59 protein-coding genes and 5 tRNA genes (2 of these 64 running past the window's edge) are annotated in these 57671 nt (G+C 46.3%); 12 read left to right on the forward strand and 52 right to left on the reverse strand.

Translation table 11 applies throughout. From position 1 onward, the window contains the following. The 35 genes from rpsE to rlmB form a co-directional block, all read right to left on the reverse strand. Window positions 1-63, reverse strand: the 5' end (the start) of a protein-coding gene (rpsE, locus tag H6626_08500; GenBank protein USN46262.1) for a 30S ribosomal protein S5. The gene continues 399 nt to the left of window position 1, outside the view; only the first 63 of its 462 coding nucleotides appear in the window; the start codon lies at window positions 61-63; its stop codon lies off the left edge, out of view. A 21-nt stretch (window positions 64-84) separates the two neighbouring features. Beyond that, complete coding sequence (rplR, locus tag H6626_08505) at window positions 85-450, reverse strand: 50S ribosomal protein L18 (protein USN48986.1); 366 nt, start codon at window positions 448-450, stop codon at window positions 85-87. A gap of 21 nt (window positions 451-471) precedes the next feature. Then, on the reverse strand, window positions 472-1014 hold the full coding sequence (rplF, locus tag H6626_08510) for a 50S ribosomal protein L6 (GenBank protein USN46263.1): 543 nt from the start codon (window positions 1012-1014) through the stop codon (window positions 472-474). Between the two features lie 6 nt (window positions 1015-1020). Then, the gene (rpsH, locus tag H6626_08515) at window positions 1021-1410 is read right to left on the reverse strand and encodes a 30S ribosomal protein S8 (protein ID USN46264.1); all 390 of its coding nucleotides are present in this window, start codon (window positions 1408-1410) and stop codon (window positions 1021-1023) included. Window positions 1411-1430: 20 nt separating this feature from the next. Next, window positions 1431-1970 (reverse strand): 50S ribosomal protein L5, encoded by a 540-nt coding sequence (gene rplE, locus H6626_08520; protein USN46265.1) that lies wholly within the window; start codon window positions 1968-1970, stop codon window positions 1431-1433. Between the two features lie 33 nt (window positions 1971-2003). After that, window positions 2004-2372: a 50S ribosomal protein L14 gene (rplN, locus tag H6626_08525; protein ID USN46266.1), complete on the reverse strand. Its 369-nt coding sequence runs from the start codon at window positions 2370-2372 to the stop codon at window positions 2004-2006. Next, window positions 2369-2656 carry a 30S ribosomal protein S17 gene (gene rpsQ / locus H6626_08530; protein USN48987.1) on the reverse strand — a complete coding sequence of 96 codons (288 nt, stop codon included), beginning with the start codon at window positions 2654-2656 and terminating at the stop codon, window positions 2369-2371. The genes rplN and rpsQ overlap by 4 nt, the downstream gene beginning before the upstream one ends. A 25-nt stretch (window positions 2657-2681) precedes the next feature. Next, a complete protein-coding gene (gene rpmC, locus H6626_08535; GenBank protein USN46267.1) occupies window positions 2682-2873 on the reverse strand; it encodes a 50S ribosomal protein L29 in 192 nt (63 codons plus the stop codon). 2 nt (window positions 2874-2875) lie between these two features. Then, a complete protein-coding gene (gene rplP, locus H6626_08540) occupies window positions 2876-3283 on the reverse strand; it encodes a 50S ribosomal protein L16 (protein ID USN46268.1) in 408 nt (135 codons plus the stop codon). Next, entirely contained in the window at window positions 3270-3935 is a 666-nt protein-coding gene (gene rpsC / locus H6626_08545) for a 30S ribosomal protein S3 (GenBank protein USN46269.1), read from the reverse strand. The genes rplP and rpsC overlap by 14 nt, the downstream gene beginning before the upstream one ends. 4 nt (window positions 3936-3939) lie before the next feature. Continuing rightward, window positions 3940-4272, reverse strand: a complete 333-nt coding sequence (gene rplV, locus H6626_08550; protein ID USN46270.1) for a 50S ribosomal protein L22 — start codon at window positions 4270-4272, stop codon at window positions 3940-3942. A gap of 11 nt (window positions 4273-4283) precedes the next feature. Continuing rightward, complete coding sequence (gene rpsS, locus H6626_08555; protein ID USN46271.1) at window positions 4284-4562, reverse strand: 30S ribosomal protein S19; 279 nt, start codon at window positions 4560-4562, stop codon at window positions 4284-4286. Window positions 4563-4573: 11 nt separating this feature from the next. Next, window positions 4574-5392: a 50S ribosomal protein L2 gene (rplB, locus tag H6626_08560; protein USN46272.1), complete on the reverse strand. Its 819-nt coding sequence runs from the start codon at window positions 5390-5392 to the stop codon at window positions 4574-4576. A gap of 2 nt (window positions 5393-5394) precedes the next feature. Beyond that, window positions 5395-5667: a 50S ribosomal protein L23 gene (gene rplW, locus H6626_08565; GenBank protein ID USN46273.1), complete on the reverse strand. Its 273-nt coding sequence runs from the start codon at window positions 5665-5667 to the stop codon at window positions 5395-5397. A gap of 5 nt (window positions 5668-5672) precedes the next feature. Continuing rightward, the gene (gene rplD / locus H6626_08570) at window positions 5673-6302 is read right to left on the reverse strand and encodes a 50S ribosomal protein L4 (protein USN46274.1); all 630 of its coding nucleotides are present in this window, start codon (window positions 6300-6302) and stop codon (window positions 5673-5675) included. 4 nt (window positions 6303-6306) lie between these two features. Then, window positions 6307-7017, reverse strand: a complete 711-nt coding sequence (gene rplC, locus H6626_08575) for a 50S ribosomal protein L3 (GenBank protein ID USN46275.1) — start codon at window positions 7015-7017, stop codon at window positions 6307-6309. Between the two features lie 19 nt (window positions 7018-7036). Continuing rightward, window positions 7037-7354, reverse strand: coding sequence for a 30S ribosomal protein S10 (gene rpsJ, locus H6626_08580; GenBank protein USN46276.1), 318 nt, complete (start codon window positions 7352-7354; stop codon window positions 7037-7039). 688 nt (window positions 7355-8042) lie between these two features. Then, the gene (fusA, locus tag H6626_08585) at window positions 8043-10145 is read right to left on the reverse strand and encodes an elongation factor G (GenBank protein USN46277.1); all 2103 of its coding nucleotides are present in this window, start codon (window positions 10143-10145) and stop codon (window positions 8043-8045) included. A 186-nt stretch (window positions 10146-10331) separates the two neighbouring features. Then, window positions 10332-10805 carry a 30S ribosomal protein S7 gene (gene rpsG / locus H6626_08590; protein USN46278.1) on the reverse strand — a complete coding sequence of 158 codons (474 nt, stop codon included), beginning with the start codon at window positions 10803-10805 and terminating at the stop codon, window positions 10332-10334. Between the two features lie 20 nt (window positions 10806-10825). Further along, window positions 10826-11200, reverse strand: coding sequence for a 30S ribosomal protein S12 (locus tag H6626_08595; protein USN46279.1), 375 nt, complete (start codon window positions 11198-11200; stop codon window positions 10826-10828). Window positions 11201-11273: 73 nt separating this feature from the next. Next, window positions 11274-15407, reverse strand: a complete 4134-nt coding sequence (gene rpoC, locus H6626_08600) for a DNA-directed RNA polymerase subunit beta' (protein USN46280.1) — start codon at window positions 15405-15407, stop codon at window positions 11274-11276. 17 nt (window positions 15408-15424) lie between these two features. Next, window positions 15425-19594, reverse strand: coding sequence for a DNA-directed RNA polymerase subunit beta (gene rpoB, locus H6626_08605; GenBank protein ID USN46281.1), 4170 nt, complete (start codon window positions 19592-19594; stop codon window positions 15425-15427). Window positions 19595-19678: 84 nt separating this feature from the next. After that, complete coding sequence (gene rplL, locus H6626_08610; GenBank protein ID USN46282.1) at window positions 19679-20056, reverse strand: 50S ribosomal protein L7/L12; 378 nt, start codon at window positions 20054-20056, stop codon at window positions 19679-19681. 45 nt (window positions 20057-20101) lie between these two features. Further along, window positions 20102-20623: a 50S ribosomal protein L10 gene (gene rplJ / locus H6626_08615; GenBank protein ID USN46283.1), complete on the reverse strand. Its 522-nt coding sequence runs from the start codon at window positions 20621-20623 to the stop codon at window positions 20102-20104. A 160-nt stretch (window positions 20624-20783) separates the two neighbouring features. Next, a complete protein-coding gene (locus H6626_08620; protein ID USN46284.1) occupies window positions 20784-21488 on the reverse strand; it encodes a 50S ribosomal protein L1 in 705 nt (234 codons plus the stop codon). Window positions 21489-21504: 16 nt separating this feature from the next. Beyond that, on the reverse strand, window positions 21505-21927 hold the full coding sequence (gene rplK / locus H6626_08625) for a 50S ribosomal protein L11 (protein ID USN46285.1): 423 nt from the start codon (window positions 21925-21927) through the stop codon (window positions 21505-21507). Between the two features lie 37 nt (window positions 21928-21964). Continuing rightward, on the reverse strand, window positions 21965-22498 hold the full coding sequence (nusG, locus tag H6626_08630) for a transcription termination/antitermination protein NusG (GenBank protein USN46286.1): 534 nt from the start codon (window positions 22496-22498) through the stop codon (window positions 21965-21967). 17 nt (window positions 22499-22515) lie between these two features. Then, a complete protein-coding gene (secE, locus tag H6626_08635; GenBank protein ID USN46287.1) occupies window positions 22516-22893 on the reverse strand; it encodes a preprotein translocase subunit SecE in 378 nt (125 codons plus the stop codon). Between the two features lie 26 nt (window positions 22894-22919). Further along, a tRNA-Trp gene (locus H6626_08640) sits at window positions 22920-22996 on the reverse strand. 48 nt (window positions 22997-23044) lie between these two features. Next, complete coding sequence (gene tuf, locus H6626_08645) at window positions 23045-24235, reverse strand: elongation factor Tu (GenBank protein USN46288.1); 1191 nt, start codon at window positions 24233-24235, stop codon at window positions 23045-23047. Window positions 24236-24322: 87 nt separating this feature from the next. Further along, window positions 24323-24397: transfer RNA gene (locus H6626_08650), tRNA-Thr, on the reverse strand. Between the two features lie 48 nt (window positions 24398-24445). Then, a tRNA-Gly gene (locus H6626_08655) sits at window positions 24446-24521 on the reverse strand. A 7-nt stretch (window positions 24522-24528) separates the two neighbouring features. Further along, window positions 24529-24614 (reverse strand) — tRNA-Tyr (locus H6626_08660). Between the two features lie 131 nt (window positions 24615-24745). Next, window positions 24746-24821 (reverse strand) — tRNA-Thr (locus tag H6626_08665). 88 nt (window positions 24822-24909) lie between these two features. Continuing rightward, window positions 24910-25701, reverse strand: coding sequence for a 23S rRNA (guanosine(2251)-2'-O)-methyltransferase RlmB (gene rlmB, locus H6626_08670; GenBank protein ID USN46289.1), 792 nt, complete (start codon window positions 25699-25701; stop codon window positions 24910-24912). 245 nt (window positions 25702-25946) lie between these two features. On the opposite strand from rlmB, the gene H6626_08675 reads away from it, so the two are divergent. Beyond that, complete coding sequence (locus tag H6626_08675) at window positions 25947-27389, forward strand: response regulator (protein USN46290.1); 1443 nt, start codon at window positions 25947-25949, stop codon at window positions 27387-27389. Here the strand turns inward: H6626_08675 and pyrF are convergent. The 9 genes from pyrF to clpB all read right to left on the reverse strand — a co-directional run bounded on the left by pyrF (window position 27362) and on the right by clpB (window position 38875). After that, window positions 27362-28006: an orotidine-5'-phosphate decarboxylase gene (pyrF, locus tag H6626_08680; GenBank protein ID USN48988.1), complete on the reverse strand. Its 645-nt coding sequence runs from the start codon at window positions 28004-28006 to the stop codon at window positions 27362-27364. The genes H6626_08675 and pyrF overlap by 28 nt on opposite strands. 59 nt (window positions 28007-28065) lie before the next feature. Next, entirely contained in the window at window positions 28066-29805 is a 1740-nt protein-coding gene (locus H6626_08685; GenBank protein USN46291.1) for a proline--tRNA ligase, read from the reverse strand. A gap of 21 nt (window positions 29806-29826) precedes the next feature. Then, window positions 29827-31188 carry a sigma-54-dependent Fis family transcriptional regulator gene (locus tag H6626_08690; GenBank protein USN46292.1) on the reverse strand — a complete coding sequence of 454 codons (1362 nt, stop codon included), beginning with the start codon at window positions 31186-31188 and terminating at the stop codon, window positions 29827-29829. After that, a complete protein-coding gene (locus H6626_08695; GenBank protein USN46293.1) occupies window positions 31185-33476 on the reverse strand; it encodes a HAMP domain-containing protein in 2292 nt (763 codons plus the stop codon). Before H6626_08695 ends, H6626_08690 begins: the two co-directional genes overlap by 4 nt. Window positions 33477-33506: 30 nt before the next feature. Continuing rightward, the gene (locus H6626_08700) at window positions 33507-33764 is read right to left on the reverse strand and encodes a hypothetical protein (GenBank protein ID USN46294.1); all 258 of its coding nucleotides are present in this window, start codon (window positions 33762-33764) and stop codon (window positions 33507-33509) included. Between the two features lie 18 nt (window positions 33765-33782). Further along, window positions 33783-34262: a 6,7-dimethyl-8-ribityllumazine synthase gene (locus H6626_08705; protein USN46295.1), complete on the reverse strand. Its 480-nt coding sequence runs from the start codon at window positions 34260-34262 to the stop codon at window positions 33783-33785. After that, window positions 34259-35455: a 3,4-dihydroxy-2-butanone-4-phosphate synthase gene (ribB, locus tag H6626_08710; protein USN46296.1), complete on the reverse strand. Its 1197-nt coding sequence runs from the start codon at window positions 35453-35455 to the stop codon at window positions 34259-34261. The genes H6626_08705 and ribB overlap by 4 nt, the downstream gene beginning before the upstream one ends. A 2-nt stretch (window positions 35456-35457) precedes the next feature. Then, a complete protein-coding gene (locus H6626_08715; protein ID USN46297.1) occupies window positions 35458-36063 on the reverse strand; it encodes a riboflavin synthase in 606 nt (201 codons plus the stop codon). A 208-nt stretch (window positions 36064-36271) separates the two neighbouring features. Further along, window positions 36272-38875: an ATP-dependent chaperone ClpB gene (clpB, locus tag H6626_08720; protein ID USN46298.1), complete on the reverse strand. Its 2604-nt coding sequence runs from the start codon at window positions 38873-38875 to the stop codon at window positions 36272-36274. 70 nt (window positions 38876-38945) lie between these two features. On the opposite strand from clpB, the gene H6626_08725 reads away from it, so the two are divergent. From H6626_08725 to H6626_08745, 5 genes are all read left to right on the forward strand, one after another. Then, window positions 38946-39197 (forward strand): hypothetical protein, encoded by a 252-nt coding sequence (locus H6626_08725; GenBank protein ID USN46299.1) that lies wholly within the window; start codon window positions 38946-38948, stop codon window positions 39195-39197. 1 nt (window position 39198) lies between these two features. Continuing rightward, window positions 39199-40221, forward strand: a complete 1023-nt coding sequence (locus tag H6626_08730) for an FAD:protein FMN transferase (protein USN46300.1) — start codon at window positions 39199-39201, stop codon at window positions 40219-40221. Further along, entirely contained in the window at window positions 40218-41165 is a 948-nt protein-coding gene (locus H6626_08735; GenBank protein ID USN46301.1) for an alpha/beta hydrolase, read from the forward strand. The genes H6626_08730 and H6626_08735 overlap by 4 nt, the downstream gene beginning before the upstream one ends. A 296-nt stretch (window positions 41166-41461) precedes the next feature. After that, window positions 41462-42295, forward strand: a complete 834-nt coding sequence (locus tag H6626_08740) for a flagellin FliC (protein ID USN46302.1) — start codon at window positions 41462-41464, stop codon at window positions 42293-42295. 259 nt (window positions 42296-42554) lie between these two features. Further along, the gene (locus tag H6626_08745) at window positions 42555-43220 is read left to right on the forward strand and encodes a hypothetical protein (protein USN46303.1); all 666 of its coding nucleotides are present in this window, start codon (window positions 42555-42557) and stop codon (window positions 43218-43220) included. Between the two features lie 226 nt (window positions 43221-43446). Here the strand turns inward: H6626_08745 and H6626_08750 are convergent, their stop codons facing one another. Continuing rightward, complete coding sequence (locus H6626_08750) at window positions 43447-44316, reverse strand: hypothetical protein (GenBank protein ID USN46304.1); 870 nt, start codon at window positions 44314-44316, stop codon at window positions 43447-43449. Between the two features lie 173 nt (window positions 44317-44489). Then, the gene (locus tag H6626_08755) at window positions 44490-45542 is read right to left on the reverse strand and encodes a sigma-54-dependent Fis family transcriptional regulator (GenBank protein ID USN46305.1); all 1053 of its coding nucleotides are present in this window, start codon (window positions 45540-45542) and stop codon (window positions 44490-44492) included. Between the two features lie 523 nt (window positions 45543-46065). Here H6626_08755 and H6626_08760 point away from each other — a divergent pair. From H6626_08760 to H6626_08780, 5 genes are all read left to right on the forward strand, one after another. After that, window positions 46066-46710 carry a tyrosine-type recombinase/integrase gene (locus H6626_08760; GenBank protein USN46306.1) on the forward strand — a complete coding sequence of 215 codons (645 nt, stop codon included), beginning with the start codon at window positions 46066-46068 and terminating at the stop codon, window positions 46708-46710. A gap of 25 nt (window positions 46711-46735) precedes the next feature. Beyond that, the gene (locus H6626_08765) at window positions 46736-47275 is read left to right on the forward strand and encodes an HAD family hydrolase (protein ID USN46307.1); all 540 of its coding nucleotides are present in this window, start codon (window positions 46736-46738) and stop codon (window positions 47273-47275) included. Between the two features lie 41 nt (window positions 47276-47316). Continuing rightward, window positions 47317-48312: a FecR domain-containing protein gene (locus tag H6626_08770; GenBank protein ID USN46308.1), complete on the forward strand. Its 996-nt coding sequence runs from the start codon at window positions 47317-47319 to the stop codon at window positions 48310-48312. Window positions 48313-48340: 28 nt separating this feature from the next. Then, entirely contained in the window at window positions 48341-50464 is a 2124-nt protein-coding gene (locus H6626_08775; protein ID USN46309.1) for a tetratricopeptide repeat protein, read from the forward strand. 184 nt (window positions 50465-50648) lie between these two features. Beyond that, complete coding sequence (locus tag H6626_08780) at window positions 50649-51389, forward strand: hypothetical protein (protein ID USN46310.1); 741 nt, start codon at window positions 50649-50651, stop codon at window positions 51387-51389. Window positions 51390-51567: 178 nt separating this feature from the next. Here the strand turns inward: H6626_08780 and H6626_08785 are convergent, their stop codons facing one another. Continuing rightward, window positions 51568-52353 carry a sulfite exporter TauE/SafE family protein gene (locus H6626_08785; protein ID USN46311.1) on the reverse strand — a complete coding sequence of 262 codons (786 nt, stop codon included), beginning with the start codon at window positions 52351-52353 and terminating at the stop codon, window positions 51568-51570. Between the two features lie 414 nt (window positions 52354-52767). Between H6626_08785 and H6626_08790 the strand changes: the two genes are divergently transcribed. Further along, complete coding sequence (locus H6626_08790; protein USN46312.1) at window positions 52768-53403, forward strand: Crp/Fnr family transcriptional regulator; 636 nt, start codon at window positions 52768-52770, stop codon at window positions 53401-53403. Between the two features lie 41 nt (window positions 53404-53444). Here the strand turns inward: H6626_08790 and recO are convergent, their stop codons facing one another. The 5 genes in view from recO to H6626_08815 are tightly spaced (at most 26 nt apart) and all read right to left on the reverse strand, a layout consistent with a single transcriptional unit that may run on beyond the window. After that, the gene (gene recO / locus H6626_08795; GenBank protein ID USN46313.1) at window positions 53445-54038 is read right to left on the reverse strand and encodes a DNA repair protein RecO; all 594 of its coding nucleotides are present in this window, start codon (window positions 54036-54038) and stop codon (window positions 53445-53447) included. Continuing rightward, window positions 54028-55386, reverse strand: coding sequence for a magnesium transporter (mgtE, locus tag H6626_08800; GenBank protein USN46314.1), 1359 nt, complete (start codon window positions 55384-55386; stop codon window positions 54028-54030). Before mgtE ends, recO begins: the two co-directional genes overlap by 11 nt. Then, window positions 55383-56381 carry a flippase-like domain-containing protein gene (locus tag H6626_08805; protein USN46315.1) on the reverse strand — a complete coding sequence of 333 codons (999 nt, stop codon included), beginning with the start codon at window positions 56379-56381 and terminating at the stop codon, window positions 55383-55385. Before H6626_08805 ends, mgtE begins: the two co-directional genes overlap by 4 nt. Further along, window positions 56378-57373 carry a hypothetical protein gene (locus H6626_08810; GenBank protein USN46316.1) on the reverse strand — a complete coding sequence of 332 codons (996 nt, stop codon included), beginning with the start codon at window positions 57371-57373 and terminating at the stop codon, window positions 56378-56380. The genes H6626_08805 and H6626_08810 overlap by 4 nt, the downstream gene beginning before the upstream one ends. A 26-nt stretch (window positions 57374-57399) precedes the next feature. Beyond that, window positions 57400-57671, reverse strand: the 3' portion of a protein-coding gene (locus H6626_08815) for an NADH-quinone oxidoreductase subunit I (GenBank protein USN46317.1). It continues 253 nt past the right edge of the window; 272 of the gene's 525 nt are visible here — the last part of the coding sequence; the start codon falls outside the window, past its right edge; it ends in the stop codon at window positions 57400-57402.

Below are 57671 nucleotides of genomic sequence, written 5' to 3' on the forward strand. Positions count from 1 at the left end.
ACCTTTTACCACTTTGGCCACTCGGTTAATCGCGACCACTCTTTCTTGAACTTCTGTTTCCATTGGCTCCACTAAATTGTCTCCTTAAAATTCAAGTCCAGCTTCACGCGCACCTTCTGCTAAGGCCTTCACGCGACCGTGGTAAACGTATCCGCTACGGTCAAACACCACGTTTTTAATATTTTTCTCCATAGCCTTTTTCGCTACAGCTTCACCTACGGCCTTAGCCGCAGCACAAGAACTTTTACCACCTTCAACACTCACAGTGAGAGTCGATGCCGATGCCAAAGTGTTTCCTGTAACATCATCTAAAAGCTGCGCATACATGTGGCGTCCACTACGATAGACAGACAAACGTGGCCGCTCAGAGGTACCCTGCACTTTTTTTCGAATTCGCACTCGATTTTTTAGTCGTGCCACCACTTTTTGCGATGTCTTTTTATTAAATATCAGTCTCACAACACAACCTCACTATTTACCAGCTGACTTACCAGCTTTTCGACGAATATGTTCATCAGAGTACTTAATACCCTTACCTAGATATGGCTCTGGTGGACGAAAAGCTCGAATGTTAGCTGCCACTTGTCCAACCAACTCACGACTCGCTCCCGCCACTTTCACCGCATTCTGTTTTTCTACCGTAATTTCAATACCATCGGGAATGGGGAACTGAATAGGATGACTGTATCCCAAATTGAGTTCTAAAGTCTTACCCTTCACAGCGGCCTTGTAACCGACGCCGTTAAGCTCTAAAGACTTTTCCCAGCCCTTTGACACACCGGTAACGGCATTCTGAATCAGCGCACGATACAATCCGTGATAAGCACGGGTCTGCGCCTCGTCATTGGTACGGGTTAAGATCACCTGACCGTCTTTTACCTCGGCCTTGATCACTGGCTTTAGCTGCACTTTTTGCGTGCTTTTGCCACCTTTAATAACTACTTGGTTATCAGGAGAAACTGTCACCTGAACCGAACCTTCAAAAAATATTGGTGCTTTACCTACCCTAGACATTTTACCCTACCAAACCTGTAGAAGAATTTCGCCACCAACATTTTCTTTGACGGCTTTATCACCACTCATAACACCTCGGTTCGTACTCAATACGGAAATACCGTATCCAGACCTAACCTGAGGGATCTCATTTGCCTTCACGTATCGTCGACGGCCGGGACGACTCACTCTATGGATCTTGTTAATCATGTGGGTTCCATCTGGTGTATACTTCAGATAAACCCGCATAACCCCTTGCTTGCCATCGCGCGCCACCTTGAACGTTCTAATATAACCTGCATCTTTAAGTGCAGCAGCTATACCCACGCGCAAATTTGAGCTGGGGATGTCCACCTTTTCATGTTTCGCATGTCCGGCGTTTCTTATTCTCGTAATGAAGTCAGCAACTGTATCCATTAACACTCACTCCTAAAGTCCTACTTCCTAAACGGCATTCCCAAGGCTTCAAGCAAAGCCTTACCCTCTGCATCTGTTTTACCAGATGTACAAATAGTTATGCTCATACCGCGTATTTTATCTACTTTGTCATAATCGATTTCCGGAAAAACAATCTGTTCCTTCAGGCCCATATTGTAATTTCCCCGGCCATCAAAAGCTTTTGGCGAAAGTCCCCGAAAATCTCTAACTCGAGGAATTGAAAAGTGAATCAACTTTTCAAGGAACACCCACATTCGGTCTCGACGAAGAGTCACACTCGCGCCAAGGGGCATGCCTTCACGTAGCTTAAAGTTAGCAATTGCTTTCTTTGCTTTCGTGATAACTGCCTTTTGACCTGTGATCGCTGTCAACTCATCCGCGGCTGTATTTAACAGTTTGGGATTCTTCACAGCTTCACCCATGGTCACATTTAACACAATCTTTTCAATATTTGGCACCTTCATGATGTTATCCACACCCAATTGCTTCTTGAGTGCTGGCACCACCTCTTTTTTATAATTTTCTTCCAAGTAACTCACGACATGTTCTCCATGATTCCTCGCCAATATCCCTTAAATAACCTCGGGTGCGAGAGACACAATTTTCACAAAACTTTTCGCCCGAAGCTCTCTAGCCACTGGCCCGAATATACGAGTCCCTATGGGCTCTTTTGCATTATTGATAAGTACTGCAGAATTATCATCAAACCGAAGGTAACTGCCATCTGGTCGACGAATCTTCTGAATAGTGCGCACTATCACCGCTTTTGCTACGTCGCCTTTTTTAACTTTTGAGTTTGGCAACGCATCCTTCACTGAAACCACAATGATATCGCCCACTGAAGCCACTCGGCGCTTACTCCCACCGAGTACTTTAATGCATTGCACTTCTTTCGCTCCAGAATTATCGGCCACATTCAACCGCGTTTGCATCTGAATCATACGTCAGCTCCTTCAAGCTGCTGTTTTACTTCTAAAATTTCAGCCAACATCCAGCGCTTCGTTTTACTCAATGGTCGTGTTTCATAAATCTTTACACGATCGCCCACCTTGGCTTGGTTGGTCTCGTCGTGGGCCTTAAATACAGAGGAACGACGAATAAATTTACCGTACTTTTTGTGTTTCACTTTACGGAAAACCTGAACAGCGATGGTTTTATCCATCTTGTCGCTGACAACCTCTCCTACCACCTCGTTTCGGCGGCCTCGTGAACTTTCTTTTACCATTTGCTCTGCCATTTCTTTCTACCTCTTACTGCGAAAGCTTCGCATGCAATGCCGTTTTAATGCGAGCCACATCCCTACGCTTCCCACGAATTTCTAAGGGATTAGCTAGCTGGCCCAATGAGTGTTTCATTTTTAGTTCGAAAAGCTCTTCTCGCGTATTTTTTTGACGCTTGGTTAGCTCTTCTACCGTTAGATCTTTAATATCCGAGTAATCCATTTCTATACCCGCTCCAAAAATTTAGTTTTCATAGGCAACTTATGAGCCGCTAGACGAAAAGCCTCTTCAGCCTGCTCTCGAGTTACACCATTCATCTCAAATACTATTCTTCCGGGCTTCACAAGGGCGACCCACAACTCTGGGCTTCCTTTTCCTTTACCCATTCGAACTTCAGCTGGCTTCTTTGTGATCGGCGCATCTGGGAACACTCGAATCCAAAGTTTTCCGCCCCGCTTTACCGACCGACTGATTGCAATACGACCCGCTTCAATTTGGCGAGCAGTAATTCTTCCCGGCTCAGTCACTGCCAATGCAAAATCACCAAAGGCTAAGGATGATCCACGAGTAGCCAATCCTTTAAAGCCTGCACGATGCTGTCTACGCCATTTGACCCTCTTAGGACTTAACACGACTCGCCTCCTCAACTTCTTTAGCTGAAAGCACATCACCACGATAGATCCACACTTTAACGCCGATGATACCGTAGGTTGTTAATGCCTCTGCTGTTCCATAATCGATGTCAGCGCGCAATGTGTGAAGCGGAACGCTTTTCTCGTTGTACCACTCTGTTCGGGCAATTTCAGCCCCGTCCAGGCGACCACTCACCATGATCTTAATTCCTCGTACACCACTTCGGACAGCAGCAGCCATTGATTTTTTCAAAATTCGACGCCATGAAATTCGTTTCTCTAATTGTAGCGCAATATTTTCTGCTACCAATTGCGCATCCAAATCAGGCTTGCGTACTTCTTGAATATCAACAAACACTTCGCTGTTTGTTAGCTTTTGAATATCTTCCTTTAGCTGATCAATGCCTGTACCTTTTTTACCAATCACCACACCTGGTCGGGCCGTTGAGATGATGACTTTGAGCTTTTTAGCCGCTCGCTCCATCTCAATTTTTGCCACGCCAGCATGTTTCAAACGCTTTTTAATATATTTTCGCAAGCGAAAATCTTCATGCAAATTGTCCGCATAGTCGGGGCCTTTTGCATACCAACGGGAGTCCCAAGTTCTAATTACACCCACTCTTAAACCAATAGGATTAACCTTCTGACCCACGCTCTTACCTCTCGTCCAATACAAGGTTGATATGACTCATTTTCTTTTTCACTCCTGAGGCCCGCCCCTGTGCACGAGGTCTGAATCTCTTTAAACTTGGCCCCTGATCAACTGTCACCATCTTGACATAGAGATTGTCCACATCAATGACTTGCCTGTGCTCAGCATTAGCTACTGCAGACTCTAGGAGCTTCTTCATCAAAACCGCAGTCTTTTTCGGCATAAATGTCAAAACACGAATAGCTTCGTTAACATCCTTGCCACGGATTGCGTCAGCCACAACTCGAGCTTTCTGAGTTCCAATTCTTGCAAATCTTAAGTTCGCTTTCACTTCCATGAATAAACCTCTTACTTCTTGGCCCCGGCTTTTTTGTCCACGTGACTATGGAAAGTCCGCGTGGGAGCAAATTCGCCGAATTTATGACCAATCATATTTTCAGTGACGTAAACGGGCACAAATTTCTTCCCGTTGTGGACTGCAATCGTCAACCCTACGGCCTCAGGCACAATGGTTGATCGCCGTGACCATGTTTTGATCACTTTTTTGTCGCCACCACTTTGGGCAGTTTCAATCTTCGCTATTAAATGGTGGTCTACAAATGGACCTTTTCGTACCGACCGTGCCACTTGACTCTCCTCTACTTCCTACGCTTCACAATCATACTGTTTGTTCGCTTATTCTTTCGCGTCTTGCGTCCCTTACAAGGCTTACCCCAAGGCGTTACTGGGTGATGACCTTTACCCACACCTTCACCACCACCTAGTGGGTGATCAATGGGGTTCATTGCCATTCCGCGAACTGTTGGACGACGACCTTTCCAGCGGCTACGTCCAGCTTTCCCAATACTCACGTTTTCATTATCTGTGTTTCCAACTTGACCGATAGTCGCTCTACAAAGTGAAAGAATTTGCCTTACTTCACCTGAGGGCATTTTCACTTGGCAATAGGCGCCCAACTTGGCAACCAAGGTTGCCGATGATCCAGCTCCACGGGCTACTTGACCACCTTTACCGGGGCGAAGCTCGATATTGTGAATCACTGTACCAGTGGGAATATTCTTAAGCTGCTTACTGTTGCCTGGCTTAATATCGGCAGTTTCACTACTCACCACCTGATCACCCACATTCAAGCCCACAGGCGCTATAATATATGATTTTGCGCCATCCACATAGTGAAGAAGGGCAATTCGGCATGATCGATTGGGATCATACTCAATACTTGCCACGTTCGCTGGAACTTCTAATTTTGTACGCTTGAAATCAATAAGTCTATAACGACGTTTATGACCACCACCGTGGTGCCGCATACTGATTTGACCATGGTTGCTTCGACCTGAACCACGCTTTTTGGCTTCGGTAAGAGACTTTTCTGGTTTTGCCTTTGTCACTTCAGAAAAGTCAAAACCCGTCATGTTACGGCGACCAGGAGAACTTGGTTTGTAAATCTTTACGCCCATGCTTAAGCTCCCTCAAAAATCGAGATTTTTTCACCTGGCGCTAATTTCACCATGGCCTTCTTCCAATACTTCACTTTTGTACGCGTGCGAGAGGTTCGACTTCGACAAATAGACGTGCGGACAGAAACCACTTTCACACGAAAAAACTTCTCTACAGCTTTTTTAACATCTGTTTTTGTGGCCACACGATCCACCTCAAAGACGTAGACGTTTTGGTCTTCAGCCATAATGCTGTTCTTTTCAGTGACGATTGGCTTTTTAATTAGATAAAACATTGTACTCAACCCTCCACACCACATCGCTGCTGAATCTTCTCAAGAGATCCCTTTGTGATGATGGCTGTGTCAAATTTTAACAAATCGTATACATTCATACCTTCCGGTGAATAGTAACGATACTTTGCAAGGTTTCGGCAAGCTCTCTGAAATTTGCCGTCTATCTCTACGTCAATCAAAACAGCTTTTGAAGCGCCAAACTGTGCCAAACGCTGAGCTAATTCTTTAGTCTTCCCCTCATCTGACTGCATGTCATCAACAACAAACAAACGTCCATTGCTATTTAAAAATGACAAGGCCGAACGCAAACCCGCTTGTTTGTAGCGACGATTCAATTTGTGTTCGTAATTTCTGGGAGATGGCGGAAAAATAACGCCTCCACCTTCTAATAATGGTGACCGAGATGACCCTTGACGAGCATTCCCTGTACCTTTTTGTTTGAATGGCTTTTTACCGCCACCGCTCACTTCACCTTTTGTCTTGGCTTTGTGAGACCCTTGACGTCGCTTCGCCAATTGCCACCGAACAACGCTGTGAAGGACATCCTTGCGAACTTCCCCTTCAAACACCTCGGCGCTAACATCGACTTCGCCTACTTTTTTCTTGTTCCAATCAAGTACTTCTAGCTTTGCCATAATTCTATGCCTTTACCAATTTCACAAGAGAGTTTTTAGAGCCAGGCACAGGGCCTTTTACTAAAATCACATTCTCTTCAGGTAATACATCAACAACTTCTACGTTTCTTATTGATACCGTTTCATTTCCATACTGCCCGGGCATCTTACGGCCTGGCATAACACGACCAGGATCTGAATTGTTACCAATAGAACCCGGAGCACGATGAAAACCAGATCCGTGCGCAGCAGGTCCGCCTCCGAAACCCCATCGCTTGATGGAGCCAGAAAAACCTCGGCCTTTATTTTGGCCGGTGATTTTCACTTTATCACCTTTTACTAGGCTTCCGACCGCCACTTTTTGACCTACAGAAATATCTGAAACAGACTGACGAATTTCTCGCACAAAAGCCGCTCCATTTTCAAAGCCCGCTTTTGCTAAATGATTTTTTTCTGCTTTACAGGTTCGACCGGCACGCTTTGGCCGACAAGCCACTTGCACAGCTTCATAACCATCTTTCTCAAGTGTCTTCACTTGAGAGACGTACATGGGTTCATACTCAAGAACAGTTACAGGAATAACGACGCCGTCTTCACTGTACACGGTAGTCATACCTTTTTTGAAAGCATACAACCCCGATAAAGTTAAGTCGGTAGCTGCCGTGGACGTCTCCTCAGGAGCCTGTGCCTCAGCGGTTGTTTCTTCTGTTGTTGGGTTTTCTACGTTTTCGCTCATTTAAATACTCCAAAAAAAATCAAACAACCGAAAGTTTAATTTCAACATCCACACCAGCAGAAAGATCGAGCTTCATAAGTTGGTCAATGGTTTGCTGAGTGGGCTCTAAAATATCAAGAAGTCTTTTATGCGTTCGAATCTCAAACTGTTCACGAGATTTTTTATCGACGTGAGGTGAACGCAATACAGTGTATTTATTAATTCTCGTTGGCAACGGAATAGGGCCAGCAATGTGGGCTCCCGTGCGACGGGCGGTATCGACAATCTCACGAGTCGACTGGTCGAGCAATTTATGATCAAAGGCTCTTAGACGAATGCGTATCTTTTGACTTTGCATTTCACAAACTCACTTTTTTCGTTACGGGATAAAATCCCAATTCAATTTCTAGCGCTAGCTACCTAGGTTGGGCGCCTTTACCAGGCTCACCCGCACCTCCAGTTTCGCCTGTGAATTCAAGGATTTGGCGACTTAGAGATACCACGGACAGCAATAATGCTTAACAAGGTGGCGAGTATGCATGGCCAAAAGCCTCTTTGTCAAAGGGATTTCAGAGGTTTTTATAGGAAAAAAACAGCGACCCAATTCCCACAACAGATAGAGCTCCCCCACCCAATACGAGTGAAAAAGAAGATCCACAAACAAGCGGATCCCAAATCAAATCCGGCCAATTTTCCCTACGCCAGAGCCACACTCATGGATTAGGGGCAACATTACCCAGTGCAGCATCAGTCGAATGCAAGTACAGCAAACCAACAAACAGGAATTCACCCCAACAAATTACAATAGTCTGTCCGAAAGCCACTCACCAATGAAGAGATCTGGCCAAACGAGACAAGGGAGCAGACAGGGTGAAAATCGAGGTCCTGGCGGGAGTGAGTCCGCCCACAGGTAAATCCAAGTTCGGATTGGTGCGGCGCTCGCAAAGCGAGCACCGCTGCCGAACGCATGTCCGAAGGCATTTACCTGTGGGCGGACTCACTCCCGCCAGGACCTCGATTTTCACCCCCGGCTCTAGAAAAAAAACCTAAAACCGACCCAGTTTAGTCAAAATTTCCTGACTCACCTTAGGAGGAACATTGGCATAGGCCAAAAACTCCATACTGAAGCTAGCTCTCCCCTGACTCACTGATCGCAAATCAGTGGCATAACCAAATAGCTCCATCAAAGGCGCCTCCGCCTTGATCACCTGGAGCCCCACAGGCTTAGGCTCCATACTCACAACTTTACCCCGACGGCCATTTAAATCGCCGATCACATTACCCATGAATTCCTCTGGTGTAATGATTTCAAGACGAAACACAGGTTCAAGAAGCTCCGCTTTTGTGCCCTTAAGGGCCTCACGGGCCGCCATAGCTCCAGCCACCTTAAAGGCCATTTCACTGGATTCGTCCTGCCGCAGATCGGCCGATACGAGGCGAATTTCAAAATCCACAGCAGAGAACCCCGCAAGTGGGCCCACTTCACTGGCTTCGGTGGCCCCTTGCCCAGCGGCTCTGACAAATTCAGCAGGCAGAGCGTCCTTAGAAAGTGCATCTACAAATTTAACCCCCGCACCTCGCTCTTTTGGAACAATCTCCACTTCACAATGAGCGTACTGTTTCTTTCCGGCCATTTCTTTTTCAAAAGTGACTGTCCCTTTTGCTGCCACAATGGGAGTCTCTCGATAGGAGACCTGGGGTTTACCCACATTGGCTTTTACTTTATGTTCTCGAAGTAAACGGTCTACTAAGATTTCCAAATGCAACTCGCCCATTCCTGAGAGCAACATCTGTCCCGTTTCTACATCAGTACGAACACTGCACGACGGATCTTCTTTCTGCAGCTGCTCTAACGACTGAATCATCTTATCCTGGTCCGCTGATGACTTGGCTTCAATTGCTACTGATATCACTGGTTGTGGAAATTGAATCGGCTCCAACACCACGGGACTGCGGGTTTCGCAAAGAGTGTCACCGGTGGAAGTAAACTTCAAACCTATGACTGCGCCAATGTCACCCGCCTTGATTTCTTTAATCTCTTCTCTTGAGTTAGCATGCATTTTTACCAGACGCTGAATGCGCTCTTTTTTGTTTTGCCGCGGATTTAGAAGTTGGCTCCCCACCTTCACAACTCCTGAATACACTCGTATATATGTGAGTGAGCCAGCAAATGAATCAGCAGCAATTTTGTAAGCCAATGCCGCCACTGGTTCAGAAAAATCAGTTTTACATGTGATGGATTTCTCTTCGTTGTCTGGATCGAATCCCACTATGGCTGGTACATCTAAAGGACTTGGCAAATAGGCAATGATCGCATCTAACAACGGCTGAACACCTTTGTTTTTAAATGCTGAGCCACAAAGTGCAGGCATAATTGATCGCGCTAAAGTACCAGCTCGCAAACCACCAACTAACAATTCTTCGTTGATTTCTTGTCCATCAAGGTAGGCTTCCATAAGTTTATCATCATTTTCAGCAACCCTCTCGACCAAGACCTCTCGCGCCAATTGGGCTGACTCTAAAAGATCAGCAGGTATATCTTCAGTGTTGTAAGCCTCGCCCAAACCATCACCAGACCAAACCAAAGCTTTCATCTTGATCAAATCAACGACGCCTCGAAAATTTTCTTCAGATCCAATGGGCAACTGTATCGCCACAGGATTGGCTCCCAATTTTTCTTTAATAGAATTGATGCTCATATCAAAGTCGGCGCCCACCCGATCCATCTTGTTTACAAAACAAACTCGGGGCACCCGATATTTGTCGGCTTGCCTCCATACCGTTTCAGACTGAGGCTCGACGCCATTGACCCCGTCAAAAACGGCCACGGCGCCATCAAGAACTCGGAGAGAGCGCTCCACTTCGATGGTAAAATCAACATGTCCAGGCGTATCAATGATATTGATTCGATGCTCTTTCCAGGCACAAGTTGTCGCCGCCGAGGTGATAGTGATGCCTCGCTCTTGCTCTTGCTCCATCCAGTCCATGATAGCGTCACCCTCATGAACCTCGCCAATCTTGTGACTACGGCCAGTGTAATAAAGAATTCTTTCTGTGGTCGTCGTTTTTCCCGCATCAATGTGGGCCATGATTCCGATGTTTCGCGTAAACTGCAGATCGTCTATATTTTGCGGGTCTTTGTAGCTCATATAGTTTCGAGCTACGCCAGCATAGGAGTGTTGTCAAATTGAGATGGTCCCTAGACCGAAAAAGTCTCTTGGTGTTGAGTAAAACAGCAGACAAATTCCCAAAAAAACAAAAACGCCGACATTATAGTCGGCGTTTTTTATTCACAGCTGGCTTCTCAGGCTGATTCAGCCAAGAGACCAAACAGACTACCAATTGTAGTGAGAGAAGGCCTTGTTGGCTTCTGCCATACGATGCACATCCTCTTTCTTTTTCACTGCATTTCCACGATTATTGTAAGCATCCAAAAGTTCATTGGCCAAACGCTGTGCCATTGTTTTCTCGCCGCGCTCTCGAGCATAGGCGGTCAACCAACGCATAGAAAGGGTAAGACGACGAGAGGGGCGAACGTCCACAGGCACCTGATAAGTGGCTCCACCAACTCGACGAGATCTCACTTCAAGAGAGGGCTTACAGTTCTCTATGGCTTTTTTCACCACAGTTAGAGGCTCTTCACCAGAAACCTTCGTCTTTAGTTCATCCATGGCAGAATATACTATTTTTTGGGCTACACTCTTTTTGCCTTCCCACATCACCTTGTTAATGAACTTGGCCAACGTTAAATCGTTGTAAATGGGGTCTGGGGATACTTCACGCTTATAATTACTACGTCTACGAGACATGCTTTAATTACCTCTTTTAATCACGACTTTGGTTTTTTCGTACCGTATTTTGACCGGCCACGCTTTCGATCATTCACGCCTTGAGTATCAAGTACGCCACGAACCACGTGATAACGAACACCTGGCAGATCCTTAACCCTTCCCCCACGAACCAATACCACACTGTGTTCCTGCAGGTTGTGGCCAATGCCAGGGATATAAGAGTTCACTTCAAATCCGTTAGAAAGACGAACCCGAGCCACTTTTCGAAGGGCCGAGTTAGGCTTTTTCGGGGTTGTCGTAAACACGCGAGTGCAAACACCGCGGCGCTGAGGGCAACTCGTCAAAGCCGGAGATTTTGACTTATCTTTTTGTAGTTTTCGCTCACGGCGAATCAGTTGATTAATAGTTGGCATTCCATCCTCACTCTAAATTTTGCGCCCAATAGGGCCTGGAACCTACTCTGTCCAGGCCCCTGACGTCAACCCTTTATGGGTTGACCGTTGGGTTTTGTGTCGCCACTCCACCCATTCCAGGCAGGCTAACGCCCTTATCCCTGGTGGTTTCTTCCACTTGCACCTTCCAGCGCTTATAAGCAGGAGCTCCCGTACCAGCCGGAATTAAGCGACCCATGATAATGTTTTCCTTCAAGCCCAGTAAGTTGTCCGACTTGGATCGAATGGCTGCATCCGTGAGAACTTTAGTAGTCTCTTGGAAAGACGCCGCAGAAATCCAGCTATCGGTACTTAAGGACACTTTTGTGATACCCAGCAGGAGAGGCTCAGCCGTAGCCGGTTGCCCGCCTTCTTTCATTGCCTTTTCATTTTCTTCTTCAAACACATATTTCTCTATGTGTTCGCCAGAAATGAACAGCGTATCGCCTGGGTCCACGATTTCAACTTTACGCAACATCTGCCGAACGATCAGCTCAATGTGCTTATCGTTGATGCCCACACCTTGCAAACGATAGACTTCTTGAATTTCGTTTACAAGATAAGCCGAAAGCGCCTTGTCGCCCAACACCTTTAAGATGTCATGCGGGCTAATGGCTCCATCCATCAAAGGTTCACCAGCTTTAATGTATTCACCCTCACGAACGGCCACATGCTTCCCTTTAGGGATCAAGTATTCCTTTTGTTCGCCAATTTCGGGAGTCACAATCACACGCTGTTTGCCTTTGACGTCTTGTCCGAAAGTCACATAACCATCGATCTCAGAGACAATGGCTGCTTCTTTGGGTTTTCGAGCTTCAAACAACTCAGCCACACGAGGAAGACCCCCGGTAATGTCGCGAGTTTTGGTTGTGGCTCGGTGAATTTTGGCAATCACGTCACCGGCATTCACTCTGTTTCCAGCTGCAGTCAACAACTGCGCACCTACTGGAATCACATATCGTGCTTCAATGTCACGATTAGGTAGCATGATACGCTCACCACTATCTGTGAGAATATACACAGTCGGTTTTGCATCAGCGCCCTTTGTGTCGGTAATCACTTTTGTCGAGAACCCTGTAACCACATCCACCTGCTCGGCCATGGTTACACCCTCTTCGATATTTTCGAAGTGAATCACACCACTTACGTCAGCAATGATGGGGTTGGCGTAAGGATCCCACTCGGCAATCGTGTCACCTTTGTTCACAGCTTCACCATCTTTGAAGTTCAGCACAGAACCATAAACCAACTTATAACGCTCTCTCTCACGACCACTTTCATCTTCAATACCCACTTCGCCGTTACGGCTAATGGCTACGAACTTGTCGTCACGATTCAAAACTGCGTTCACATTATAGAACCTTATCACTCCACCATGACGAGCTGTATGCACAGACTGTTCAACCGCACGAGACGCCGTTCCACCCAAGTGGAATGTTCTCATAGTCAGCTGAGTTCCAGGTTCTCCGATGGACTGGGCAGCAATAATGCCCACAGCCTCACCCAAATTCACAGTGGATCCACGAGCCAAGTCACGACCGTAGCACTTTACGCAAACACCACGACGAGTGCGACATGTTAAAGTTGAACGAATCATCACTTTCTCGATGCCAGCCTCATCTATGGCAACAACACGGTCTTCAGTGATTTCTTCATTGGCGGACACAATCACTTCGCTGGTGTAAGGATCAACAACATCCTCAAGAGCGACTCGACCAAGTATTCTCTCACCTAGGGGCTGAATAATTTCTCCGCCCTCAAGGAGTGGAGTTACTTCCATGCCATCGGTAGTGCCACAATCCACCTCACTAATGATCACATCTTGAGCCACGTCCACTAGACGTCGAGTGAGATATCCCGAGTTGGCTGTTTTTAATGCCGTATCAGCAAGACCTTTACGAGCTCCGTGTGTAGAAATGAAATATTGCAGAACTGTCAATCCCTCGCGGAAATTCGCGGTAATTGGCGTTTCAATAATTTCGCCTGACGGCTTGGCCATTAGGCCCCGCATACCGGCGAGCTGACGAATCTGGGCCGCAGAACCCCGCGCGCCAGAGTCGGCCATGATAAAGATCGAGTTGAAAGACGCGCTTTCCACTTCTTTACCGTCCACCTCGAAGGTTTGCTTTTCAATATTAGCCATCATTTCTTTAGCTACTTTATCTCCAGCTTGAGCCCAGATATCCACAACCTTGTTGTAGCGCTCACCGTCTGTGATCAACCCCTCATCATACTGACGATGGATTTCAAGCACTTGCTGCTCAGCCTCTTCGAGCATTTGCGACTTTCTCTCTGGGATCAGCAAGTCATCTAAACAAATAGAAATACCCGCTTTTGTGGAGTACTTAAATCCCAAGCGCATCAATTTATCAGCCAAAATCACCGTAGATTTGGCGCCAGCCAATCGGAATGACTTATCAATAAGGTTTGCCAGAGTCTTTTTAGTCATCACCTGGTTCACTACATCAAATGGCACTTCCGCAGGAACAATGTCACTTAAGATAGAACGGCCAACAGTAGTGTCTTGAAGTTTTCCGTTGATACGAACCTTACATGCCGCCTGAAGATCAATATGGCCGGCTTCATTGGCGTAAATCACTTCCTGAACACTGCCAAAAACTTTACCTGTGCCCTTCGCCCCCAAACGCGCCCGAGTCATCCAGTACACTCCAAGAACGATATCTTGAGTGGGGTTAATCACCGGTCGGCCGTTGGCTGGACTTAAGATGTTATTTGTCGACATCATAAGCACTCGGGCCTCAACTTGTGCCTCAACCGATAACGGCACGTGAACGGCCATTTGGTCACCATCGAAATCGGCGTTGAATGCCGTACACACTAATGGATGAAGCTGGATCGCCTTTCCTTCATGAAGCACAGGTTCAAAAGCTTGAATACCCAATCGATGGAGCGTCGGAGCTCGGTTTAACATAACCGGGTGCTCTTTCACCACATCAGAAAGAATATCCCAAACCTCAACCGTCGCCTGCTCTACCAATTTCTTGGCTTGTTTAATTGCAAAACCACGATCACCTAATTTATTAAATACGAACGGCTTAAATAGCTCTAGAGCCATCTTCTTAGGCAAACCACATTGGTGAAGTTTCAACTCCGGGCCTACGACAATTACAGATCGGCCAGAGTAGTCCACCCGTTTACCTAAAAGGTTTTGTCGGAAGCGCCCTTGCTTTCCTTTAAGCATATCGCTCAAAGATCTCAATGGACGCTTGTTGGGGCCGGTAAATGTCTTGCCTCGTCGACCGTTATCAAGAAGGGCATCCACCGCTTCTTGCAGCATCCGCTTTTCGTTTCGAATAATGATATCTGGTGCATTTAACTCGGCTAAACGACGAAGACGGTTATTTCGGTTAATCACCCGACGATACAAGTCGTTAAGGTCAGATGTGGCAAATCGCCCACCATCAAGCGGCACCAACGGCCGTAGATCTGGCGGAATGACCGGAAGTATCGGCAACATCATCCACTCAGGTTTATTCACAGACCCCTTAAAAGCCTCAACGACCTTTAAACGCTTGGATAATTTTTTGATTTGAGCATCAGATTTGGCCTCTTTTAAGTCCATTCGCAGCTTGCGAGATAAATACTCACAATCCACTTTGCGAAGAATCTCAAGAACAGCTTCTCCGCCCATGCCGGCTTTAAAATTCGGACCGTATTCATTCAACGCGTTTTGGTAGGCTTCTTCAGAGAGTACTTGATACTCATCGAGAGGCGTTTCCATTGGGTCAAGGACCACATAGCTCTCACAATATAGAACCTTCTCTACGTCCTTTAAGGTCATATCAAGAAGGTTACCAATACGACTTGGGAGAGACCGTAAAAACCAAATGTGGGCCACTGGAGTAGCTAGCTCAATATGCCCCATTCGCTCCCGGCGCACCTTAGATTGTGTGACTTCAACGCCACATTTTTCACAGATAACACCGCGATATTTCATCCGCTTGTACTTACCGCAGAGACACTCATAGTCTTTAATTGGCCCAAAGATTTTGGCGCAAAAAAGACCATCTCGCTCTGGCTTAAAGGTCCGATAGTTAATGGTCTCGGGTTTCTTCACCTCACCCATTGACCAATCTCGGATCATGTCTGGTGAGGCCAAAGAAATTCGAACAGCATTAAATGATAATGGGTCTTTTGGCTTATCAAAAAAGTTTAATAGATCTTTCAAGGCTTATACCCCTTTTTTTACTGTTCCATGGGAGCTGATTCACCAACATTGCTCTCGGGCTTCGCCGGCTCTGTTAATATATCAGACTCCATAAGTTCAACATTGAGTGCCAAACTCTGAAGCTCTTTAATCAATACATTAAAGGATTCAGGTAGGCCTGGCTCTAGCACATTCTCACCCTTCACGATGCTCTCATACATCCGAGTCCGACCAGCAACGTCATCCGACTTCACTGTTAAAAACTCTTGTAGTGCATAAGCGGCACCATAGGCTTCAATGGCCCAGACTTCCATTTCTCCAAGTCGCTGACCACCAAACTGTGCTTTACCACCCAGTGGTTGTTGAGAAACCAACGAGTAAGGCCCAATGGATCGAGCGTGGATTTTTTCCTCCACCAAATGGTGAAGCTTCAACATATACATGATTCCAACAGTAACAGGGTTTTCAAAAGGCTCCCCGGTACGACCATCAAACAGAATAGTTTGGCCTGTCGTTGGCAATTCAGCTTTTGCCAATAGGTCCTTAACGTCTGATTCGAGGGCTCCGTCAAAAACAGGTGTCGCCACATGCACACCGTTTTTCACGTACTCTAGCATCTTTTTGATAGAGTCACTGTCTGCCGACTTGATCCGATCTTGTGTTTCGCTTTCAGGATAGATGTCTAGCAGCTGCTTTCTCGCCTCTTCCAAGTTAAATTTATCAAGGAAACGCTCAAGCTGTTTACCCAATCCATGCGCGGCCCACCCGAGGTGAATCTCTAGAACCTGACCAATATTCATCCGCGAAGGAACGCCCAGCGGATTGAGAACCATGTCTACAGGTGTCCCATCTGCTGTGTAAGGCATGTCTTCCACAGGTAATACTCGCGAAATAACACCCTTGTTACCATGGCGGCCGGCAAACTTATCGCCCACCTGCAGCTTTCGCTTAATGGCGACATAAACTTTCACCATCTTAATCACGCCAGGAGGGAGATCGTCACCTTTAGTGAGTCGATCCAACTTCTCGTCGAAAACCATTTTCACGGCATCAAGTTGGTTCCTCGCTGAATCAATGATTCTCGCGTTTTGGTACTCAAGATCTGGATCCAACGGGATATAACTCAAAAGCTCAAACGGTATTGTCTCTAAATCCTCAGAAGTGATTTCTTGATTTTTTTCAAGAAGCTTTTCTGATCCATCTTCGTTTAACAAAACACCAGAAGTCACTTTGCCGACCAACAGCTCTTTGAGTTTGTCTAAGGCATTGTTTCGAATAACGTTTTGCTCAACCGACATGTCTTTTTGAATTTTTGCCCGCTTCTCTTTGATGATACTTTGTAATCGTTCATCACGGCCTGCGCCCTCACGACTGTATACCTGGGCATCAATCACTGTTCCGAAGACCCCTGAGGGAACTCGCAATGAAGTATCACGAACATCACCGGCCTTTTCACCAAAGATCGCTCGCAAAAGCTTTTCTTCAGGCGAGAGGGCGGTTTCACCTTTAGGTGTTACTTTACCTACTAAAATGTCACCAGGTGCCACTTCTGCGCCGATTCGAATAATACCACTACTGTCGAGATCCTTCAGAGCTTCTTCACCCAAGTTAGCAATATCCCGAGTGATCTCTTCTTTACCCAACTTGGTATCGCGTGCCACACACTCAAACTCTTCAACATGGACAGAAGTGTACACGTCCTCGCGAATCAGACGTTCAGAAATGAGAATCGAATCCTCAAAGTTGTAACCCATCCACGGCGTAAACGCGACCATCACGTTTTGGCCCAATGCCAACTCACCCAACTCAGTGGATGGTCCGTCGGCAATAATATCTCCGCGCTGAACCGAATCACCTTGTCGAACGGCTGGCCGCTGGTTAAAGCAGGTGTTCTGATTGGTTCGCTGATACTTAGTTAAATTGTAAATATCAACGTTGGCACCCAATGATCCCGACTTACCATACCGTCGGACCACAATCCGCTCGGCATCTACCTCTTCCACGATTCCTTCGTTTTTGCATACGATGCTGGTTCCGGAGTCTCGAGCTACCAATCGCTCCACACCCGTACCTACAAGGGGGGCGCGTGATTTTAACAAGGGCACCGCTTGCCGTTGCATGTTTGATCCCATAAGAGCCCGGTTCGCATCGTCATGCTCTAAAAAGGGGATCAAAGATGCCGCAATGGACACAAGTTGCGACGGAGATACGTCCATGAGGCTTACTTTGCCGCTATCCACCGCTTCGTATTCACCATTCACCCGAACAGTTACGTTTTCTTCAGTTAATTTATTGTTTTCAACACCTTTACCCGCTTGAGCGATAAAGTGACCCTGTTCCTCAAGAGCCGAAAGATATTTAATATCCTGAGCGACCTTGCCCTCATCAACTGATCGATAAGGAGTTTCGATGAATCCATATTGGTTAATGCGAGCATACGTCGCTAGCGACGCGATCAAACCAATGTTTGGACCTTCTGGAGTCTCAATGGGACAAATTCGACCATAATGTGTCGGATGCACGTCTCGCACCTCAAACCCTGCGCGATCACGAGTCAAACCACCTGGACCCAAGGCCGAAAGTCTCCGCTTATGAGTGATCTCAGACAACGGATTAGTTTGATCCATAAATTGTGAAAGCTGGCTTGAGCCAAAAAACTCTTTAACCACCGCATTGACTGGCTTTGCATTGACCAAATCGTGGGGCATCATGGTTTCAACGTCTTGTAGACTCATGCGCTCGCGGATAGCCCGCTCCATGCGCACTAAACCAATTCGATATTGGTTTTCAAGTAGCTCGCCCACGGAACGAACACGCCTGTTCCCCAAATGATCGATATCGTCTGTTTGACCCTGTCCATTTTTAAGATCGATGAGGGTTTTTACAACATTTAGAATGTCCCCCTTAGTCAATGTTCGATGAGAAACAGGGACTTCTTCAAATGATGTATTAAAGCGATGATTTATCTTTAATCGGCCCACTTCACTTAAATCATAAGTTTCGGGGTCAAAAAACAATCTGTCAAAAAAGCTCTTAGCAGCCTCTTCTGTGGGCGGTTCACCCGGACGCAAACGCTTATAAATTTCAATTAATGACTCTTCCTCAGTAATCACTTTATCTACGAGTAGAGTGTTTCTCAAATACGGCCCCACCGCTAACCCATCAAAGAAAATTAAATCAAATTCAGTGATGCCTGTAGCAATGGCTTGATCGAAAATCTCAGGGCTCATCTCTGAGTTGGTATCAGCGATGATCTCACCCGTGTTCTCGTCAATAAGAGGATTGGCCAAAACCTTACCGTTAAGGTCTTCTTTTGCCATCTCCACTTCTTTAATCTCAGCGGCCTTTACCTTGTTCACAGCCGCTCGAGTGATACGTCGACCCGCTTTTACCAAGACGTCGCCTGTTGCTGGATCAATTATATCCACTAACGCCCGCTGGCCTGACATTTTATCAATATCTAGAGCTCGCAAAATCTTGCCGTCTTCAAATCTAACTCGATCTAAGTGGTAGAAATGATTCAGCAAAAATTCTGTAGAATAGCCTAAAGCTTTCAACAGTATGGTCACCGGGAACTTACGCCGACGATCAATACGAGCATAAATCAAATCTTTTTGATCAAATTCAAAATCTAACCAAGACCCGCGATAGGGTATCACGCGGGCTGTATAGATGAACTTACCGCTAGTGGTGTTTTTGCCTCTATCGTGATCGAAGAATACACCAGGTGACCGGTGCAACTGGCTCACCACCACTCGCTCTGTTCCGTTAACGATAAAGGAGCCATTATTGGTCATCAAAGGAATCTCACCCAAATAGACCTCTTGCTCTTTCACATCACGAATACTTCGCGCTTCTGTCTCTTCGTCTACATCGAAGACAATCAGTCGCAAAGTGACTTTAATTGGAGCGGCAAAAGTCATTCCTCTCTGCCGGCACTCATCCACGTCATATTTGGGTGGCTCCAACTGATAGCTGACAAACTCAAGACTGGAGGTGTTGTTAAAGTCACTTATTGGAAAAACGGACTTAAAAACACCATTTAGTCCCTCTTCTCCCCGACGATCCGGATCTACATCCTTCTGCAAAAAAGCTTCATAAGATTTTTTCTGCAATTCAATCAGGTTAGGTATATCAGTGTAAGCCTTCGTACGTGCGTAATTACGTCTTAACCGTAAATTTGAGGCGGTGACAGGAGTATTGCCCATGCCTTCTCCTTATATATCTAAAAACATTGAAAGCGAAGGCCCCACATAGGCCTTCGCCATACTAAGAAGTCGATTAATTCGAAATTATTTAATTTCGATAGTAGCCCCAGCCTTAGTAAGAGCTTCTTTAAGCTTTTCAGCTTCATCCTTAGGCACGCCCTCTTTAATGGGCTTTGGAGCACCTTCAACAAGATCCTTTGCTTCTTTCAAGCCCAATCCAGTGATAGCGCGCACTTCTTTAATCACGTTGATTTTGCTAGCTCCAGCGCTTGCCAAGATCACGTCGAACTCGGTCTTCTCTTCAGCAGGAGCACCACCGGCACCAGGCATAGCGGCAATCGCAGCTACCGGAGCTGCTGCAGATACGCCCCACTTCTCTTCAAGTTCGCTGATCATTTCAGCCAACTCAATAACGGGCATGTTTGACAAGAAATCGATTACTTCTTCTTTATTTAAAGCCATTTTTTCCTCCAAAAAACTTTCAAAAAATTTAGTTAGTTAAAATAATTATTTTGTTTCTTTGTACGCATTCAACACTCGAACGAATCCACCAGGCACAGCGCTGAAAGTACCCAATAGTTTGCTCATAGGCGCTTGCAACGTACCCAATAGTTTTGCTCGCAACTCTTCTTTCGACGGCAAAGTAGCCAAGTACTTGATTCTATTTTCATCAAGCGCTTTTCCTTCCATCACGCCGGTTTTTAAAACTAGCTCTTCTACATCCTTTGCGAAATCCGTAAGGGCCTTTGCCGGCGCACTGGCATCACCATATGCAAAAATAACGGCATTTGTACCCACGAACTGTGAAGACAAGGCTTCATCAATGGATGGATGTTCTTTAACAGCTAATCTAGCCAACGTGTTTCGGACGACTTTCATTTCTGCCTCAAGTCCTCCAAGAGTTTTACGAAGTGTGGTCACTTCCTCCACATTCATTCCCTTGAAGTCTACCAAAAAGGCAGCCTTTGCCCGACCAAAACGGTCTGCGAGCGCGGCGACTGTTTCTGCTTTTTGCGCTCTAGTAATCATACTGGTTTACACCTCCTTCATTTTCTTTCGCTACCAGACTTATACAGGAGGTCACTTTCGCTCTCTCACCTGTCTCGGCGGGCCCAGAACTCTGATTTAAGCCTTAAAAAAGGCGCCTGCTATCTCTGACTGCGAATCATTCAATTTTTAAAAACTCAACCTAGCTCGTAAGCCCTTGGGCGTTAGCCACATCTACTTTAATTCCTGGACCCATAGTCGAGGACACCGAAATTGTTTGTAAATAAATCCCTTTACTTGACGCTGGCTTCGCCTTCATTAAAGCACCAATAAAAGCAGCCACATTGTCACGAAGCTTTTCTTTACCCATGCTCTTTCGGCCCACTGTAGCGTGAACAATACCAGCTTTCTCTACACGAAATGCTAGTTTTCCCTTTTTCTCGGTAGACACTGCTTGTCCCACGTTCATGGTGACAGTGCCCACTTTTGGGTTTGGCATAAGTCCACGTGGTCCTAAGACTTTTGCGACCTTAGAAACGGTAGCCATCATATCTGGAGTGGCAATGGCTTTGTCGAAATCTAACCAACCACCCTGAATTTTTTCTACCAAATCATCGGCGCCCACATAGTCAGCTCCGGCGTCCTTAGCCTCTTGCTCTTTAGGGCCCTTTGCAAACACGATAACGCGCACGGCTTTACCCAAACCATGAGGCAATTCAACAGCTCCACGGACCTGCTGATCTGACTGCTTGGGATCGACACCTAAACGAACCGCCACATCAATTGATTCATCGAACTTGGCTGTGGCTGTATCCAATGCCAGCTCAACCGCTTGGTCCAACACGTACCTGGTTTGCCGATCAAACTTCTCGCGAGACGCACGCATTTTCTTTCCTAATTTAGCCATATCTTACCTTCCCGCGCTATTGGACTTCTAAGCCCATGCTTTTCGCCGTACCTACAACCTGAGACATTGCAGATTCGACGCTTGTGCAGTTCAAATCAGGCAACTTGGTTTCGGCAATTTCCCGTACCTGATCCATTGAAACCTTAGCCACTTTATCTTTTTGCGGCATTTTTGAGCCACTTGTAATCTTGGCTGCCTTCTTTAGCAGTACCGAGGTCGGCGGGGTTTTGGTAATAAACGTAAAAGATCTATCCTGATAAACAGTTATGATCACAGGAATAACGGTATCACCCGCTGCCTGCGTCTTAGCATTAAACTGCTTACAGAAATCCATTATGTTTACACCGTGTTGCCCGAGCGCCGGTCCAACGGGAGGTTGCGGATTCGCCTTCCCTGCCGGTATCTGCAGCTTGATTTGGCCTGTAATTTTCTTAGCCATTTCCCACTCCTAAGCTACATGGTTATTGTTATTCAAATCAGGATTTTTCAACCTGAACAAAATCTAATTCAACTGGAGTGGGTCGCCCAAAAATACTCACTAGTACTTTGACCTTTCCCTTCTCCTCATTCACTTCTTCTACCGTTCCTGCAAAACTATTAAACGGCCCATCTATTACTGTTACAGACTCTCCCACTGAAAACTTAAATTTAGCTTTCGGTTTTTCTGCACCAGTTTCCATTTGCTTGGTGATTCGTTCCACCTCAGAGGCTGGCACTTCAGGGGGACGCCCTGAACCACCTACAAACCCTGTTATTTTATTGGCACTTTTTACTATGTGCCAGGCTTCGTCAGACATTTTCATCTGAACAAAAATATAGCCCGGAAAGAACTTTCGAGATCGTGTGGCTTTTTTACCTTTAACAAGCTCAACCACACTTTCTGCAGGAATCAAAATATCACCAAAGTGAGTCTCCATATGAGCTCGCTTAATTTTATCTTCAAGAGAGGTCTTTGCCGTGTTTTCGCCACCAGAAAGAGTGTTTACTATGTACCATTTCATGTCAGTCATACTACTTAGGCTCCCCATTACTTGATCAGTATTCCAACGATGGTTGTCGAGGCCCAGTCAAACAGACCCAACACCACACCGGCAAGCAATAGCATGGCACAGGCGGTGATGGCTCCGGCAATGGTATCGCGCTGAGATGGCCACACCACTTTACTTACTTCTAATACAACTTCATCGGCCCAAGCGACCACTTTGCTGTTAAATTGCAGAAGAATGAAGGTCAATAGACCCACACCCACGGGAATTCCGTGCTGAACCAAGTCCAGGGCATAGTATTTAGCCATAAAACCCACCGCTCCCGCGGCTGTTTCAAGGAGTACCCTTACAATGAGCGCAGCCAGACCTGCGGCGACCAAGAAACTCACTGTAATAATCTTTTTACTGGTTTCTTCCATTTACTATGCCTTTTCTTCTACAAATTTGGCAGGGCAGGAGGGATTCGAACCCCCAACCTACGGATTTGGAGTCCGCCGCTCTACCAATTAGAGCTACTACCCTCCAAAAAGTGGCGAGAACACTATCATGAGCTCTCACCACAAATACCAATTACTCAACAATCTTAGTTACAACGCCCGCACCAACAGTACGTCCCCCTTCACGAATCGCAAAACGCAATCCATCTTCCATGGCGATACTGCTGATCAACTCAACGTCCATTTCTACACGGTCGCCAGGCATTACCATTTCTGTGCCTTCTTTAAGTGTAGTCACGCCAGTTACGTCAGTTGTACGGAAATAAAACTGTGGGCGATATCCATTAAAGAATGGAGTGTGTCGACCACCCTCTTCTTTTGTTAAGATATACGCTTCACATTTAAATTTCTTGTGGGGCTTAATTGTTCCTGGCGCAGCCAAAACCTGTCCACGCTGAACGTCTTCTTTTTTAACACCACGAAGCAAGCAGCCTGCGTTGTCACCGGCTTGTCCTTCATCGAGGAGTTTGCGGAACATTTCAATTCCAGTAACGGTTGTCTTTGTGGTGTCTTTAATTCCCACAATTTCAACTTCCTCGCCCACTTTAACAATTCCACGCTCAATACGGCCAGTAACAACAGTTCCTCGACCAGAGATTGAGAACACATCCTCAATTGGCATCAAGAAAGTTTTGTCCACATCACGCTGAGGCTCAGGAATGTAGCTGTCACAGGCTTCCATTAGTTTCAATACGGCTTGTGAGCCAATTTCACTTGTGTCGCCTTCTAGGGCCTTTAGTGCGGAGCCTTTAACAATTGGAATCTCGTCGCCGGGGAATTCGTACTTACTTAAAAGATCGCGAATTTCCATTTCAACAAGCTCAAGAAGTTCTTCATCGTCTACTTGATCCACTTTGTTCATGAAAACAACAATTGAGGGAACTCCCACCTGACGAGCTAGGAGGATGTGCTCGCGAGTTTGTGGCATGGGGCCATCAGCCGCAGATACCACTAAAATGGCTCCATCCATTTGAGCTGCACCAGTGATCATGTTTTTTACGTAGTCAGCGTGACCTGGGCAATCCACGTGAGCATAGTGACGGTTTTGTGTCTCGTACTCGATGTGCGCAGTTGCGATTGTAATTCCACGCTCTTTTTCTTCTGGCGCTTTATCAATCTCGTCGAAGTTAAACTTTGTACCACCGTAGGTATCAGATAACACTCGTGAGATCGCCGCTGTCAAAGTTGTTTTCCCGTGGTCAACGTGGCCGATTGTACCGATGTTGACGTGAGGCTTACTGCGGTCGAATTTTTCTTTAGACATTTATGCTCTCCTCCTAATTCAGTCTTTCTGCTCTCAGAAAAACTCTCATTATTAATTTTTAATCTCGTGCCTAAACCAAATCAAAACTGGAGCCCATGGTGAGACTCGAACTCACGACCTCACCCTTACCAAGGGTGTGCTCTACCCCTGAGCCACATGGGCCACTCCAAAATTTTTTCCCTCACCTCTCGATCACTTGAGAGGCGAAGTTGGAGCGGGAGACGGGTCTCGAACCCGCAACCCTTAGCTTGGAAGGCTAATACTCTACCAATTGAGCTACTCCCGCTCATAACTGGTGGAGAGAGTAGGATTCGAACCTACGTAGGCATAAGCCAACGGGTTTACAGCCCGTCCCCTTTAGCCACTCGGGCATCTCTCCGCCCTAAAACTATTCGTTCACTCAATGCAACCAATCTTTGCCTGATTTAGCTGTGCGAACGCACAGTTTAGAAATCAAAAATTACCTGACTTGAACGAACGAATTTTTCTCAGCCACTTTCTAAAACGAATTGGAGCTGGGTATGGGACTCGAACCCGCAACCTGCTGATTACAAATCAGCTGCTCTACCAATTGAGCTAACCCAGCCCATGCTAAAACGCCTCAGCACGTGACACGCAGAGGCCATATCTACTTGAAAGCGCGGAACCGAGTCAAAGCATTTTTTCCTGTTATTTTAGCGGTTTTTCCGCTGACGAGTGACTTCTGCCATGACCAATGCGGCTGCCACGGAGGCATTATAACTGGCGTTCACATCGACCTGTGGTATCGACACCAGTTGATCACAGATTTTTTCTACACCCGGTCTTAACCCTCGATCCTCAGCGCCCACGACTATCACCGAATCCGCGGCAAACTCTTGCTGCCAAAGGCCAACGGCCCCCTCGGCAGACAGTCCATAAACCCAAAACCCTTTATTCTTAAGTGTTTCAAGGGCCTTAGGAAGTGAGTCGACCACTTCAACAGGTACATGCTCGGCACCGCCGCTGGCCACTTTTATAGCTGCCGGAGTCAAGTGAGCTGCCCGCCGCTCAGGCAAAAATACCCCCTGAACCCCCATCAACCAAGCCGTGCGCATGATGGCTCCTAAATTTTGGGGATCGGTGATGCCATCAAGAGCCAAATAGGTGCGCCCATAGGCCGCAGAATCCTCTTGAGTCAGCTCCTCCGGCCAATCAAACTTCGGCGAAGAGGCCACTCGCGCAACAACACCTTGGTGAGTACTGCATATACGGTCTAGTACACTCGCCGATACCACTTTCGTTGGCATCCGGTGGCCTCTGGCCAAACTCTCACACTCGCTTAACTCGGGGTGATTTTCCCAGCCCTGCACCAAAAGGAGTTCCAAAACCTCCTGTGGCCGTACCTTCAGTGCCTCTTTCGCTGAATGAATTCCTGGCACTTCCCGCCCGACTTTTGGCGAACGGATACGATGATTTTTTCCCGAAGGCCGATTTCGTTTTGCCAAATGCTGGCCCTTTCTATGGAAAGTTGAGTCAATTCATGCCCTGTCGCGTCTAAAGGCAGTGTCTGCGGCACTTAGCAACGCAGGAAGTTATGAGGGCGCTTTTCCGACGCAAGGCAACGCAGAAAGTAAAGGGATACCTTTTCTATGTCACGCATTTTTGCCTCAATAATTTCTTTTTTTAGACCGATAGATTTTCAGTGGGGCAAAAGCCCTTCTTTGACTTGGCTTTGTTAGAGGGAGGGGCCATGCGCGACAGTAAAGGAAACGACGTGAAGGCTCCAGCCCGAAATGAACGGGTGCTCACCTTTGCTGTGTTCTTTTCGCTAGCGAGCTCGGCGCTGCTTGCGGGTTTACTCTACTCAAACCACCCTCATCTCGGCTCCATTGCCCCTTACGCTTACGCCTTGATCACTGTTTCGGCTATGGGACTATTTATTACTCTGCTGGCACAAGGCCATGAGGAAGCTGAATCGACCGAGGCCCCACTTGAAAGAAATTTACTTTTACCCGGACCGAGCCATACCGCTACCTCATCCACAGATCAGCATTTGATTTTGCAGCTCATTCCGCGATTGAGACGTCCACTTAACGGCATTATGGCCTCATTGCAGTTGAGAAATCCTGGCGAACCTCTTGATCCTGAAATGGCTGAAATCATTGATTACTGTAGCCAAACTATTGTGCGCCAACTTGAAGACGCTCAATTGGTGGCCGAGATAGAATCAGGCGGCATCGACTACCACAAAACCGTGTTCAACCTCAAAGATTGCGTTCAGGAATCCATCGACTTGGTTTCCGGCGAGAGTGACAAGGAAATTGGTTTTGAAATTGAATTTGCAGAGGAAACTCCAAAATATATTGAAACCTATTTAGAGCCCCTACAACTTCTGCTAGACAACATAATAGATAACGCCGAACAGTTCACTGAATCTGGACTGATTAAAATTGCAGCTACAGGTGCGACGTTAGAAACTCCTCAGTTGACAGTCACTGTGCGAGACACAGGTATTGGAATGACTCCTGCTCAAATCAACGAAGCCTTGCGTGGAGTATTGCACAATGGTTCTGAAAGAGGGGACCACTTCGGAAAAACGGGTGTGGGGTTTTCCATTGTTCACTCCATTTTGAAAAAAGTTAACGGCAAAATCTGGATTGAGAGCGAACCTCAGTTTGGTACACTCGTTGGATTTACCATACCTGCACGGCCAGGCAAACAACAAGACTCTCACCAAGAAGTTGTGATTGATCTGCCAAAAACACCCGAGCTGCAAAACGCTGTTCCGAAAATACTGGTGGTTGATGACGAACCCTTTGCGCGAACAGTAACAGCGAAAGGTCTTTCACATTTGGGATATGAATGTCGGCAGGCCTCCAGTGGAAAAGAGGCCCTTGAAATTCTATTGCAAGATTCGTTTGACCTCGTATTGATGGATATCAATATGCCAGGCATGGACGGATGGGAAACCACCCAGGCCATAAAAGATGTCCTGCCGGTGGAAAAACATCCCTACATCATGGCGCTGACATCACACACCCGAGCCCAAGACCGCAAACGCAGTTTTGACCTGGGTATGGATGATTTTTTGTGTAAACCTGTGGACTTCAAACGACTCGAACAGAAGCTTCAAACCTTGGGTCTCGTGGCTCCCCAGGAGCCCCATCAAGATGGCTTTAAAGCCGCAAAGTAAGATTTTGCTGCTGCAACAGGATCTGAGGCCTGACATAGTGGTCGGCCAACCACAAGAGCAGAAGCCCCCGCGGCCAAAGCTTTTTGCGGACTCATCACTCGCTTCTGATCGCCCTGACCTTCATTCAAAAATCGTATTCCAGGGGTGACTAGATACAACTGCGGAAACATTTCTTTTAATTGAGTCACCTCGTGGGCCGAACACACCAAACCTGTGAGCCCAGATTCAACGACGGTTTCTGCAAGCATCTTCACATGATCAAATAGTGACACATTCATCCAATTTACTGGCAGTTCATTTTCAGAAAAGCTGGTTAAAACGGTCACAGCCAAAATCTTGAAGTAGCGCTGTTGATTCAGCTCTTCTTCTACCTCATAAAGCCGCTTCATCGCGGGCATTCCGATCGCGGCATGCACCGTACAAAAACTAGCGCCGGCAGCAAAAGTGGCTCGCACCGAATGCTCCACTACCGAGGGAATATCATGATATTTGTTATCCACAAAAATAGGCCCAAGTGCCGCAAGGTCATGAATAAATTGATCCCCATATCGCATAACCAACCGCGGACCAACTTTAAAACCGCCCACATAGGGGGCCAACTTCTGAGCCAGCGACATGGCCACGTGAGATTCATCGACATCGAGTGCAGCAAATAGTGGGACTTTCAGTGGGTTTTTCACGATATGGATTCCTTACGTTGTTGTTCTATCAAGCTGACCACATAGGCAGTGGCTTCGGTAATCTTAACTTTTGTTTGGTCTTTTGTTTTTCGCAAAACCACTTCCACTTCCCCAGCGGCCACTCCACGACCACCAACGGTCACGCGAATGGGCATACCCAACAGGTCGGCATCCTTAAACTTAACGCCGGGTCTCTCGTTGCGATCATCCATCAAGCAATCAACGCCCATTTGGTTCAGTTGATCATATAAATTATCCGCCACGCCTTTTACGCTTTCATCATCAGGGTCCAGTAAGCAAATATGAACCGAATAAGGCGCAATTGAAAGCGGCCACACAATGCCGTCTTTGTCGTGACACTGTTCAATGACCGCTTGCACCGTTCGTGAAATTCCAATGCCATAGCAACCCATTTCTATGGGATGTAACTGCCCTTCTGAATCAAGAAATTGAGCCTGCATAGCCCGCGAATATTTTTGACCCAAGTAAAAAATATGACCCACTTCAATGCCGCGATAGGATTTTAAGGGCACACCCGTTGGACCAATATCCCCATCTCGCGCCATCCGTAAATCCGCCACCTTAGTAAATTCAAAGTCTCGAGAATGGTTCACGTTCTTCATATGTTTGCCATCTTCGTTGGCTCCCACAACGTAATTTTTAAGCGGAGCCACTCCACTATCACCATAAATGGGTATGCTTAAGCCCACAGGACCACAACTCCCGGGCCAAGCTCCGGTGACCTTGTGAACCTCTTCATCCGTAAGTAGTAATGGCGGATTTGACAGACCCAACAAATTTTTTAGTTTCACGGGATTGACCTCGTCGGACCCGCAAAGAAGTACCGCCGCCGGCTTTAAACTGCCGTCACCATCACTCACATCGAAAAACATTGTTTTCACCAGTTGTCCCTCGGGCAATCCCGTAAACTGAGACAACTCTCCAATGGTTTTCACACCGGGAGTTGCAAATAATTCGATCGCGAGCATATTGTCGCGGCTCAGCTCGCCTTGTGGGGCCGTTACCGGACAAACTTCAACGTTTGCGGCAAAGCTACCATCTTCTGCAACCAACAGCTGATCTTCTCCACTGTCGGCTAAAATGTGAAACTCTTGGGATTTGTTGCCACCAATGTTCCCTGAGTCAGCGGCAACCACATTAAACTTCACGCCAAGCCTTGAGAAAATAGCCGAATAAGCCTGGTACATCTTTTCATAGGAAAGTTCAGCTTCTTCGCGAGTTCGATCAAAGCTATAAGCATCTTTCATGATGAATTCACGGCCGCGCATGAGACCAAAGCGAGGACGAATTTCATCACGAAACTTGGTTTGAATCTGGTAAAGGTTCACTGGCAAGTCTCGATAACTCTTAATATCACCACGCACATAGTCAGTAATGACTTCTTCGTGGGTGGCGCCCAAACACCAATCTTGCCCCGTGCGATTTTTAAACTTTAATAAACCGGCGCCCATTTCTTTCCAGCGGCCCGTTTCTTCCCAAATTTCACGCGGCTGCACCATAGGCATTAGAAGCTCCAAACAGCCCCGCTTATCGAGCTCTTCACGCACAATGCCTTCAAATTTTCGAATGGATCTTAGCGCCAATGGGCCGTAGGTAAAAATCCCTTGAGCCAACTTTCGTATATAACCGCCTCGAACCATCAACTGGTGACTTGGTACCTCCGCATCTGCTGGCGTTTCTTTTAATGTAAATAAATATCCCTGCGACCACTTCATTCTTGAATCCTATGTATTCTGCTAAATATCTATTCCGTATGATTTAATCTTGCGATGAAGATAACTGCGTTCAATTCCAATGATCTCTGCTGTTTTACTGATATTGCCGTTATTTTCATTAATTTTTTGCAAAATAAAGTCTTTTTCAAAGTCGGCTCGTGCTTCTCGCAATGTGACTTCTTCGTCAAAGGGCACACGGGATACCTCTTGAACCAACCCGGCTACTTTTAGTTCGGGTACGTCCACAAAATCTCCAGGTATCAATATATAAATTCTTTCAATAAAATTGCGCAACTCCCTCACATTGCCTGTCCATGAATATTGCATGAGCTTTTCCATGGCTTTATCGGAGAGAATCTTTTTTCTGTAACCCCCGTCATGACTAAACTGCAATCCAAAGTGCTCCACCAAAATAGGCACATCATCTCGACGCTCCCTCAACGCGGGAACACGAAATGGGATGACATTTAGCCGATGATACAAGTCCTCTCTAAATCGACCCGCTTTCATCTCCTCAACGAGATCTTTATTTGTGGCCGCCACCACACGGACGTCCACCCGAATGGATTCGCGTCCCCCGACACGAGTAAAACTCTGTTCTTGCAGAACTCGCAAAACTTTGGCCTGGGCCTCAAGACTCATGTCACCGATTTCGTCTAAAAATAAGGTGCCGCCATCAGCATAATCAAACTTTCCACGTTTGGCCGTATCAGCGCCCGTAAAGGCCCCCTTCTCATACCCAAACAGCTCGCTTTCGATAAGCTCCGTGGGGATTGCGGCACAATTCACTTCTACAAACGAACGGCTAGCACGAGGACTCAAATAGTGGATATTCTGAGCGACCAACTCTTTGCCTGTTCCGTTTTCGCCAGTAATAAGTACCCATGAATTTGTTGGAGCGACCCTAGCAATCATATGCTTTAGATTTTTCATGGGATCACTCTCACCCACTAAGGCAATGTTCTTTCGTAGCTTGTTTAACAATGCATTCTTCTCGCGCCGCTCACTTTGATAGCTGAGAATATTTGAAATCAATATTGAAATTCGATCCATCGAAAGGGGTTTTTCTACAAAATCCCATGCGCCTAATTTTGTGGCTTTTACTGCCGTCTCAATCGTGCCGTGCCCTGACATCATCACAAACTCAATATCGGGATAAGCCGGCTGTGCCTTCTGTAGAACGGCCAATCCATCAAGATTGCCAGGCATCCAAATATCTAACAGCACCACCGCCGGATTAAACTTTTCAATGGCCGCCAAGCCCGCTTCACCATTAGAGGCCGTCTCCACCACAAATCCCTCATCTCTAAGAGATGCTGATAAAACCTCGCAAATGGCACGCTCATCATCAATTATCAAAACGCGATTGTTTTTCACATTCATGTATCTAACCCCTGATCCGTTAGCTTTTTCGAATCAAACAACACCTGAGCTAAATTTTGTTTTTCAGTATCAGCTACAACCACCGGCAGCTCAATAACAATTCTTGTACCGTTTGGCTGATTGCGAAATGCTCGAATATATCCATTGTGATCCTCGACGGTGCGCTTCACAATAGCCAAACCCAAGCCTGTGCCGTGGTCTTTTGTGGTGACATAAGGCTCAAATATGCGGTCCATCATGTGCCTTGGAATACCCGTTCCATTGTCTTCGGTGACCAACTTCACCACTTTCGTCTTTGAATCGTAGTTAATTTTTATTGAGACTTCTGGTTTTGCTAAATCCTTGGTTGCCTCTACGGCATTGTCCACAAGGTTTGTAACAACTCTTTTTATTTGATCAGGATCAAACATAAATTCAGGCAAATCAGGGTCTACAACAACTGAAAACGCCACACTCTTGTGCGCCTCTCTAAATAAGACAAGCGCGTCATCAACAACTTGTTTTAGATTGGCTATGGTCGGCCGCGATTTTGGCATTCTCGCAAACTGACTGAACTCATTGACCAAATTCTTCATATCATCCACCTGCTGCACGATCATTGAGATGGATTCATGAAATGCCGGATCCTTTTGCTCTTCGCCAAATTTTCGCTCCAGACGCTGGGCGGCCAACTTTATCGGTGTTAGCGGATTTTTGATTTCATGAGCTATTCGCCGAGCCACCTCACTCCAGGCTGCGGCCCTTTGCGCATTCAACAACACAGTTAGGTCATCAAAAACCAACACTCTTCCCAGCTCGCGCCCAGCCTGATCGTGCAGTAATGTCAGGTTCATTTGCAAGGGTACAGGGCGGCCTTTTACATTTAGCTGTACTTCACGCTGAATGTTTTCGCCTTTGTGACTTTTCATGCTCCCCAGCATTTCTTTGTAAATCCTAAAATGATCTTCTGATAAAACTTCGCTGGCTGGGCGACCAATGAAACCTTCAGCCTGGATTTCAAGCAACTTAGCCGCATGGTTATTGATCATTGTCACACAATCCCTATTATTAACCGAAATCACTCCGGTTGTGACATTTGACAGAACCACTTCAATATACTTTGAGTGTTCATCTAGTTGAGCCAGAGTTTTTCTCAAATTTGCATTGGCTTCAGTCACCTCTTTTTCAGAACTTTCAAGGTATCTTGTCATTCTGTTAAAATTTTCGATGAGCTGATCTATTTCAGGGGATCCAGAAACCTTTTCAACTGTGGAATAATCGCCCTTGGCAATTCGCTTCGTGGCTCGCCCTAGTTCTTCAAGTGGTACACTCAACTGTTTGGCCAAATAAAATCCGAACCATGTTCCGCCCAGTAAAATCACCAAAGTCATAAGAAACAATATAATCAGGTAAATTGATTTTAGCGGGTAGGCCAGCGGATCGATGTCGCGAAAATCCTCATAGGCAGCCGCAATATCATCCATCTTGGCAATCAGAGACATGGGAATAAAAGACGACACGACCACCGCGCCTTCTTCGCTGAACCGCTTTGCAGGAACAACCACGCGCACCAAGTTTCCGGCACCAAAGTGGTGGATCGTACTGGCGTCTATACGTTGCCGCACGCCTTTTTTCAAAAACTCAAGAGAAATGGCCGGCAATCGTGGCATACCCGCTTCTGTGGCTTGTGAGATAACTCGATCACCAAAAAGCCCTGGATAATATTCGACGGCATCCAGGCTGTAAAGCTGCCGTAGCTTTTTCAATCGACCCGCAAGGTCTTTGTCGCTGGACTTTTCTAAATCCTTGGCAACGATTTCTGCAAAATGATAGTTTTTCTTTTTTGCGGAAACGTAATAGGCGTTTGTGACCTCAATGGAGCTCTTCAAAACTCCAGACATCTTATCACTAAACCACTTGTCAAAACTGTTATTGATATAAAAAACCGAAACTAAAAACATCAGTGCTGTTGGGACAAAACTAAACCCCACAAAAGCGGCAATCAGCTTATTCTTAAGGGTGCTGCCGATGATTCCACCCTGTCGCTCAGCAAAGTTCTTTACGATGTTTCTGAAGATCAAAAACATTAGAAACAAAAATAATATGATATTAAAATTGACGAGACCAAAAAAGAATATGGAATGAACAAATGGCAAAGACCGACTCATTCCAAAAAGTTTGAACTCAACCCAAGTGAGAAATAAAAAAAGCAGACCTATAGGAATCAGCGCGAAAAATTCGCGCTTTCGTTTTTTCTTTTCTAGCGGCTCGACTATAAAACCGCCACTTCCGCTTAGCTTATCGCCCACAAGCCCCCCTCAAATTTGGGCAATCTAACATTACTGAAGTGTTTGATAGACAGTTTTACCCACCTGAAAAGCGGGGCCACCGTTATTAATAAGCTCAAGACAAATGGCCTTTGCTTGCTCTTTTGAAAGAGGCTCCGGATTGTCAGCATTTAAACCCGTACGAACCGCAGCTGACTGTAATAGCAACTTCGCATTATACATACTCACTCGTTCTCTGAGTTGGTCGAAAATCAGGCTCATGGTGATATTTGAAACTTCGCTGGCTGCGCTGTTCATTTCTTCTGACATATTAGGTCTCCTTTTCGGTTAAGCCATATTGTTGGAAATTAAATTCAATAAATTAAGCATTTCAATGGCCACTTCTGCAGCCTCAGCCCCCTTATGCCCCTTGGCTCCCCCTACTCGCGCAAGGGCCTGATCACGATTCTCCGTGGTGAGAACCCCAAATGCCACCGGGCGATTGAAGTCTAACTGCAACTGAGAGCATCCCCGCTCTACCGAGTTACATACATAATCATAGTGCGAAGTCTCACCACGAATGACTGCCCCCAACGCCACCACCGCGTCACAGCCCTGCTGCAAAAGGGCCTTAGCTGCAAGGGGTATTTCTACTGCCCCTGGAACGCGAACAATTCTTAATTGTTCTTTCGTGCAGCCCAACTCTAAAAGCTTATCAAGGGCGCCTTGCTCTAGCGGCTCTGTCACCAGTGGGTTAAATCGTGAGGTGACAACTCCAATAGTCCATGTGGCATCAACCGAAAGGTCTCCCTGTTTAATTTCTGTCATGACCAAGCTCGCTCTCCATCTGTTGGCTCACTCTCATTGACAAGTAATCGAAGCGGATCTGTGTCAATGGGGACCTCTATTGTTTCTACAATCTCTAAACCATAACCCTTTAGGCCCACTCTTTTTTTGGGGCTATTGCTCATCAGCCTAATCTTTCGAACTCCCATGGCCCTTAGAATCTGAGCACCAATACCATAGTCTTTTTTGTCTGATCGAAACCCCTGCTTTTGTCGTTCGGAGACCACTTCACCTTGATCAGCTCTGGCATAAGCCTCTATGCGCTTAACGAGGCGACCCTCCATGCTTTCAAGCCGCAAATATACAAGAAGGCCTGCGCCCTCTTGATTGATAAGATCAATGGAGCGACGAAGATACTCGCCACTTCTGGTTCGCAAACTCCCAAATAAATCTCCCACAAGGCATTCTGTGTGAACCCGAACTAAAACGGGGGCATTGGGGTCAATCGGCCCCTTAGAAATCACGAGGTGCTCATAGCCGTCTAATTTGTTTTCAAAGACATGTACCTTGAACCCTTGCCCCAATGACGACGGCAATTCAGCACAGGCTTTTTCTTCTACAAAGGACTCATTTTCAATTCTGTATTGAATCAGATCCTCAATCGTACCCATTTTCAAATTATGCTCTTGAGCAAAGGCCTTTAAATCAGGAACCCGCGCCATTGACCCATCTGCTTTCATGATTTCACAAATCACCGCCGCAGAGTTAAGGCCCGCCAATCGTGCCAAATCGACGCTGGCCTCGGTATGACCCGCCCGCTTTAATACTCCACCCTCTTGAGCACGAATGGGAAAAACATGCCCAGGGACAATAATATCCCGTGGCGATGCCGAAGGATGAGAGGCCACCCGAATTGTGTGCGACCGATCAGCTGCCGATATACCAGTGGATACCCCAGACGCCGCTTCAATACTCACTGTAAAGGCCGTTTTGTTGGGAGAAAAATTAATGTCGTCGCTGACCATTTGGGGAATACCCAAACGCTTTATTTGTTCCGCCGTCATAGCAAGACAAATTAGACCTCGGGCTTGAGTGGCCATAAAATTAATGGCCTCTGGAGTGATAAAATCTGAAGCAATGACTAAATCACCTTCATTTTCGCGGTCTTCATCATCCACCAGGATGACCATTTTTCCCGAACGAATGTCTTCTATGAGCTCTGCGGTCGTATGCATTTTTATTGACTCACTCTCGCGGCGGCTTGCTGCTTCAACAGTCCACGTGCCAAATTGTCCACTTCTATGGTGACTTTATCGCCCACCTGCAAAAGTGAAAGGTTCGTTCGTCGTAAAGTCTCGGGTATCAAGCACACCTGAAAACAACCGGCCTCCACCTGATTCACCGTCAAACTCACGCCATTAAGGGCGACACTGCCCTTCGGCCAAATGAGCTGGTCGAGAGCCTCGGGATACTTCACTGTTAAAATCAAACTTTCACCATTGTATGTGTGACCTAAAACCTCGCCCATAGCATCCACATGGCCGGTCACCAGGTGGCCATGAATGCGATCACCTAAACGGAGGGAACGCTCTAAATTCACTTTCAATTTTCCCCAGTTTTCTGGGTTCCACCCTGTAACCTGCAAAGTCTCGGCCGCCAATGTGAATTGAACGGTTTGCTCATCCATGGCCTCTACCGTCAAACAGACGCCATCTACAGAAATACTGTCACCTAATCTTAAGTCATTGAAATCATTAGGGCGGACAATTTGGACCTCGGCGGCTCCCGATTTGAGAGTGAAGGCCGCTAGGCTAGATGTGGCTTCTATAATCCCAGAAAACATATTGCCCTAAATTGCCCAAGGCCTTTTTGTTGTATGACAACCATTCGAGGCCTGAAATTAATTCACGAAGTCCGCTCTTTGGACGGCCCGGCCCGAGAAATCAGGGCGGTGCCGAACAAAAGGGATGTATCGTTGATCTGGGCGTGGTGTACCCGGTTTGGCCTTCAAGGTCAAGGCGCGTTACCGGACCCGATCATCTCTTCAAACATCAACTCTTAGACGCCACATCCTCAAGTTCTAATCCTAAATCATTAGCGGATACCTTCACTTCATCGCCAGATTGCACTTTGCCTGAGATAATTTCACTGGCCAGACGATTGAGAAGCTCTGTCTTAATCACCCGCTTTAAAGGACGAGCTCCATAAATGGGATCAAAACCCTTTTTAGCCAGATAGTCCAAGGCCTTATCATCATAGCTGACTGTGATTTTCTTTTCGGAGAGACGCTTTTCCACTTCATGCAGCTGGATCTTAACAATATTGGCAATGAGGTCCCTGGTGAGACTTTTATACACTACGATTTCATCCACACGGTTTAGAAATTCTGGTCGAAAATGGGAGCGGAGCGCTTCCATCACAGCATTTTCTTTTTGATCGTCGTCCAGCTTGGGATCGATAATCGCCTGCGAGCCAATATTAGACGTCATAATGAATACTGTATTGCGAAAATCTACTGTTCGCCCCTGGCCATCGGTAAGTCGACCATCATCTAACACCTGCAACAATACGTTGAACACTTCAGGGTGGGCCTTTTCTATTTCATCGAGCAACACCACACTGTAGGGGCGACGACGGACCGCTTCAGTGAGCTGCCCCCCCTCTTCATATCCCACATAACCAGGAGGCGCGCCGATCAAGCGAGACACAGAATGCTTCTCCATGTATTCACTCATATCAATGCGAACGATGGCTTCTTCGCTGTCAAACAAAAATTCTGCCAGCGCCTTTACGGTTTCTGTCTTTCCCACTCCAGTGGGGCCAAGAAATATAAAGCTCCCGATTGGCTGATTGGGATCAGAAATTTCAGCCCGAGCTCTACGGATGGCATTGGCCACAGCTGAAAGGGCTTGATCCTGACCCACCACTCGTTGTCGCAACCGATCTTCCATATGAAGCAATTTTTCTTGCTCCGATTCTAACATTTTCTGAACGGGGACACCTGTCCACTTGGCCACGACTTCCGCCACTTCTTGCGGTGTTACCTCTTCACGCAAAAGGCGGTGGGCTGCGCCACTGCTTTTTTTCTCTGCCTGTTCATTGTAGGCCTTAAGAGTGTTTTCGAGTTCTGGTAATTTTCCGTACTTGAGCTCTGCAGCTCTTTCGAGGTGGCCTTCGCGCTCGGCCCGTTCGATTTCTACTTTTAGATCTTCAATTTCTTGTTTAACATCTTTTAACCCAAATATTTCTTTCTTTTCAGAATCCCACTGAGCTTTCAAGGTTGCGTTTTCTTCATTCAAATCGGCGAGTTCTTTTTCTATAATTTCTAAGCGATTTTTTGCATCTGCCGAGTTCTCTTTTTTTAAAGCCTCGCGTTCAACCTGAAGTTGAGTAACCTTACGGTTTATCTGATCAATTTCTGCAGGAACACTATTAATCTCTATGCTTAACCGACTGGCGGCCTCATCCATTAGGTCAATGGCTTTGTCTGGCAGAAAGCGACTTGTAATGTATCGATGCGATAACTTTACGGCGGCCACCAACGCGGAGTCTGTAATCCTGACTCCGTGATGAACCTCGTACTTTTCTTTTAAACCACGCAAGATGGTGATGGCGTCTTCTACGCTGGGTTCTTGCACATACACCGTTTGAAAACGTCGCTCTAAGGCCTTGTCTTTTTCGATGTACTGCCGGTATTCGTCAAGGGTGGTGGCACCAATACATCGAAGTTCTCCCCTTGCCAGAGCCGGCTTTAAAAGCTGTCCTGCATCCATGGCGCCGTCTGCTTTACCGGCACCCACTAAATTATGTATCTCGTCGATAAACAGTATGAGCTGTCCTTCGCTGGAAGTGACCTCTTTGATCACTGCCTTTAATCGATCTTCAAACTCACCCCGATATTTGGCGCCAGCAATGAGCGCTCCCATATCGAGTGATAGTATTTTCTTTCTTTTTAGAACATCTGGCACATCTTCGTTGATAACCCGCAGCGCCAGCCCCTCAGCGATGGCCGTTTTACCCACCCCGGGTTCTCCAATAAGCACAGGATTGTTCTTTGTGCGCCGAGACAGAACCTGTATCACTCGTCGAATTTCTTCGTCTCGTCCAATCACAGGATCTAGCTTGCCCTGCTCAGCCAACTCGGTTAAGTCTCTGGCGTATTTTTTCAGTGCATCAAATTTTGCTTCAGGATTGTCATCAGTGATTTTTTGATCGCCCCGTTTTTCCATGAGTGCCCTCTTAAAATTATCTATGGTTACATTGTGTTCTTTAAAAATCTTGGCCAGATCCGTAGCAGTGTCAGACAATAGGGCCAACATGAAGTGCTCAGTAGAGATATAACTATCTCCCATTTTGCCGGCTTCGGCCTCTGCCGCCTTAAAAAGCCTTACCAGATGAGGACTTGCCACCACCTGAACGGCACTGCCACTGACTTGCGGCAGCCGATCCAGCTTAGCCTCAATTTTATCGCGAATTCCCGTGGGATCATGCGCACACTCCTCGAGGACCTGAGGCACTATTCCACCGTCTTGTGTGACAAGCTCTAATGCCAAATGCTCAGGCTCCACAGCTCCGTGCTGCAGAGTTTCGGCCCTATTGGCCGCAGCCTGCATGGCCTCCTGGCTCATTCGAGTCATTTTTTCGATATCTCTCATTGTTTAAAACCTTCTATCTGACATATATAGGCTACTGACCACTCCTCTTAACTTGGGTTCAAAGTTTATTATGTCAATATTTAATCAAGATCCTTCAAAACGTATTAAAATTCGCAGGGATATTATTCGAGACCGGGTTCACCCTAAAGACCTCCGGCAGCTGAATATCCAATATGCCTGTGAGCAATGCAGTTTTTTTGATTTTGACGGCCAATCATGTACCATGGGGTTTGTGGCAAAGCTGCATCTCGAAGGCGAGCAAAAGAAGCTCTACGAAAGAACGGGCCGAATGGCGATCTGTCGATTTATGGAGATTGATTAGAATGAAGGTAAATATTTGGGGGCTCATTTTTTTGGCACTTTGGGGCACGGGTTGCACGCAAATGGCTGAAGCTCCCGACATGGGGCAAGAAACTAAATATTACGAAGTACCTACCGTAGAAAAAACCGAGCTGGTCATGGGTTCTTATGCACGGGTTCGGCTACCACAAAAACAACAACACCTTTTTAACCCTGTATTTACGCTGTTTAAACAGTATGAGAAAAAGTATTCTGCTGCTCAGCCTATTTCAGAAACCAGTCGCGTGAATTTTGAAAAATCTCGAAAGGCCTCTAAAGGTCTACTGCACCTACTAAAGAAAGCCCAAGAGTTAAAAGAACTAACGAATGGCTACTACTCGCCGGTGGTCTATGTGGACGCTGAGCAAAAGGACAACGTCGATGCGCTGACTATTCAAGGCGACCTGGTTTCAATTAAACAGGGCATTCGTTTGAATTTGGGCGTGTTAGTACCTGGATTTGCCGTCGATCAAGGTGTCACCAATTTGAAAAAACGCAAAGTGAAGGTCGCCATCTTAAAGTTTGGCGGTAACCTTCGTTGCATAGACCGCTGCCACATGGAGATCAGCCATCCCTTCATTCCAAAAGAGGGGGTATTTGTTATTGAGTTTTGGACGATCGATCCAGACATGAGTTTGGCCACGGTGACACTTCCTCAAAAATTGGAGGTAAAGTATCCTTCAGATAAAATCGTGAGCGCCTCAGTTTTGTCGAAAGGAGATGCGACGAAGGCCGGAGCTGTGGCTGATGCGTTAACCAGAATGCCCTTAAACAAAGCCATCGATTTTATAAAACTACACCCTGAGAGCGGGTTTATTTTATTCACTCAAGATCGGCGAGTTTGGATATCAAAAGAAATCAAATACATGGTTGAAGATATTCTTTGGCCAGTAGGAAAAGAAAAATTGAAGATTCAACCGGATCAAGACGAGGAGCCCGAAAGCAACAATGGTCCAAAGGCCGAAGCTGGCCTATTTAAAGAAGGGAACCCCCTGGGGTTAGCATGACAAATGATCTAAGGGTCTGGTTGCTCGCCGGATCCCTGTTGTTAATTTTTGTAGGCGTCGTTTATTTTTTAGTAATTAGACGCAAAAAGCCCCTCCCGCTAAAGTTACCCCCCGGTGAACTTAAAACCACAAGCCAGACAAAAGTGAATGATTTTGAAATTCATTTTGTACAGGCAGGACAGGGGCCACACCTAGTTTTGCTCCATGGCATTGGAGCCTCCGTTTTTTGCTGGCGCCATATTTTTGCCCCGCTCACCGATCACTTTACTGTCACTGCACTAGACCTGCCCGGATTTGGCAAAAGCAGTAAACTCTCTCACGCCGACTATGGTCTTGATGCGCAAGCGCGGCGAGTTTTAGATTTTTTGGAAAGCCTGAATATTGATCAAAGCTACTTAGTGGGTAGCTCCATGGGGGGGGCTATCGCCCTTTGGCTAGCCAAAATGCATCCGGATAATTTTAAAAAAGTAGCCACTATTTCTCCAGCCATCCACCACCGGGTTGTACCCATGACCTTTAGCCGGTTAAGTGTCTTGGCTCCCGTGGCAAAGCACTCTGTGAATAAATTTATGATTAAAAAATTTATGCAAAGAGTGGTAGCCAACCCGACCAATATCAGTGACGAGGCTGTGTTAAGAAATTTTGAACCTTACCAAAACAACCCAGATGCTATTGCTACTTTTTTAAAGGCAACTGATTTACTGGGAGACCACCGGTTGCCTGAGGAGCTTGTGACCTTGAATCGGGAGAACGTGGAGTTACTATTTTTGTGGGGCGCGAAGGATCGAATGACTCCCGTATCGCAATTGTCTGACTTAAAACCTTACTTTTCACAAGCCCAATATCGAGTTCACCCAACCGGTGGCCACCACCTTATGGAAGACAATCCTGAATGGGTCGTCGAAAGTCTGATCCAGTTTTTTAATAGTAAACAAAATTTGTAGTCAAATTTTTGTGGTTATTCCACATCAAAGGTGTGGAAATCAAAATCAACGTCTTAAGACCTCGATCTGTCGAAGGGCCAAAGTTTGCGACTGTAAGTCTAAATTAGCCTGTAGTCCTGTCAAGAATCCGTTACGGGTACCGATGGATGGGTTGTGAGTTTTGATTTGCACGTACACTTTCAACTCATACTTTAAAACTACTTTTGTTTTTGAATTTAATAAACTGTGGCTCGGACGCCACCCCATGATGGGTTTTTGCAAGGAGGGTTTAGGATGTTTAATAACGGAGGATAAAAATGGGATTTCGAGTATCCACAAATATTGCTGCCATTAACGGGCAAAGAAATTTGCTAGGCAGCCAAAGAATGATTCAAGAAAGCTTTGCAAAGCTTTCAAGCGGTAGCCGAATTAATAAGGCTGCTGACGACGCCGCCGGTCTTGCGATTTCTGAACGATTAAAAGGTCAGATCCGCTCGATTCGCCAAGCCAACCGAAACGCAAACGATGGTATATCGTTGGTTCAGGTAGCTGAAGGTGGCTTAAACGAAATAGGTAACATCCTTGTTCGTATGCGCGAACTAGGCGTACAAGCAGCTTCTGACACCGTTGGTGATACAGAGCGCGGCTTGATCGATAAAGAGATTCAACAGCTTAAAGAAGAGTCTCAGCGAATTGCCAGTGCAACTCAATGGGGATCTACTAAGCTGTTAGATGGAACAACTCCTGTGTTCGACTTCCAGGTAGGTATTTTCAACAATGACCTTGACGATCGTATCAGTTTTGACTCGAGCGTGAACGTGGCCACTGTTGATGCATTGGGAATCGACGGCATTGACTATACTTCGAAAGAAGGCGCCCAACAGGCACTTGAGTTGATCGACGATGCACAAAACAATGTAAACGGAATGCGCGCCAACTTAGGTGCCCTGCAGAACCGATTGACCTCAACCGTCAATAATTTGCAGATTTCCGAAGAGAACTTGGCTGCTGCCAATAGTCGTATTCGCGACACAGATGTGGCTGATGCTACTTCTGAGTTGACCAAAAACAACATCTTGCTTAACGCTGGTGTTGCTACTTTGGCTCAGGCGAATAACATTAATGCCGCAGCATTGAAGCTTCTCGGCTAAGAGATCCGTTGAACTAACATCCTTTAATCCTTGCTTTTTTGACCCCGGCTCTAGTGGCCGGGGTTTATTTTTACTCGCCGCAAAATGTTATGTTACAAAATCATCACAACCTTTGCCCCAACCTGCCCTATAAAAACTAATTAAATCTACGGATTCGTATTTTCGGGGTTGACTACCTGGCCCTGAAATCGGCAGCTTATTGTCAATACGCCGATATTTTGCGGCAGCCACTTGAAGAATTAGAGATAAGGACCCTGTCATGGCTAAAAAGAAAAAAACCAAAAAAGTATCAAAAAAGAACACCAAGAAGGCAGCAAAAAAAGCCACGAAAAAGAAGGCGACCACAAAGAAAGTTGCAAAAAAAGTGACCAAAAAGGCCGCCAAAAAGAAGGCGACGAAAAAGGCCGCAAAGAAGTCTACTAAGAAAAAGGCTACCAAAAAAGCAGCCAAGAAAAAATCGACAGCTAAAAAGGCCACGAAAAAAGTAGCTACAAAAAAGGCTGCAAAGAAAAAGTCTACCGCCAAAAAGGCAACCAAAAAAGTGGCCCCGAAAACCACCGTTAAAAAGGCCACAAAGAAAGCCGCAAAACCCAAGAAGGTTAAAAATACTAAACCGGCAGTCCCTTCTTTAGAAGAAATCACAGCCGGTGGCGCCGCCGCCTACACGGGCAATAATCCATTTGTTGTAGAAGCCGTATCCACTCCGACAATGAATGAAGCTCCTGTAGCGGAACTTCCTCCGGAAGACCTTGAGCTTTCCGTTGAGAAGGACGAGGATGGCGCTACAACAGCAGGCTACGAAGCCATGGAATCCTACATGGAAGGCGACATGGATCTTGAAGACGATTTTATCGACGACAGTGATATCGATTCGTTGGCAGATATCGACGACTTAGATGAAAGTGACGAAGAAGGATATTTCTAATTCTGCGGTATAATACTTACCGCAATGAAAGGGCCCAACCGGGCCCTTTTTTTGTTTTTAATTCTTTTTCACGTTGGGCCGCCAATGCCGTCGGACGACTTGGCCAATGCGCACCCCGCAGGTTCTAACAGTAACTTGTATGCTTATATCTTTTTAGGATTCTGAACGACACACGAGAAACCCGACATGGGCATGGCTCAAAATCGAACCAACAGAAAGTGGGACCCTAATAAACGATAAACGTGGCGCCAATCCAAAACCGCCTGGGGTTGGAGACGGGAATTATTCCGGGGCTACCGTGCCAAGGTGAAGTGCCATAGACCACATCACGTTGTCTTTCTGGACCTTTTTTGCCGAGAAGATTAGACGTATAGTCGCCTTTGCCCATTTGTAGTCGTTTAAATACAAGGGTGGATCTCTCTGGTACTGTTTTTAAGTTCTTTTTAGGCACGCTGAAGCCCGGCAGGACATGCCATTTATCATCATAATCATAGTAGCCCGGGCGCACGCTATCATCTGTCAATGCAGCTCCCTCAACGATATCTTTTGGATCCACCCAATAAGTGGATTGTCCGCCTGTATTAAATGTGGTGGACACAGTGAACTTTTCTTCCAACCCACCTAGGTCGAGATGGAGGTCTCCCCTTTCAAAAGCGCCATTTTTATTTACACGAATAGAAGTATGGGTGAATTCTATGGTCTTTCCCAAAAAACGAGAACTGAGCGCATTGACTAATTCATTCAGGTGATTTTGAAGAATTTGTTTAACTGGCTCCGGCAGCGAACCAACAATCGAGATCGATTCTTTGTTCCCCCCATAAATAACGATCTCTTCGTAGGATTGGTTACCCAACTGGTCAATCAAGGCATCGGCAGTGGCCTGGGCCTCTCGTGAAACAAAGTTCTGAAGCAGGATAACTCCATTTTCATCAAAATTCTGAGATTTCTCAAGCGAAACAAGAGTATTATTTCCTGATAAATACCCACCACAGTCCGTGGCCCAAATGGGCTTACAGACGATCACTATATAGACGACCACTGCCCACTTCCAAGCACTGGATCGAAATAGAGGGTACGTTGCATTTTTGTTCATCATCACGGCTACTATTTTCAAGCAGTATGCCAAACCAAGAGCTGGCGGACTCCCCGCCCGCCCTTCTCGCGCCTCGAAGTGACCGTACACTTCATATATTAAATCTCGAAATAAAAAAACGGCAGCACTCTTTAAAGTGTGCTGCCGTTAACAACAATATTAAATGATGGTTTTCGTTATTTGCTTGTTCGCGAATGGACCGCGTACTTTTCAAACTCACCGTACTCATGAAGTTTATTATAAAGAGTCTTAATAGTGATGCCCAAGGCATTGGCAGCTTGAGTTTTGTTGCCGTCAAAATAATTAAGAGCCTTTAAAATATAGCGCTTCTCCAGTTCGTGCAAAGTCATTGTTGGATCATAGTCATCCAAAATAACTTTCATTTCCGGATTGCGAATTTGTTCTGGTAAATCTGTAGGAAGAATAGTTTCTCCCTCAGCAAGAATCTGTAGGCGCTCGCAAGTGTTTTGCAACTCACGAATATTACCCGGCCAATCGTACTTCATCATCACTTCAAGCGCTTCTTGACTCACACGTCGACCTCGATTGAGGTAACCATGGGAACTTCCACGCAAGAAATGGTCCACTAAAATAGTGATGTCTTCTTTTCGACGGCGAAGAGGGGGTGCATGCAACATGATTGTGTTGATTCGATAAAACAAATCTTCGCGGAAGTTTCCACGCATGACTTCTTTATCTAACTCTCTGTTTGTGGCACTGATGAGTCGAATATCCACTTTAATGGGATCTTTACCACCCACTCGGAAAATCTCTCCCTCTTGCAAAAAGCGCAATAGCTTGGCTTGAATGCCTGGGCTTAATTCACCGATTTCATCAAGAAATAGTGTTCCACCGTTGGCGGCTTCTGCTAATCCCACTTTTCGCGCGTAAGCTCCAGTAAAAGCTCCACGCTCGTGACCAAAAAGTTCACTTTCAAGTAAAGTTTCACGTAAAGCGCCGCAGTTAATCGCAATAAATGGCTTATCCCGACGATTGCTCTTCTTATGGATGGCATGGGCAATTAGTTCTTTACCCGTTCCGCTTTCACCCAGAATTAACACTGTGGCATTTGACGGAGCTACTCGTTCCACCATCCGCATAAGCTGGCGCATCACTTCCGACTTATAGACTATAGTATTGGATTCAAATCCCAAACGATTTGCAGGATGACCTAAAAATTGGTTTTGCTCACTAGGCGGTAGAATAGAAGATTTCTCTGTATCTGACATACGTACAACCCTTTGTTATAATTTGTCTGACCACTCAACAGGCAGTTTTGAGCTAACCAAGATGAAATCTGTACCAAACTGAGAATCAGTGTTGACACGTTGTATTAACATCTGCCTGAAAAATGTGCAAGCTTTTTTTGCAAACAGGCATGAAGCTTTTCTACAAACGGTACTGGAGTTACAAAAATTGTTACCAATAAATGGCCAAAATCTGTCACTCGCGGCTGTTAAGTACTTGAAATATCTTATCAACTCTAAGGCTGCCAGTATTCATACCTCCAAATCTTATGCCACAGACCTCAACCAATTTTTACAACCGTTAAGATCGGGTAAGATTTACTTCAGGCCGACAGAACATGGACCCGAAATCCTCTGGGAGCAAGCGAAAACCCACGCCATGGGGAATTCCACACAATCTTTGGAGCCCCCCCCATTGCTCGAACTAGCCCGTATGGCCCAACGGAGCTGGTCAGCCTTGTCGCCCGCCACTCGAAACCGTAAGACCGCGTGCTTAAAGGGTTTTTTGAATTGGTTATATGCTGAAGGGTGGGTTGACGAGGAGATCGCCCCCCAACTTATCAGCCCCAAGGTCCCGAAAAAAGTGCCCCACTTTATTTCTGTGGACGAGGCCATGGCCCTTATCAGAGCCGTGCAGAACGACACTAAGAGTCCTGACAGGAAAGAAAGGGACCAGGCCGAGCGCGACCTGCTTTTGATTCTTCTGCTTTACGGCGGCGGGCTCAGGGTGTCTGAGGCCTGTGAACTCAAGTGGAAAGACGTGAGTACGGCCCGGCGCACCCTTCGTATTTTGGGGAAAGGTAGCAGGGAGCGAATCATCACCCTCCCACAGATCTGTATTGAAGCCTTAAGCCAAGCCCCGAAACACGGTGATTTTGTATTCGGCGAAACAGCTATCAACCCCAGAAAGGCCTACGAGATTGTGCGACAACGAGGCCGTTCTGCCCAGCTTCTTAAACCTCTTAACCCCCATGCGCTGAGGCACAGCTACGCCACCCACCTCTTAAGCGATGGAACGGACTTACGAATTCTGCAAGAGCTGTTAGGCCACCAATCCTTATCGGCGACCGAACGCTATTTGCATCTTAGCCTCGATGCACTGGCGCGAACCCTTGAAAATTCACACCCGATGGGGGAAAACAAAAAATAATTTGAAACAAACAAGGGTCCGGTAAATGCAACGCAAAGTTATTTTTTTAGACAGAGACGGTACGCTAATTGAAGACAAGATTTATCTCAACGACCCCAATGATATTGTCTATTTGCCTGGTGTCTTTGACGCCATGGTGCTTCTGCGTGACCTCGGATATGATTTTGTTGTGGTCACGAATCAATCCGGCGTGGCTAGAGGGATCGTGGAAATTGAAAACCTTCACGAAGTCCATCGACGGATGCAGGCCTCATTTTTAGAGGTGAATGTGGATTTTCTTGGCTTCTATTATGCCCCCTATTTGCCCTCTACCGATCATCCTCTTCGAAAACCAAATCCAGGCATGTTGATGCAAGCGGCAAAAGAATTTGGCATTGATTTAAAAAATAGCTGGATGGTGGGTGATCGCATGACCGACGTGGAAGCTGGCCATCGCGCCGGCACAAAATCGATATTTATCGGCACTACAGAGAAAATAAGTGATTCTCCCTTTGCCCCCCCTGAGCTAGAAACTAAAGATCTATTAGAAGCCGCACAAATCCTCTCGGGAAAGCCATTGATCTAACCCAAAGGTGCTGCCTATAATGCGAATCTGGGGGGTGAAAAATGAATTCTATTTCTTTTTTCGTTACTGGATTTTCGATCTTAGTTTGTTTGACCTTTTCACCCTGGGCTGAAGCCACTCGCGTGCATGGCGTTTTTCGGGTGGTGAAAGGCAAGGTTGAAGTCACCTCTTCAAAATCTGGACAGGCCAAAAGAGCCCGAGTGGGTCAAAAAGTTTACCCTGGCGACAAGGTGAGCACAGGCAAAGACGCCCGCGCAAAGATTGTTATGGTCGATAGTAACGAAATCATTGTGTCTCCCGACTCACAGGTGACCCTTGAAAAGTACGAATACAGTCCTGAAAATGACAACAAAGATGTATTGCTAGATGTGATCTACGGTAAAGTCAGATCCAAAGTGAAGCAGCAGTACAATGGTAAGACCAGTCAGTTTCGAGTGAAAACTCGTTCTGCGGTGGCCGGAGTGAGAGGAACGGATTTTTTCACCTCATATGATGCCAAAACCGAACTCACCCGCGTGGTTACATTTGCGGGCCGTGTGGAATTTGGCGCCGCAAGCACGAGCGGACAAATTATTAACCCGGTTCTCGTAGAAGTGGGCCAATTTACCACGCACAAGGTAAACACCGATAATCCGGGCGCCTCTCCCACTCCGCCCATGCCGGTGCCCAAAAATGAGTTTTCACGACTCAATAAAGATTCAGATCTAGACAGTGCCGGTTATCGTCCCATCGATCCTAGAGTTCTGCCTGCTGAACCCAAACGAGACCCTGATAGCGAAGGCGATCCTGGCAAAGGCACTAGTGACAGACCTCAGGGGCGAGACACTGCAGGAGCACCTCCAAAAATGTGCCCGCCCTTTTGTGGAGACTTTAACGGTGAAATGCCTGGTCGCCCGGTGCCGCCCCCTCGCCCTCCCGTGGCCGGTGGATGCCCTGGTGGCGTGTGTATTCCGCAACGACGGGATTTTGTTGATGAAGTGGTTCGCGATGGACATACCCGAATTATTATTAATATTGAAGATGGACCACGTCCATAGCCCGTCGACCCCAATAAGGTGAACAACTGTGAACTTAGCTAAACATAGACTGCTACCCCTTTTAATTTTTGTCTCAACCAGCGCTATTGGTTTAGCGGTGCGAGCGACAGATGAAACCCCGCTGGTCATTGCAAAAGGTGAAACCACTGAAATGACCTATGCCTCCGCGCCGTGGAATAAAAACAGCACTCAAGTGGATTCTGCGTTTTTGTTTTTACGGGATCAAGCTTCTGGGCAAGTGGCTAAAATTCTTTTGTATGAAACAGAACCGGACTCGTCTTTATTTTCTGGGACTTTTTCAATTCAATGGAAGGATACTGAAAAAGTTATTCCAGAAATTTACATCCCGCCAGAATCCATGCGCGCCGATGATCGATCGGTGAATGCCTTTTCTCAATTGTTAAAGTCTGGACAGGTTGAAAAACGACCGTACCTGATGCGCACCGATTCTGAACGCCATCGAAAAGTACTAGATGTTTTCGATTCGGAGGAACAAGCCAGTCGAGCTCGAAATCTTTACCAACAAGAAATACAACTCAAGGCCAAAGCGCAAGCCACTGCTGAGGCGCCCCCATCTGAATTGTTAGAAACAGAAGATTTAGAGTTGGCTGAAGAAGTGGGATACCGTCAAGAAATGGCTGCACTTGCCCAGGCTGCGCGCGAACGCGAAACAGAAAGAATTCGGCGAGAACAACTAGAGCGGCAAAAAATTGAGTCGGCACAAAAGCGACTTTTACAGCTCAATGAACAACGGCGACAAATGCGAGAAGAAAAAGCCCGTTTGTTGGCTGAAAAAGCCTATGAAGCCTATCAAGGAGGGGATTTTATCGAGGCCGAACGCCAATACCGCGAGGCCACTGAGCTTGATCCTGAGTTTCGTGACTACTACCTTTTTTATGGCATCACCCTTTATCGAAACGAAAAATATGATGATGCCCTAATTGCCTTTAGCATTGCTGCCGACGAATCCAATGAAAACTTGGAACTGTCGTTTTATCGCGGGATGATCCACTATCGACTCAATGAAATGGCTCTTGCCGCCAAAGAGTTGGGTCTTGTGAGGCAAGGCAATGACCCTTCATTGTCGCCATCTGCGGCCTTCTACGAGGGGGTCGTGTTGTTATCTTCTGAGGATTATGCGGCCGCGAAAGTGGCCTTTGAGTATGTCCTTGACCACTCCAAAAACCCACAGCTCGATGCGCAGGCTGAAGAATATATTGAGCGAATTTCAGAACAACAGCGATTTAAAAAACTAAGTGAAAAGAAATGGATTTTTCAAGGTCAGATTGCCGCGGTACATGACTCGAACATTTTATTCGCTTCAGATACAGAAACTTCGCAAGGCTCCACGGTGGGATCTGATGAACAAAGAGGTGGATATCGCCTCTATGCGGATCTTGATATTGAACGCCGCCTAATCTACAAAAAAGACAGCCAATGGAGTGCCTCTTACGCCACTGAATACTATTACTCTTTAGATGATGTGTTTGCTTCAGCCGACCCCTTTACCCATACCATTGAATTGCCCTACTCCATGCGAGGTATTTTAGCTGAAAGAGGATACCGTTGGACGATCACACCTGGTTATGAAAATGTTTTTATGGACGCTTCAAGTTCAGGCTCCAGATATAGCATTTTAAGCTCTCTACTATTGGGATCATCTATCACTGTGATTATGGCCAGAGATTTTATGGCCACCTATTCGCTAGATATTCGCCAAGATGATTCACTGGTGGCCGAGTCTATCGGACCCAACGACGCCGATGCCATGAAATACTCTTTGAATGCCCAGCTCAGTTTTTACCTTGATCCGGCTTTTCGTGAAGCAGTGACTGGTTCCGTCGGTTTAGTGTTTAACAATGCCAAGGGAAGTGAAAAACTTTATCAAAGGGCTGAATACCAGTTTACCTACTCAAGCCCGATGGCATGGAATATGACCTGGTCTGGGGCTTTGGCGGGCTATTCCCTTGTGTATCCCGACCATGCCAGTGACAGAAAAGACTCAAACCTGGGACTCACCCTCTCCTTTGATAAACCAATTGGCTCGAGTTGGCACTGGTTGACCACCGCCAATTATACAAGTAACGGGTCGAATGTGGCCGCCTACGAATACAGCAAAACCACGGTGATGTTGGGTATTAAGTATCAATAACTCTTCGCTTATATGAGATTTTTGAACTTAAAAGGCTGATCGCTCTAGCTTTCTTGGCAAACTTAGTCAGTGCCACCGACTAGGCTAGCGCGTGGAACGCATTAATACATTCCCGTGAACCCGAACCCATGGGGTACGACAAGTACATTAATGGCCTGGCTTGTTACTTGCATTACAATGAACTATGACTGTCTTTAAATCTACCGCTACCATTCTGTTTATTTGTACCATTGGCTATATTTTAATGCTGAATGATGCACTCTCGTCGGAAATTTGCAGTGATAATATGTCACCAAAAGAAATGAATCTGCTCGATACCCTGTTGTCACAGATTCAGGAAGCAGACATTAGGTTGCACCCTAATAAATTTTACCAAGCTGTCGTGACGCTGAACAATCAACCATTTCGAATGCACTTATTTTTTAAAGATCAGTTTCATCATGAGTCTAATACGATGACGGTTCATGATCATATTTTTGACCTGGATTCTTTTGTTCTTTCAGGTGCCATCCTAAACCACGAGTTTGATTGGATTCAGGACGAATCTGGAGAGTATCAGCTACTGCATGCATCAATTGGTAGCCCCAACAAGGCCGACAGCCAACTAAATTCAACTTCAACTTTTGGTCGATTGTGCAAGTTGCGTTCAAAAAAAACCACTTCTGGCAAATTCTATTCCATGAAACAAGGAATCTTACATGATCTGACAATAAAATCTGATATGGCACTGACTTTAATACGCGGACCATATTTTGACAGACGATTACTTCCTCGAGTGGTTGCTCTTCGCTCCGAGGCCACTTCTGGGTCGTTTGACCGAACACTGTTGAACCAAGAAAAAATACGGGCGCAATTCCAAAACTTGCTCAAAAACATACCAAAATCAACATGGAGTAAACTCAGCCTGTGGGTTGACTCCGATTAGGGAATAACTAGGAGCTCAAAAAATCAACTTAATCCCGGGTCCTCAAAAATTACTGAGGTACCAATTTCGGTGATGACTTTAGTTAAATGCTAACCAAATTACCTTTACATGCTATAAAAACTCATGCTGATACAAATCGATGTTAACCAGGGCGCAATAAAACAAAAGCTCAGGTTAACTACATCAACTGCTGGATTAACATGGCCCCTCCGATAATGAGGACAAACCAACCGAAAGCGGGCTTTAGTTTTTCGCCGGGAATTAACCTAGATATAAACGCTCCAATAAAAATGCCGATTACAGAAAGAGCTGTAAATCGAGTCAACAATGCCCAATCAATACTTTCTAGAACCTGAAGGTCACCGACAAATCCAAGTAGCGATTTAATACCAATGATAAGTAAAGAGGTTCCTACAGCCACCTTCATTTCTAACCCCGCGAGCACAACGAGAGCGGGAATTATTAGAAAACCCCCACCCGCCCCAACAAAACCTGTGACCCCGCCAACAACCAGGCCTTCCACGGCTATTAAGGGTAAATTAAGCTTTTTGTTTTCCTCAACATGGGTTTCTTTTCGCCCGCGAATCATCGTGTAAGCGGCAACAAGCATAATCACGGCAAAGACGGTTAAAATTAAGACTCCCTTTGAAATGACCATCACTGATAAATCTATGGTATCTGGAATATTTGGCATTCCAAAACGACGGACCCCGTATACCCCTAAAAAAGCGGGCACCGTAAATATGGAACCGACTTTAAAGTCGACGAGGCCCCGCCGAATATAATCCGCTGAGCCAATAAGAGCCGACAATCCCACCACGAATAACGAATATGCTGTGGCCTCGACAGGATCTACTCCCAACAAATACACCAAGATCGGGACCGTCAGTATGGACCCTCCCCCACCAACAAGCCCCAATACCAAACCCATCACAATCGCAGCGATTAATCCTAAAATCTCCATTTCGCTCTGCTCCTTTTTCCTAAAAAGGCCCCATCTCTAAATAGACGCTGATCTCAATCTGAGACCACTAAGCCCGATTCATCAAATTCATTTTAGCGGCATTAAGAAAATTAAACCATGTCCGTCGACATGGTTCCACCTCTGTTTTCAAATGTCCGCCCTCTCAGGGGGTTGCTTAAGGCGACCTTGGTGGGGCAATCGGCGTGTCACGGATATACGGCTTACCTAAAAAACTTTCAATTGAGAATTTCAAAAATACGGGTCCATGAGGTTGTATCTTGGCAACCTATCCAATTAACAGTTCTTTTAGATTAGAAAAAAATTTGGGAGGACCAAGAACCTTTGTTAGCCGAGGTCCCCTTTCATTCAAAGCCATCCATTGACGACATGACTTTCCAGTGCGAGTGTTGATTTATGACTCAATTGGATAGTGATCTTTCCCTTTCATTGGCCAAAACTCTTGATCCAGAGGTCACCAAGAAATCTTACAAGAAGGGTTCATTTCTCTATCATATGGGCGAATCTCCAAGCGGCCTGTTTTTGATTTATTCTGGACTTGTGGGGCTTTTTAATTCTTCGTCCGATGGGAAAGACCACCTGTTTCGAATTTTCGGCAAGGGGCAATGGCTCGGTCACCGCACTCTGATTGCGGGAGACACCTACCACACATCAGCGAAAGTTCTTGAAGATTCCGAAATTGGGTTTGTGAGCAAAGCCAGAACTTCACAACTATTAATTGATAATATGGATTTTAATTCGGCCATGATTAAAAAGTTGGCCGTTGAACTGGGTCAAGCAGAAATGCGTTTGGCAGCCAGTTTCGACAAACAGGTTGCGCAAAGAGTGGCTGAGGCCATGCTTTACCTCAAGGAAACTTATCCAGACCATAAATGGACACGCAATGAAATAGCTTACTACTGCGGAAGCACGGGCCCCACAGTGATTCGCACCCTTGCGCTATTTCAACAAAAAGGTTTCATTGAACAAACTGGTCGTGAAATTGAAATCTTGGATAAAAAGGCATTGAAATCGTTTGCTGAGGGCCCTTAAGGCTTGATGGATTTGCAATGATAATTCCCTTTTTTCATCAGCTACCGATGAAGGTAACTTTCAAGTGATGTATGCACCTGCCTCTGAAAGCTCTTGGTCTCTACGGAGGACACTGCAATTTTTGTGTGCTCGGCCAGCCCCAGTTCGAGCCAGGGCTGACTGGCTAGATCTTGGGGCCATACGCCTTGTTGGTACAATACCTTTGCCTCAAAGTGGGCCCTAAGCACAGCTAGAGATGGACTGGTGGTGGCGGCTTGTAAGGCATTTCCGAGGAGGTCAAACAACTCTTTGGCTTCGGCGCCTTCGCCCTGTTGAATCTTGCCCACCACTTGCAAAAAATAAAGTGATAGTTCTAGGCGCTCATAGTCTTCTCGAAGCGCATGAAAGTCTTTAATCAACGACGCCTCATACATCAAATGCAGACGATCAGCCATATAGCCACCGTCACCTTTATAGGTGATCTCGACGAAGTGGGTGGGCTCGAGCACTCCGCCACCGAAACGCCTTTTGCTTCTTAGGGCGCCTTTTGCGATAAAGCCGATCTGCCCCATTTTCGGGCTAAGTCCATGGACAATGAGATCTGACTCTCCATATTTGGTTTTTCGCAACACTATAATTCGGTCTCTAACCTGCATAGTAGAGGCCAAAAAGAACCGCAATCGCTGAGATATCCGCCAGTGTGGTGAACAAAGGTATGGGTGCTACACTGGGGTTCATTCCCAGTTTCAATAACCCCATGGGCACACCGATTCCGAAAAATACTGAAATCAAGATTTGCAGAGTCATCGCCCCTGAAAATGGCATCGTCAAATGGTACTCGGGAAAAATCCACAGCCCCAAAACCAATACAAGCCCACCAAAAAACACCGAAAACATCAATGCCAGCAGGATTTCTTTTTTTAGTTGATCCAAAAGCTTACGACGATCCACGCTGCCCGCGCGTATGGCCGCCACGATAATCGTGGAAGCCTGCGTGCCAGCAACCGTACCTGTAGCCAACATGACAGGTATAAAAGCAGCCACAATCCAAAGGGGTGCCAATGGAGCTTCGTAAACTCTCTGGAAATACCCAAAAAAATAAATCATCGTGAAGCAAATAGCTCCACCGGCAAATGATAGAGTTAGCCACGGTAGCCGGGCCCAAAAGTGCTCTTTTGTTGTGGCCTCCACATCGAATCCGGCCTGTCCCATGGCCAACAGGTCTTCTTCTGCCTCTTCCCGAATGACATCGATAACGTCATCCACCGTGATCACGCCGATCAGTTTATTGCCGTCATCCACCACGGGCACACACAGGAAATCATATCGCTCTACAAGCTGGGCCACGTCTTCTTGTGGCGTATCAACCTTTACTGAAATCACCGAAGTGGTCATAATGTCTCGAAGTAGCTCACTCTGCCGAGATAGCAATAACTGCTTTAAACTGATGACACCCACAAGTTGTTCCATTTCATTTGTGACATACAAATAAAACGTCACTTGACTGTCTTCATCACCACTTTGAATGGAGGCTATGGCCTCTTTTACCGTCATTTCCTGCCTAAATGGCAGAAAATCCGAACCCATCAATCCGCCAGCGGTGTCGTCAGCATACCCCATGAGATCAGCCACTTCTTCGGAGTCTTCTCTTTTCATTGATTGCAGGAACTGTTGCGACTCATCTTCTGGCAAATTACCTAATAAATCTGCCACATCGTCCGTGTCCATCAGGGCCAACAGTTTTACGGCATCAGCCCGATTGAGGCGACTTACGATATCTTGCTGTCGCTGGGTGGGTAAGTAGGCCAACACTTCGGCTTGTTTTTCAAGAGACGGCTCTAGCTTGAAAATCTCAAAGGCTTCTTCTTCTCGAAAGCCCTCAAGCATCGCGGCCACATCGGCCGTATGAGTTTTCTGTATGACTTTTCTAATATTATGGATTGCCCCACGATGTTGCAGCTTTCTAACTGTATCGATGAGACGTTGCGTACGATCTTCGATCATGGCGTCAACTCACTTTCAGTTAAAACAGGGGCCACCTGCCGCTTTCGTTTTACGTAAAATAAAGCTCCCAACATACTCCAGCCCAGCAAAAGCACTTGAAACACTGTGGCTCCCGTCGGCCCCACTTTTAGTTGTGAGCCCGTAAAAATGGCAAAAAGCCGAAGCATGGCCTCTTGCCCCACACCAATTCCTGCTGGCGCAATAGGTATAGCCGTGACAGCTAACCCTAAGGGCACAGAAAAAAAGTATGCTCCCAGACCCACAGTTTCTTCATTTAGGGCAAAGCCCACCACATAAAACAGCACCACAATACTCATATGGGCCAAAACACTTAACACAAAGGCTTGAGCTACGGCCTTCAAAGAAGATCGATAGGAGTGAATGGTGTCATAGACTTTTTCAACAAATCCACCAAACGGCAATTTCTTGAGAAGTAGGTCCGTACCCTTAAAACCCCGCACAGTCTTTGATAAGGCCATTGCCAAAAACACCGTAATACCAGAAAAAATTGACACCACTATGACTACAAAGGCCAAAAGGGGTTTATTTGAAAAAACAATATCTAAATGAAAGGCCGCCCCAGCCAGAGCCAAAAAAATCATGGCATAGAGCCCAATCACCCGATCCATAAGAACAGTCGATGCCGCTGCCATTTTTTTGTTGGGGTTTTCTTTCACTAAAATATAACCCTTAACCAAGTCCCCACTCACACTGCCCGGAAGAGCAAAATTAAAAAACATACCGATAAACTGCAACGGCACAGCCTCTCTTAAAGACAGGTTTAATCCTCGCCCCCGCAACAACACCCACCAACGAACGGTCACAATAAAAATATTAAAACCCAGCAGGAGCACCCCGACAAAGAGATACTCTGGTTGTAGTGCTTTTTGAATCAAATCAAAATTCAACAGCCCCCGATCCACGAGCCAATAGATCAGCGCAAAGGCCACTAAGAATTTTAAGGGTGAGGCTATGGCCTTCAGCTTCTGCTTCATTCGGAGGGGCCCTGTTGACGACTTAAGACTTTAGCTCGAACGGCCTGAATCAGATTTGGCAAGTTATTATCTATCAAATTCACGTCTATCATTACGGTGCCGCGAATGGCGTTCACTCCTAGACCATGACTATGCAGCCAATCCATTGTGCGCACGCCTCCCCATCTAGAAAGACTGGGCGTCTCAAGGCGCGACTCTTCGCCGGGTGATTCTAATTCAAAACCCAATTCTCTAGCCAGCTCATCAATAAAAGCATAGCCGTCCATGTCTTCCCAGTAAATCACAGCTCGATCATAAACGCGAAGGTCTTCGGGATTAAAAACCGGGGTAAAGCCCCCCGCCTGCGTTTTTTCAAAATCAACAACTGTAGACTTTCTCCATCCATCGCCGTCAAACTTCAGCGCCACATCTTGATAAAGATCTTGAGGCCAATACATGCCAGAACTCACCATATCGGCCATGCGTGCTTTATCTCCATGAACCACCAAAGACACTTCTGGATTCATCGACATAATTTTTACTTCATAACGGTCGGCATAAACAGGAGACTCTAAATAGCAGTGTTGTGAATGAGATGCGTGAATACGAAAAACGCGCAAGTCAGCCAACGCTTCTGTTAAGGGATTTGTATTAAACACTCGGCCCAACAACGGGTCATCATCAGCATAAACCACCATCAATGCTTCCCGGTCCACCTGCTCAATCCACTTTGACGGGTCCTCAAGATGGGAAAGCTCCCACCGAATGACAGGTAAGCCCTGTTTGGCCAACTCTCTCAGTGGAGCTTCTAAAAACGGATCTTGATCTTTGAAGCAAAAAATTTTCTTTTTTGTCGGAAAGTTCTTAACCAAGCCTTGAGTGACTTCAATAAGTGCATGATGGAGACCTCGATACACCTTGGCCTCACACTGAAGACCCTCAAGCCCCAATTGCTTTGTCAAATAACTGTTGGCGGCCTGCCATGAGCCAGATACATGAAAGTCTAGGCGCACGTAAGACCTCCCTCAATGCGCAATAATTAAATGCCGGCTTTGTGTCGCTCGTCCTCATCCACTCGAGATATGACTCCGCCTTTTAAGTTTGGACGATATGCCAATCTCTTAATGTCATAGTGAAAATCTCCCCCAGCTAGGGCTGGAGTTTGCCATTCTGGACCCATGCGAATGGCATCCACAGGACATGCCTCTTCGCAAAACCCACAAAAAACACATCGTAGAATGTCGATTTCGTAACTAATAGGATACTTTTCAACCGTTGGATCCTCGTGTTCTGCCGCTGTGATGGTTATAC

The sequence above is a fragment of the Pseudobdellovibrionaceae bacterium genome, assembly GCA_023898385.1.
In the GTDB taxonomy this organism is placed as follows: Bacteria; Bdellovibrionota; Bdellovibrionia; order Bdellovibrionales; family UBA1609.

What these genes read in the sequence shown, in the direction of transcription:
- H6626_08780 (USN46310.1), top strand. Translation starts at nt 50,649, where the DNA reads ATGACTGTCTTTAAATCTACCGCTACCATTCTGTTTATTTGTACCATT.
- H6626_08715 (USN46297.1), bottom strand. Translation starts at nt 36,063, where the DNA reads ATGTTTTCTGGGATTATAGAAGCCACATCTAGCCTAGCGGCCTTCACT.
- H6626_08735 (USN46301.1), top strand. Translation starts at nt 40,218, where the DNA reads ATGACAAATGATCTAAGGGTCTGGTTGCTCGCCGGATCCCTGTTGTTA.
- pyrF (USN48988.1), bottom strand. Translation starts at nt 28,006, where the DNA reads ATGTCGCTGGCTCAGAAGTTGGCCCCCTATGTGGGCGGTTTTAAAGTT.
- rpsJ (USN46276.1), bottom strand. Translation starts at nt 7,354, where the DNA reads ATGCAAAGTCAAAAGATACGCATTCGTCTAAGAGCCTTTGATCATAAA.
- rpsG (USN46278.1), bottom strand. Translation starts at nt 10,805, where the DNA reads ATGTCTCGTAGACGTAGTAATTATAAGCGTGAAGTATCCCCAGACCCC.
- rplL (USN46282.1), bottom strand. Translation starts at nt 20,056, where the DNA reads ATGGCTTTAAATAAAGAAGAAGTAATCGATTTCTTGTCAAACATGCCC.
- H6626_08750 (USN46304.1), bottom strand. Translation starts at nt 44,316, where the DNA reads ATGATGAACAAAAATGCAACGTACCCTCTATTTCGATCCAGTGCTTGG.
- rplV (USN46270.1), bottom strand. Translation starts at nt 4,272, where the DNA reads ATGGAAGTGAAAGCGAACTTAAGATTTGCAAGAATTGGAACTCAGAAA.
- rplC (USN46275.1), bottom strand. Translation starts at nt 7,017, where the DNA reads ATGAGCGAAAACGTAGAAAACCCAACAACAGAAGAAACAACCGCTGAG.
- H6626_08595 (USN46279.1), bottom strand. Translation starts at nt 11,200, where the DNA reads ATGCCAACTATTAATCAACTGATTCGCCGTGAGCGAAAACTACAAAAA.
- H6626_08770 (USN46308.1), top strand. Translation starts at nt 47,317, where the DNA reads ATGAATTCTATTTCTTTTTTCGTTACTGGATTTTCGATCTTAGTTTGT.
- rpoB (USN46281.1), bottom strand. Translation starts at nt 19,594, where the DNA reads ATGGGCAATACTCCTGTCACCGCCTCAAATTTACGGTTAAGACGTAAT.
- H6626_08755 (USN46305.1), bottom strand. Translation starts at nt 45,542, where the DNA reads ATGTCAGATACAGAGAAATCTTCTATTCTACCGCCTAGTGAGCAAAAC.
- rplN (USN46266.1), bottom strand. Translation starts at nt 2,372, where the DNA reads ATGATTCAGATGCAAACGCGGTTGAATGTGGCCGATAATTCTGGAGCG.
- fusA (USN46277.1), bottom strand. Translation starts at nt 10,145, where the DNA reads ATGAGCTACAAAGACCCGCAAAATATAGACGATCTGCAGTTTACGCGA.
- ribB (USN46296.1), bottom strand. Translation starts at nt 35,455, where the DNA reads ATGCATACGACCGCAGAGCTCATAGAAGACATTCGTTCGGGAAAAATG.
- H6626_08745 (USN46303.1), top strand. Translation starts at nt 42,555, where the DNA reads ATGGCTAAAAAGAAAAAAACCAAAAAAGTATCAAAAAAGAACACCAAG.
- rplD (USN46274.1), bottom strand. Translation starts at nt 6,302, where the DNA reads ATGGCAAAGCTAGAAGTACTTGATTGGAACAAGAAAAAAGTAGGCGAA.
- rpmC (USN46267.1), bottom strand. Translation starts at nt 2,873, where the DNA reads ATGGATTACTCGGATATTAAAGATCTAACGGTAGAAGAGCTAACCAAG.
- clpB (USN46298.1), bottom strand. Translation starts at nt 38,875, where the DNA reads ATGAGAGATATCGAAAAAATGACTCGAATGAGCCAGGAGGCCATGCAG.
- H6626_08765 (USN46307.1), top strand. Translation starts at nt 46,736, where the DNA reads ATGCAACGCAAAGTTATTTTTTTAGACAGAGACGGTACGCTAATTGAA.
- rplJ (USN46283.1), bottom strand. Translation starts at nt 20,623, where the DNA reads ATGATTACTAGAGCGCAAAAAGCAGAAACAGTCGCCGCGCTCGCAGAC.
- H6626_08730 (USN46300.1), top strand. Translation starts at nt 39,199, where the DNA reads ATGAAGGTAAATATTTGGGGGCTCATTTTTTTGGCACTTTGGGGCACG.
- nusG (USN46286.1), bottom strand. Translation starts at nt 22,498, where the DNA reads ATGACTGACATGAAATGGTACATAGTAAACACTCTTTCTGGTGGCGAA.
- H6626_08675 (USN46290.1), top strand. Translation starts at nt 25,947, where the DNA reads ATGCGCGACAGTAAAGGAAACGACGTGAAGGCTCCAGCCCGAAATGAA.
- H6626_08690 (USN46292.1), bottom strand. Translation starts at nt 31,188, where the DNA reads ATGAATGTGAAAAACAATCGCGTTTTGATAATTGATGATGAGCGTGCC.
- H6626_08700 (USN46294.1), bottom strand. Translation starts at nt 33,764, where the DNA reads ATGTCAGAAGAAATGAACAGCGCAGCCAGCGAAGTTTCAAATATCACC.
- H6626_08620 (USN46284.1), bottom strand. Translation starts at nt 21,488, where the DNA reads ATGGCTAAATTAGGAAAGAAAATGCGTGCGTCTCGCGAGAAGTTTGAT.
- H6626_08790 (USN46312.1), top strand. Translation starts at nt 52,768, where the DNA reads ATGACTCAATTGGATAGTGATCTTTCCCTTTCATTGGCCAAAACTCTT.
- rplW (USN46273.1), bottom strand. Translation starts at nt 5,667, where the DNA reads ATGTTTTATCTAATTAAAAAGCCAATCGTCACTGAAAAGAACAGCATT.
- recO (USN46313.1), bottom strand. Translation starts at nt 54,038, where the DNA reads ATGCAGGTTAGAGACCGAATTATAGTGTTGCGAAAAACCAAATATGGA.
- H6626_08705 (USN46295.1), bottom strand. Translation starts at nt 34,262, where the DNA reads ATGACAGAAATTAAACAGGGAGACCTTTCGGTTGATGCCACATGGACT.
- H6626_08685 (USN46291.1), bottom strand. Translation starts at nt 29,805, where the DNA reads ATGAAGTGGTCGCAGGGATATTTATTTACATTAAAAGAAACGCCAGCA.
- secE (USN46287.1), bottom strand. Translation starts at nt 22,893, where the DNA reads ATGGAAGAAACCAGTAAAAAGATTATTACAGTGAGTTTCTTGGTCGCC.
- rplK (USN46285.1), bottom strand. Translation starts at nt 21,927, where the DNA reads ATGGCTAAGAAAATTACAGGCCAAATCAAGCTGCAGATACCGGCAGGG.
- rpsH (USN46264.1), bottom strand. Translation starts at nt 1,410, where the DNA reads ATGGATACAGTTGCTGACTTCATTACGAGAATAAGAAACGCCGGACAT.
- H6626_08785 (USN46311.1), bottom strand. Translation starts at nt 52,353, where the DNA reads ATGGAGATTTTAGGATTAATCGCTGCGATTGTGATGGGTTTGGTATTG.
- rpsQ (USN48987.1), bottom strand. Translation starts at nt 2,656, where the DNA reads ATGGTAAAAGAAAGTTCACGAGGCCGCCGAAACGAGGTGGTAGGAGAG.
- tuf (USN46288.1), bottom strand. Translation starts at nt 24,235, where the DNA reads ATGTCTAAAGAAAAATTCGACCGCAGTAAGCCTCACGTCAACATCGGT.
- rplF (USN46263.1), bottom strand. Translation starts at nt 1,014, where the DNA reads ATGTCTAGGGTAGGTAAAGCACCAATATTTTTTGAAGGTTCGGTTCAG.
- H6626_08740 (USN46302.1), top strand. Translation starts at nt 41,462, where the DNA reads ATGGGATTTCGAGTATCCACAAATATTGCTGCCATTAACGGGCAAAGA.
- mgtE (USN46314.1), bottom strand. Translation starts at nt 55,386, where the DNA reads ATGATCGAAGATCGTACGCAACGTCTCATCGATACAGTTAGAAAGCTG.
- H6626_08805 (USN46315.1), bottom strand. Translation starts at nt 56,381, where the DNA reads ATGAAGCAGAAGCTGAAGGCCATAGCCTCACCCTTAAAATTCTTAGTG.
- H6626_08725 (USN46299.1), top strand. Translation starts at nt 38,946, where the DNA reads ATGTCAATATTTAATCAAGATCCTTCAAAACGTATTAAAATTCGCAGG.
- rplB (USN46272.1), bottom strand. Translation starts at nt 5,392, where the DNA reads ATGGGCGTAAAGATTTACAAACCAAGTTCTCCTGGTCGCCGTAACATG.